Source organism: Streptomyces sp. TSRI0281 (genome assembly GCF_001905125.1).
In the GTDB taxonomy this organism is placed as follows: Bacteria; Actinomycetota; Actinomycetes; order Streptomycetales; family Streptomycetaceae; genus Streptomyces.
Genome location: NZ_LWLE01000034.1, coordinates 228,820 through 284,713 on the forward strand (window position 1 = coordinate 228,820; position 55,894 = coordinate 284,713).

Annotated in this window: 52 protein-coding genes and 1 pseudogene (1 of these 53 cut by a window edge); 36 read left to right on the forward strand and 17 right to left on the reverse strand. The window is 71.2% G+C overall.

The genetic code is table 11. The features are described 5' to 3' along the window. Positions 1 to 135 carry the final stretch of a helix-turn-helix domain-containing protein gene (locus A6A29_RS32920; RefSeq protein WP_073725834.1) on the forward strand. It extends 606 nt beyond the left edge of the window, so only the last 135 of its 741 coding nucleotides appear in the window; its start codon lies off the left edge, out of view; it ends in the stop codon at positions 133 to 135. A 5-nt stretch (positions 136 to 140) separates the two neighbouring features. Then, positions 141 to 611 (forward strand): NUDIX hydrolase, encoded by a 471-nt coding sequence (locus A6A29_RS32925; protein ID WP_073725836.1) that lies wholly within the window; start codon positions 141 to 143, stop codon positions 609 to 611. Between the two features lie 45 nt (positions 612 to 656). Here A6A29_RS32925 and A6A29_RS32930 read toward each other — a convergent pair whose 3' ends face one another. Together A6A29_RS32930 and A6A29_RS32935 are read right to left on the reverse strand one after the other, a co-directional pair. Further along, positions 657 to 1,235, reverse strand: coding sequence for a recombinase family protein (locus A6A29_RS32930; protein ID WP_073725838.1), 579 nt, complete (start codon positions 1,233 to 1,235; stop codon positions 657 to 659). A 483-nt stretch (positions 1,236 to 1,718) separates the two neighbouring features. After that, positions 1,719 to 3,260 carry a recombinase family protein gene (locus tag A6A29_RS32935; RefSeq protein ID WP_073725840.1) on the reverse strand — a complete coding sequence of 514 codons (1,542 nt, stop codon included), beginning with the start codon at positions 3,258 to 3,260 and terminating at the stop codon, positions 1,719 to 1,721. Positions 3,261 to 3,302: 42 nt separating this feature from the next. Here A6A29_RS32935 and A6A29_RS47180 point away from each other — a divergent pair. After that, a pseudogene (locus A6A29_RS47180) lies at positions 3,303 to 3,436 on the forward strand (exodeoxyribonuclease III); the annotation flags it as partial. 270 nt (positions 3,437 to 3,706) lie between these two features. Here the strand turns inward: A6A29_RS47180 and A6A29_RS32940 are convergent. Then, positions 3,707 to 4,390, reverse strand: coding sequence for a MerR family transcriptional regulator (locus A6A29_RS32940; protein ID WP_073726531.1), 684 nt, complete (start codon positions 4,388 to 4,390; stop codon positions 3,707 to 3,709). 168 nt (positions 4,391 to 4,558) lie between these two features. Between A6A29_RS32940 and A6A29_RS32945 the strand changes: the two genes are divergently transcribed. The 4 genes from A6A29_RS32945 to A6A29_RS32960 all read left to right on the forward strand — a co-directional run bounded on the left by A6A29_RS32945 (position 4,559) and on the right by A6A29_RS32960 (position 8,222). Beyond that, positions 4,559 to 6,094: a flavin-containing monooxygenase gene (locus tag A6A29_RS32945; RefSeq protein ID WP_073725842.1), complete on the forward strand. Its 1,536-nt coding sequence runs from the start codon at positions 4,559 to 4,561 to the stop codon at positions 6,092 to 6,094. Beyond that, the gene (locus A6A29_RS32950) at positions 6,091 to 7,047 is read left to right on the forward strand and encodes an alpha/beta fold hydrolase (protein ID WP_073725844.1); all 957 of its coding nucleotides are present in this window, start codon (positions 6,091 to 6,093) and stop codon (positions 7,045 to 7,047) included. Before A6A29_RS32945 ends, A6A29_RS32950 begins: the two co-directional genes overlap by 4 nt. Next, a complete protein-coding gene (locus A6A29_RS32955) occupies positions 7,044 to 7,928 on the forward strand; it encodes an SDR family oxidoreductase (protein WP_073725846.1) in 885 nt (294 codons plus the stop codon). Before A6A29_RS32950 ends, A6A29_RS32955 begins: the two co-directional genes overlap by 4 nt. 99 nt (positions 7,929 to 8,027) lie before the next feature. After that, the gene (locus tag A6A29_RS32960; RefSeq protein WP_073725848.1) at positions 8,028 to 8,222 is read left to right on the forward strand and encodes a hypothetical protein; all 195 of its coding nucleotides are present in this window, start codon (positions 8,028 to 8,030) and stop codon (positions 8,220 to 8,222) included. Between the two features lie 128 nt (positions 8,223 to 8,350). Here A6A29_RS32960 and A6A29_RS32965 read toward each other — a convergent pair whose 3' ends face one another. Together A6A29_RS32965 and A6A29_RS32970 are read right to left on the reverse strand one after the other, a co-directional pair. Further along, on the reverse strand, positions 8,351 to 8,623 hold the full coding sequence (locus A6A29_RS32965) for a DUF397 domain-containing protein (RefSeq protein ID WP_073725850.1): 273 nt from the start codon (positions 8,621 to 8,623) through the stop codon (positions 8,351 to 8,353). After that, the gene (locus tag A6A29_RS32970; protein ID WP_073725852.1) at positions 8,604 to 9,455 is read right to left on the reverse strand and encodes a helix-turn-helix domain-containing protein; all 852 of its coding nucleotides are present in this window, start codon (positions 9,453 to 9,455) and stop codon (positions 8,604 to 8,606) included. The genes A6A29_RS32965 and A6A29_RS32970 overlap by 20 nt, the downstream gene beginning before the upstream one ends. Before the next feature lie 118 nt (positions 9,456 to 9,573). On the opposite strand from A6A29_RS32970, the gene A6A29_RS32975 reads away from it, so the two are divergent. Then, a complete protein-coding gene (locus A6A29_RS32975; protein ID WP_073725855.1) occupies positions 9,574 to 9,795 on the forward strand; it encodes a hypothetical protein in 222 nt (73 codons plus the stop codon). Then, entirely contained in the window at positions 9,792 to 10,247 is a 456-nt protein-coding gene (locus A6A29_RS32980) for an ATP-binding protein (RefSeq protein ID WP_073725857.1), read from the forward strand. The genes A6A29_RS32975 and A6A29_RS32980 overlap by 4 nt, the downstream gene beginning before the upstream one ends. Before the next feature lie 133 nt (positions 10,248 to 10,380). On the opposite strand, the gene A6A29_RS32985 is transcribed toward A6A29_RS32980, so the two are convergent. After that, positions 10,381 to 11,529, reverse strand: coding sequence for a hypothetical protein (locus A6A29_RS32985; RefSeq protein WP_073725859.1), 1,149 nt, complete (start codon positions 11,527 to 11,529; stop codon positions 10,381 to 10,383). Between the two features lie 354 nt (positions 11,530 to 11,883). Then, a complete protein-coding gene (locus A6A29_RS32990) occupies positions 11,884 to 15,333 on the reverse strand; it encodes a S41 family peptidase (RefSeq protein ID WP_073725861.1) in 3,450 nt (1,149 codons plus the stop codon). A 174-nt stretch (positions 15,334 to 15,507) separates the two neighbouring features. On the opposite strand from A6A29_RS32990, the gene A6A29_RS32995 reads away from it, so the two are divergent. Together A6A29_RS32995 and A6A29_RS33000 are read left to right on the forward strand one after the other, a co-directional pair. Continuing rightward, the gene (locus tag A6A29_RS32995; RefSeq protein ID WP_073725863.1) at positions 15,508 to 16,080 is read left to right on the forward strand and encodes a TetR/AcrR family transcriptional regulator; all 573 of its coding nucleotides are present in this window, start codon (positions 15,508 to 15,510) and stop codon (positions 16,078 to 16,080) included. Between the two features lie 120 nt (positions 16,081 to 16,200). Beyond that, complete coding sequence (locus A6A29_RS33000) at positions 16,201 to 18,438, forward strand: MMPL family transporter (RefSeq protein WP_073725865.1); 2,238 nt, start codon at positions 16,201 to 16,203, stop codon at positions 18,436 to 18,438. 279 nt (positions 18,439 to 18,717) lie between these two features. On the opposite strand, the gene A6A29_RS33005 is transcribed toward A6A29_RS33000, so the two are convergent. Next, a complete protein-coding gene (locus A6A29_RS33005; protein ID WP_079183125.1) occupies positions 18,718 to 19,074 on the reverse strand; it encodes an SsgA family sporulation/cell division regulator in 357 nt (118 codons plus the stop codon). 274 nt (positions 19,075 to 19,348) lie between these two features. On the opposite strand from A6A29_RS33005, the gene A6A29_RS33010 reads away from it, so the two are divergent. The 9 genes from A6A29_RS33010 (at position 19,349) to A6A29_RS33050 (ending at position 27,233) form a co-directional block, all read left to right on the forward strand. Continuing rightward, a complete protein-coding gene (locus A6A29_RS33010) occupies positions 19,349 to 20,530 on the forward strand; it encodes an energy-coupling factor ABC transporter permease (protein WP_073725867.1) in 1,182 nt (393 codons plus the stop codon). Position 20,531: 1 nt separating this feature from the next. Then, the gene (gene cbiQ, locus A6A29_RS33015; RefSeq protein WP_073725869.1) at positions 20,532 to 21,293 is read left to right on the forward strand and encodes a cobalt ECF transporter T component CbiQ; all 762 of its coding nucleotides are present in this window, start codon (positions 20,532 to 20,534) and stop codon (positions 21,291 to 21,293) included. After that, complete coding sequence (locus tag A6A29_RS33020; protein WP_073725871.1) at positions 21,290 to 22,063, forward strand: energy-coupling factor ABC transporter ATP-binding protein; 774 nt, start codon at positions 21,290 to 21,292, stop codon at positions 22,061 to 22,063. Before cbiQ ends, A6A29_RS33020 begins: the two co-directional genes overlap by 4 nt. Before the next feature lie 66 nt (positions 22,064 to 22,129). After that, positions 22,130 to 23,293, forward strand: a complete 1,164-nt coding sequence (locus A6A29_RS33025) for a serine hydrolase domain-containing protein (protein ID WP_073725873.1) — start codon at positions 22,130 to 22,132, stop codon at positions 23,291 to 23,293. Further along, a complete protein-coding gene (locus A6A29_RS33030; protein WP_073725875.1) occupies positions 23,290 to 24,075 on the forward strand; it encodes an SDR family NAD(P)-dependent oxidoreductase in 786 nt (261 codons plus the stop codon). The genes A6A29_RS33025 and A6A29_RS33030 overlap by 4 nt, the downstream gene beginning before the upstream one ends. Before the next feature lie 52 nt (positions 24,076 to 24,127). Beyond that, positions 24,128 to 25,060: a hydroxymethylbilane synthase gene (gene hemC, locus A6A29_RS33035; protein WP_073725877.1), complete on the forward strand. Its 933-nt coding sequence runs from the start codon at positions 24,128 to 24,130 to the stop codon at positions 25,058 to 25,060. 51 nt (positions 25,061 to 25,111) lie between these two features. Then, the gene (locus A6A29_RS33040) at positions 25,112 to 25,681 is read left to right on the forward strand and encodes a MepB family protein (RefSeq protein WP_073725879.1); all 570 of its coding nucleotides are present in this window, start codon (positions 25,112 to 25,114) and stop codon (positions 25,679 to 25,681) included. A gap of 368 nt (positions 25,682 to 26,049) precedes the next feature. Beyond that, on the forward strand, positions 26,050 to 26,418 hold the full coding sequence (locus tag A6A29_RS33045) for a hypothetical protein (RefSeq protein ID WP_241838747.1): 369 nt from the start codon (positions 26,050 to 26,052) through the stop codon (positions 26,416 to 26,418). Positions 26,419 to 26,429: 11 nt separating this feature from the next. Continuing rightward, complete coding sequence (locus A6A29_RS33050) at positions 26,430 to 27,233, forward strand: hypothetical protein (protein ID WP_241838748.1); 804 nt, start codon at positions 26,430 to 26,432, stop codon at positions 27,231 to 27,233. Positions 27,234 to 27,252: 19 nt separating this feature from the next. Here A6A29_RS33050 and A6A29_RS33055 read toward each other — a convergent pair whose 3' ends face one another. Continuing rightward, entirely contained in the window at positions 27,253 to 28,104 is an 852-nt protein-coding gene (locus A6A29_RS33055) for a DMT family transporter (protein WP_073725883.1), read from the reverse strand. Then, complete coding sequence (locus tag A6A29_RS33060) at positions 28,101 to 28,622, reverse strand: YbaK/EbsC family protein (protein ID WP_073726536.1); 522 nt, start codon at positions 28,620 to 28,622, stop codon at positions 28,101 to 28,103. Before A6A29_RS33060 ends, A6A29_RS33055 begins: the two co-directional genes overlap by 4 nt. A gap of 120 nt (positions 28,623 to 28,742) precedes the next feature. Here A6A29_RS33060 and A6A29_RS47695 point away from each other — a divergent pair, with 120 nt between their 5' ends. Both A6A29_RS47695 and A6A29_RS33065 read left to right on the forward strand, forming a co-directional pair. Further along, the gene (locus A6A29_RS47695; RefSeq protein ID WP_274535850.1) at positions 28,743 to 28,877 is read left to right on the forward strand and encodes a hypothetical protein; all 135 of its coding nucleotides are present in this window, start codon (positions 28,743 to 28,745) and stop codon (positions 28,875 to 28,877) included. Between the two features lie 69 nt (positions 28,878 to 28,946). After that, positions 28,947 to 29,522, forward strand: a complete 576-nt coding sequence (locus A6A29_RS33065; RefSeq protein WP_073725885.1) for a 3'-5' exonuclease — start codon at positions 28,947 to 28,949, stop codon at positions 29,520 to 29,522. 119 nt (positions 29,523 to 29,641) lie between these two features. Here the strand turns inward: A6A29_RS33065 and A6A29_RS33070 are convergent, their stop codons facing one another. Both A6A29_RS33070 and A6A29_RS33075 read right to left on the reverse strand, forming a co-directional pair. After that, the gene (locus A6A29_RS33070) at positions 29,642 to 31,279 is read right to left on the reverse strand and encodes a penicillin-binding transpeptidase domain-containing protein (RefSeq protein WP_073725887.1); all 1,638 of its coding nucleotides are present in this window, start codon (positions 31,277 to 31,279) and stop codon (positions 29,642 to 29,644) included. Positions 31,280 to 31,404: 125 nt separating this feature from the next. Continuing rightward, positions 31,405 to 33,174 carry a dolichyl-phosphate-mannose--protein mannosyltransferase gene (locus A6A29_RS33075; RefSeq protein ID WP_073725889.1) on the reverse strand — a complete coding sequence of 590 codons (1,770 nt, stop codon included), beginning with the start codon at positions 33,172 to 33,174 and terminating at the stop codon, positions 31,405 to 31,407. Between the two features lie 53 nt (positions 33,175 to 33,227). Here A6A29_RS33075 and rsmI point away from each other — a divergent pair, with 53 nt between their 5' ends. Continuing rightward, the gene (gene rsmI / locus A6A29_RS33080; RefSeq protein ID WP_198953459.1) at positions 33,228 to 34,106 is read left to right on the forward strand and encodes a 16S rRNA (cytidine(1402)-2'-O)-methyltransferase; all 879 of its coding nucleotides are present in this window, start codon (positions 33,228 to 33,230) and stop codon (positions 34,104 to 34,106) included. Positions 34,107 to 34,277: 171 nt separating this feature from the next. Here rsmI and A6A29_RS33085 read toward each other — a convergent pair whose 3' ends face one another. From A6A29_RS33085 to A6A29_RS46010, 5 genes are all read right to left on the reverse strand, one after another. Next, the gene (locus A6A29_RS33085; protein ID WP_073726538.1) at positions 34,278 to 35,273 is read right to left on the reverse strand and encodes a serine hydrolase domain-containing protein; all 996 of its coding nucleotides are present in this window, start codon (positions 35,271 to 35,273) and stop codon (positions 34,278 to 34,280) included. Positions 35,274 to 35,341: 68 nt separating this feature from the next. Beyond that, positions 35,342 to 36,265 (reverse strand): DUF6895 family protein, encoded by a 924-nt coding sequence (locus A6A29_RS33090; protein WP_073725893.1) that lies wholly within the window; start codon positions 36,263 to 36,265, stop codon positions 35,342 to 35,344. Positions 36,266 to 36,341: 76 nt separating this feature from the next. Then, on the reverse strand, positions 36,342 to 37,376 hold the full coding sequence (locus A6A29_RS33095) for a DUF6895 family protein (protein WP_073725895.1): 1,035 nt from the start codon (positions 37,374 to 37,376) through the stop codon (positions 36,342 to 36,344). Beyond that, positions 37,373 to 38,098, reverse strand: coding sequence for a hypothetical protein (locus tag A6A29_RS33100; protein ID WP_073725897.1), 726 nt, complete (start codon positions 38,096 to 38,098; stop codon positions 37,373 to 37,375). The genes A6A29_RS33095 and A6A29_RS33100 overlap by 4 nt, the downstream gene beginning before the upstream one ends. 10 nt (positions 38,099 to 38,108) lie before the next feature. Further along, positions 38,109 to 38,285, reverse strand: a complete 177-nt coding sequence (locus A6A29_RS46010; RefSeq protein WP_198953461.1) for a hypothetical protein — start codon at positions 38,283 to 38,285, stop codon at positions 38,109 to 38,111. Positions 38,286 to 38,700: 415 nt separating this feature from the next. Between A6A29_RS46010 and A6A29_RS33105 the strand changes: the two genes are divergently transcribed. The 13 genes from A6A29_RS33105 to galK form a co-directional block, all read left to right on the forward strand. After that, the gene (locus A6A29_RS33105; protein WP_073725899.1) at positions 38,701 to 39,105 is read left to right on the forward strand and encodes a hypothetical protein; all 405 of its coding nucleotides are present in this window, start codon (positions 38,701 to 38,703) and stop codon (positions 39,103 to 39,105) included. Between the two features lie 225 nt (positions 39,106 to 39,330). Further along, entirely contained in the window at positions 39,331 to 40,197 is an 867-nt protein-coding gene (locus A6A29_RS33110; RefSeq protein WP_073725901.1) for a TatD family hydrolase, read from the forward strand. A 126-nt stretch (positions 40,198 to 40,323) separates the two neighbouring features. Next, positions 40,324 to 41,217 carry a 16S rRNA (adenine(1518)-N(6)/adenine(1519)-N(6))-dimethyltransferase RsmA gene (gene rsmA / locus A6A29_RS33115; protein WP_073725903.1) on the forward strand — a complete coding sequence of 298 codons (894 nt, stop codon included), beginning with the start codon at positions 40,324 to 40,326 and terminating at the stop codon, positions 41,215 to 41,217. After that, the gene (locus A6A29_RS33120) at positions 41,214 to 42,134 is read left to right on the forward strand and encodes a 4-(cytidine 5'-diphospho)-2-C-methyl-D-erythritol kinase (RefSeq protein WP_073725905.1); all 921 of its coding nucleotides are present in this window, start codon (positions 41,214 to 41,216) and stop codon (positions 42,132 to 42,134) included. Before rsmA ends, A6A29_RS33120 begins: the two co-directional genes overlap by 4 nt. Positions 42,135 to 42,209: 75 nt before the next feature. After that, positions 42,210 to 43,532 (forward strand): acyltransferase family protein, encoded by a 1,323-nt coding sequence (locus A6A29_RS33125; RefSeq protein WP_073725908.1) that lies wholly within the window; start codon positions 42,210 to 42,212, stop codon positions 43,530 to 43,532. Between the two features lie 98 nt (positions 43,533 to 43,630). Beyond that, positions 43,631 to 45,448, forward strand: coding sequence for an ABC-F family ATP-binding cassette domain-containing protein (locus A6A29_RS33130; protein WP_073725910.1), 1,818 nt, complete (start codon positions 43,631 to 43,633; stop codon positions 45,446 to 45,448). Between the two features lie 135 nt (positions 45,449 to 45,583). Next, on the forward strand, positions 45,584 to 47,275 hold the full coding sequence (locus tag A6A29_RS33135) for an outer membrane protein assembly factor BamB family protein (RefSeq protein WP_073725912.1): 1,692 nt from the start codon (positions 45,584 to 45,586) through the stop codon (positions 47,273 to 47,275). A gap of 235 nt (positions 47,276 to 47,510) precedes the next feature. Beyond that, on the forward strand, positions 47,511 to 49,418 hold the full coding sequence (locus A6A29_RS33140) for an outer membrane protein assembly factor BamB family protein (RefSeq protein WP_073726540.1): 1,908 nt from the start codon (positions 47,511 to 47,513) through the stop codon (positions 49,416 to 49,418). Between the two features lie 85 nt (positions 49,419 to 49,503). Then, on the forward strand, positions 49,504 to 51,411 hold the full coding sequence (locus tag A6A29_RS33145; RefSeq protein ID WP_073725914.1) for an outer membrane protein assembly factor BamB family protein: 1,908 nt from the start codon (positions 49,504 to 49,506) through the stop codon (positions 51,409 to 51,411). Between the two features lie 278 nt (positions 51,412 to 51,689). Beyond that, positions 51,690 to 52,388 carry a helix-turn-helix transcriptional regulator gene (locus A6A29_RS33150; RefSeq protein WP_073725916.1) on the forward strand — a complete coding sequence of 233 codons (699 nt, stop codon included), beginning with the start codon at positions 51,690 to 51,692 and terminating at the stop codon, positions 52,386 to 52,388. A gap of 287 nt (positions 52,389 to 52,675) precedes the next feature. Continuing rightward, entirely contained in the window at positions 52,676 to 53,719 is a 1,044-nt protein-coding gene (gene galT, locus A6A29_RS33155) for a galactose-1-phosphate uridylyltransferase (RefSeq protein WP_073725918.1), read from the forward strand. Continuing rightward, positions 53,716 to 54,696, forward strand: a complete 981-nt coding sequence (gene galE, locus A6A29_RS33160) for a UDP-glucose 4-epimerase GalE (RefSeq protein WP_073725920.1) — start codon at positions 53,716 to 53,718, stop codon at positions 54,694 to 54,696. Before galT ends, galE begins: the two co-directional genes overlap by 4 nt. Beyond that, the coding region (gene galK, locus A6A29_RS33165) for a galactokinase (protein ID WP_079183127.1) at positions 54,693 to 55,894 on the forward strand (1,202 nt) is incomplete at its 3' end. The genes galE and galK, both read left to right, overlap by 4 nt.

Sequence of the window (55,894 nt, forward strand, 5' to 3'; positions counted from 1 at the left end):
GCACACGTGTGGGGAGTCAACGCCTACGGCGCGCCCGTGTGGCATCTGCGGCGCCACGGCGACGGGGGCATGTTCGACACCTACGCGGGGAGCTTCGACGCCGTATGGGACACGGCGCGCCTCGTGGAAGGGTGAGCGGCATGGCCCGAACCGAGTACTACGACGATCCGGACGCCCCCCAGCCGAACTCTCTGGTCGTGGCGGCCTCCGCCGTTGTCACCGATGGGGACGGCTGCGTACTCCTCCAACGGCGCAGGGACAACGATTTGTGGGCGCTGCCGGGCGGGGCGATGGACATGGACGATTCCCTGCCCGGCACGGCTGTGCGCGAGGTCAAGGAGGAGACCGGCCTCGACGTCGAGATCACGGGCCTCGTCGGCACGTACACCGACCCCCGTCATGTCATCGCGTACAGCGACGGAGAGGTGCGGCGGCAGTTCAACGTCTGCTTCACCGCCCGAGTCGTCGGCGGCGCCCTAGCCATCTCGGAAGAGAGCACGGAACTCCGCTTCGTGGCGCGCGAAGAACTCGACTCGCTTCCCATGCACCACACGCAACGGTTGCGAATCAGGCACTTTCTGGAACATCGCGCCGCCCCGTACCTGGGGTAGGGACCACGAGCCGCCGACAAGAGGAAGCCTCACCGGCCAGGCGGACTACCCCAGGTCGGCAAGCGCCCGGTACAGCGTCGCGCGGGACACCCCGAGAGCTTTGGCGATGGCTGTGACGCTCTCCCCCATGGCGCGGCGCGCCTTGGCCGCAGCGAGCTTGTCGGCGTCCATGACGGCGGGCCGCCCACCCGTTCGCCCCTGAGCGCGGGCAGCGTCCAGACCGGCGCGGGTCCGGTCCTTGATCAAGATGCGCTCGAACTCCGCCATCGCGCCCACCACTTGCAGCATGAGCCGTCCGTCCGGGGTGTTCGGTTCGATGCTCGCCAGCGCCCCCGTCAGCACCTTGAAGCCGACTCCCCGCGCGGCAAGCGCGTCCACCATGTTCACCAGGTCGATCAGCGAGCGGGCGAACCGGTCCAGCTTCCACACGCAGAGGGTGTCTCCGGGACGGACGTAGTCGAGCACGGCTGCGAGTTCGGGGCGGTCTGTGTTCTTCCCGCTCGCCTTGTCCGTGAAGATCCGGGCGCACCCCGCGTCGGTCAGCGCGTCATGCTGCAACTGCGCTTCCTGGTCGTCGGTGGAGACTCGGGCGTAGCCGATGAGGTGTCCCGTGGTCGCGTCCATGGCGAGACTGTCTCATAACTCGTCTCAGAACCTCAAGTGATTTGGATAGGTTGTGAGACGGGTTTTGCGACATACTTCCGGAGGCCGGGAGAGGGTGGCTGGATCGTCTCAATAACCATCGTTTGATAGACGCCTCGCCAACCGTCACGCACAGAAACTCCCCGCGCAAACAGACCAATCAGCCATGTGAGAGTTTTCCCTCCCTGCCGCTCTGACGGGAGGCATGGAGGGGGCACCTCCCTGGGCCCGCGTTCGGCGGTGCGGCAGCGAAAGCGGGCGCCCACGTTGACGTGATGACGGATGAGGCCCATGTTCTGTTTTTCTCTTATTTTTCTACGTGCAATCAAAAAAGTAGGAAGAATCGTCACTCCGTCATTGCTCTGCCGCCGAGAGAGCACCAAGCCGGCGACGCCCCCACGGGGCGATCGGGACCCGCCACCAGGTTCTCCCCGGCAACGGGCCGTGAACGGCGCTCAGGCAGGCTCAGGCGGCCGTATGTCCCTGCCGCTGGGCCCTCGCGCCCTGCAAGTCGATCGACAGGCGTTCCAGTGCGCGGCGTTTCATGTCCGCCGGGCGGCCACCTCGCTGACCCTTCGCGCACTCCAGCCGGGTTCCGGTGTCGAGCAGCATGAACCGCCGTTCCCGGGCGTCGGCGATCCTCCAGTAATCGGCGTAGGTCTTCCCTGTGGGAACCAGCTCCGTGCGTTCCTTCTGTACCGGAGTTGCTTCCAGGGCCTCGGCGCGGCCCTCCAGTGCGTCCACCTGCTCCTGCCAGATGGCGAGACCGACACGTGATCGCCGCGATTCGCGAACGGCGTACAGCTCGCGGAGTTCGGTGGTGATCTCCTCCAGTTCGGGGCGGGGGTCGTAACCGGGGTACGTAACCCGTTCCAGTACGGGGAATCCTCCCCACTCCTTCAGGAACTCCCGTTCCGCGTAATCCTCCACCCAGTCGGTCTTGATCGCTGCGGAAGCCTCGCAGGGAAGTCCCTTGGTGCGGGCCCGGCAGACGTAGACCGAGTAGCTGTGTGCGGGGACCCGGTACATGCGGCCCTTGCATGAGGCGCAGTGCAGAACGCCGAGCAGGAGCGCGCCGGTGTCCTTCCGGGTCCCGGTGGCCCCCTTGGGGCGTCCACCAAGGGAGGTCTTGATCTCCTCGAACCGGTCTCGCGTCAGGATCGGGTCGGAGGTGATGCTCACCGGCAGGCCGTTGCGGTCCCGGACAACGGAACCCGCGTAGGTCTGGTGGCCGAGGAGTGACGGGGACAGCAGCACGCGTTTAACGGTCTGGCCGACCCACTTGCGCCCCTTCGGGTTCCGCCCTTGCCGAACGTCGTTCCAATCGCGAGGCGTCAAGATGCTTTCGCTGTTCAGATGGAACGCGATGGCGTTCGGAGCGTTGCCGTCCAGCAGCATCCGGATCATCGTCTCGATGGCTTCCACGCGCTTCGGGTCCTGGGCCAGGGTCCACCCTTCGCCGGCTGGACGCTGCACGGGTGCGTATCCGTACGGCGGGAGCCCTCCGGAGTACCGTCCCATCGCCCGCAGCGCCGCATTGGCGCTCGTGACGCGCTCCTTGATGGCCTGGCTCTCCATCTGCGCGGCGAAGGCCAGCAGCATGGTGATCAATTCGGACATGATCGAGGTCATGTCCAGTTCCAGCGAGCTGCCTCCCGGGCCCTCCGCGAAGACCAGGCGCTTGCCGTGGCGCTTCGCCCAGCGCGTCAGCTCGGCCATGTCACCCATGGAGCGGACGGCGCGGTCGAGCCGCCACCAGACGATCACGTCGAAGTCGTCGGGTCTGGCCAGCCAGTCGCCCAGTTCCGGCCGTTCGAACGGAGTCGTCCGGGTGGCGGAGACGTCCAGGTCCTCCGCGTAGCCGACGACCTCGGCTCCAAGGCGTCTGGCTTCCGCCTCACCGGCTTCCCGCTGGCGCTTGGGTGATGTCGATTCGTCGGTCCTGACGCTCAGTCGCACCGCGATAAGTGCCCGCAGCCCGGGGCGGTCGTTGTTCGTATTGATCATGCGAATCCCCCTCTCGAGGCAAACTGTATCTTTATTTCAATGGGCTGGCGGATCGACTACCAGCTGCCACCCCGGGGCTCGCCGCTCGCGCGGTGAAGGCATGGGTCGAGCGGGCCGCCACGCACGAGGAGCGGTGGAGCGACCACGCGCCGGTGGCCGTCGTGTACGAAAGATGAGGCGCGGGGTGTTCCCGGCGGATTCGCGCCGTTTTCCGGCGTTTCTCCGCGTTTCCCGGCGTAGTGAACTCCCGTGATCGGTAGGTGAGTTCCGGCCATATCCGGCTGTGTGTCACCTGTCGTAGACCGCGTGCGGGTTCGTGCCGTACCGCTGATCGCGTTCTGCCGGAGCGGTGGGGCGCGGGCGGCGAACGTGCCGATCCGGGGCGCCGGTGAGGGATGGCTCATCGTGCAGGGCGAGGCGATACCGGGTCAGCCAAGGGCTGCCTCTCAGTGCCCCGGAGAGCCGGACCCGGCCGGTCCGTCCTCCGTCGCCGCCCTCGGGGGCTGGGTGCCGTCCTCGCGGCGCAGTCGGCGGTCCAGGGCCATGGACAGTTCCGCGTCCACCACCGCGCGTGCGAGGGGGCGGAGTTGGGCCGGTTCGGTCTCCGCTGTGTGGGCATGCAGTACCCGGACGAAGATTTCGGCGAGAGCGTCCGCGTGCTCACGGACGCGGCGGCCCGAGGAGAGCACCGTGGAGAGCGGCACCCCTTCCCGTACCAATTCCGCCGACACTTCCAGCAGACGCCGGCTGATGTGGACGATCTCGTCGCCGTCGGTGGCGAGATAGCCCAGGTCGAGGGCGGTGGCGAGGTTCTCCGGGGTGACCTCGCCCTCGAAGTAGTCGGCGAGCTGTTCCGGAGTGAGCCGGACCGGGGTCTCCTCGGTCGGTTCGCCCAGGCCCAGCACTTCGGCCACATCGCGCCCGCTCTCGAAGGTGGCGGCGAGATCGGCGATGCCGTTGAGGGTGTGCCCCCGCTCCAGCAGGCCGGTGATGGTGCGCAGACGGGCCAGATGGTGGTCGTCGTACCAGGCGATACGGCCTTCCCGGCGGGGTGGCGGGATCAGGCCGCGTTCCCGGTAGAAGCGCAGGGTCCGCACGGTGATGCCGGCCTCTTTGGCCAGCTCCTCCATGCGGTATTCACGGTGCTCAAGTCCTTCGGCCACAGGGGCACCCTATGTTGTACCGCCGGTAACTTTCCTTGGTTCGCCCCCTACCCATCAGTACGGGGCTGCTCTACTCTCCCAACAGTGCCAGTGATTGCTGGCAGAGTCGTGTGACGTAATGCGGGAGGCGGCACCATGGCCCAGCACGAGCATGTACGCGTGGCGGTGATCGGATCCGGATTCGGGGGCCTCGGGGCCGCGGTCCGGCTGCGCCGTGAGGGCATCACGGATTTCGTCGTCCTGGAACGGGCCGGTTCCGTCGGAGGCACCTGGCGCGACAACAGCTATCCGGGCTGCGCCTGCGATGTGCCGTCCCACCTCTACTCGTTCTCGTTCGCGCCCAACCCCGACTGGCCGCGCACCTTCTCCGGACAGCGGCACATCCGGGCGTATCTGGAGCATGTCGCCGACACCTTCGGGCTCCGCCCGCATCTCCGGCTCAACCATGAAGTGACCATGATGCGCTGGGACAACGACGAGCTGCACTGGGTGATCGAGTCCGCCAACGGGACCACGATCGTCGCCGATACCGTCGTCTCCGCGACCGGTCCGCTCTCCGACCCGAAGATGCCGGACATCCCCGGGCTCGCCGAATTCCCCGGCAAGGTCTTCCACTCCGCGCGGTGGGACCACGACTACGACCTGACCGGCAAGCGGGTCGCGATGATCGGCACCGGCGCCTCCGCCATACAGATAGTCCCGGCGATCCAGCCGAAGGCCGGCCGGGTGACCCTCTTCCAGCGCACCCCGCCCTGGGTCATGCCGCGCATGGACCGGACCATAAGCGGCGCCGAACGCTGGCTGCACCGCGCGATCCCCGTCACCGGCACCGCCCGCCGCGGACTGCTGTGGGGCATCCGGGAGTTGCAGGTCAGCGCCTTCACCAAGCACCCGGACCAGCTGGGCCTGGTGGAGAGGATAGCCAAGTCCAACATCGCCCGGTCCATCAAGGACCCCGCCCTGCGGGCCAAGCTGACCCCCTCGTACCGCATCGGCTGCAAGCGCATCCTGCTCTCCAGCGCCTACTACCCGGCGCTCGCCCAGCCCAATGTCGATGTGGTCGCCTCCGGACTCACCGAGGTGCGCGGCTCCACGGTCGTCGCGGCCGACGGTACGGAGACCGAGGTCGACGCGATCATCTTCGGCACCGGCTTCCACGTCACGGACATGCCGATCGCCGACCGGGTCGTCGGCGCGGAGGGCATCACGCTCGCCGAGCACTGGAAGAACGGCATGACGTCGCTGCGCGGCGCGACCGCGGCCGGCTTCCCCAACTGGATGACGATCATCGGGCCGAACACCGGGCTCGGAAACTCCTCCATGATCCTCATGATCGAGTCCCAGCTGAACTACATGGCCGACTATCTGCGTCAGTTGGACGTCCTGGGCGGCCGGGCGGCACTCGGTGCGCGCACCTCGGCCGTCACGGCGTGGAACCACCGGGTCCAGGAGCGGATGAAGCGGACCGTGTGGAACACCGGCGGCTGCACCAGCTGGTACCTGGACGCCGAAGGACGCAACACGACGGTCTGGCCGGGCACGACGAGCGAGTTCCGCAAGGAGACCCGGACCGTGGACCTGGCGGAGTACGAGGTCATCCGGATTCCCCGGCGGACCGTCCCCGCCCAGGCCCGCGCCGCGGCGCCCGTCGCCGAGGAGATCGCGGGATGAGCCGGCTGCTGCGACGTGAGGCGGCACGTCAGGTGCCCGCCGCCCCGGTACCCGAACGGGTACTGCCCGCCGTCTCGGCCGACGGCTCCCGCATCCATGTCGAACTGCACGGCCCCGAGGACGCCCCCGCGGTGGTGCTGGCGCACGGCTGGACCTGTAGCACGCACTTCTGGGCCGCCCAGATCCGGGACCTGGCCGTCGACCACCGGGTCATCGCCTACGACCAGCGCGGTCACGGCCTGACCCCCGCGGCGGCGGGGCCCGGCGGATACAGCACGCACGCGCTGGCCGACGACCTCGAAGCGGTGCTGGCGGCCACCCTCGCACCGGGACGCAGAGCGGTGCTCGCCGGGCACTCCATGGGCGGGATGACGCTGATGGCCGCCTCCCGGCGACCGGGGCTGCGCGAGCACGCCGCCGCCGTCCTGCTGTGCAGCACCGGCAGCTCGCGGCTGGTCTCCGAGGCGCTCGTCGTACCGATCCGGCCAGGAGGTGTACGGACCCGGGCGACCCGCGCGATCCTGGGAGCACGGGCGCCGCTCGGACCCGTCACGCCGGTCTCCAGGAAGGTCCTGAAATACGGCACGATGGGTCCTGGTTCGGCCCCGGAACGGGTCGAGGCATGCGCCCGCATCGTGCACGCGTGTCCGAGAAAGGCCCGGGTGGCCTGGGGGCACGTGCTCGCGGAGCTGGACCTGGACGCGGGCGTGCGGGGGCTGCGGGTACCGACCGCGGTGATCGCGGGCACGGCCGACCGGCTGACCCCGCCGGTCCACGCGCGCGCCATCGCCGCCGCGCTGCCCCAGTGCCTCGGCCTGACCGAGCTCACCGGCATGGGGCACATGACTCCGGTCGAGGCCCCGGAAGCGGTCACGGCCCGGATCCGGGAACTTGTCGTGCGGTACATCGCGGTGGACGGGGCCGGTACGGCCGAGAAGGAGGAGGTCGCATGAGCGGCAGGCGGAGTCTCGAAGGACAGGTCGTCGTCGTCACCGGCGCGGCGCGGGGCGTGGGCGAACTGCTGGCCCGCAAACTCTCGGCGCGGGGCGCGACGCTGGCGCTGGTCGGACTGGAACCGGACGAGCTGAAGAAGGTCTCCGAGCGGCTGCACGGGGAGAGCGACCACTGGTTCGCCGATGTCACCGACCATGTGGCGATGGCACGGGTCGCCGAGGAGATCAAGGCACGCTTCGGCAAGATCGACGTCGTCGTCGCCAACGCGGGCGTCGCCTCGGGCGGGCCGTTCATCGACTCCGACCCGGAGGCGTGGCGGCGGGTCATCGAGGTCAACCTGATCGGTGGCGCGGTGACCGCGCGGGCGTTCCTGCCAGTACTGATGGAGAGCCGCGGGTACTTCCTCCAGATAGCGTCACTGGCCGCGATCACCCCGGCGCCGATGATGACCGCCTACTGCGCGTCCAAGTCGGGCGTGGAGGCGTTCGCGCACAGCCTGCGTGCCGAGGTCGGCTACCGGGGCGTCCGGGTCGGGGTCGGCTATCTGTCCTGGACGGACACCGACATGGTGCGGGGCGCCGACGAGGACGACGTGATGCGTGAGCTGCGCCAGCGGCTGCCCTGGCCGTCGAACCGTACGTACCCGCTGGGTCCGGCCGTGGACCGGATCGTGGCCGGCGTCGAACGGCGCTCCCCGCATGTGTACGCCCAATGGTGGCTGCGCGGGATGCAGTCGGTGCGTGGCTGTCTGCCGTCCCTCATCGGAGTGGTCGGGCAGCGCGAGATGAAGAGGTTCGGGCCGCGGCTGGAAGGCGTCTCCAAGGGGCTGGTGGGGGCCGGGGGAGCGGCGGACCAGGATGCGCGCACGTTGCGTAGGTGATCGAAATGCGGTGAATGTCGTGCCGTGCGAGGCTGGGCGGGGCCCTTCAGGGGGCCTCCCCCCCCCACGTACCCCACGCACCCCACAGGAGTGAACGGCATGGGCATCGCAGACCAGTTCAAGGACAAGGCGCAGAGGCTCGCCGACGAGGCCAAGCGGAAGATGGACGAGGGCCGCGACGAGGGCGGGGAGCGGACGCAGGACGCGTCCGAGCAGGCAGCGGAGACGTCGCGGCACAACCGTGACATGGCCCGCGACGCCGCGACCGCTCTCGGCGAGCGCCGCGACCGCTGACGCGCCTTCGCGCCCTTGCGCGTTGTCCGTGATTCACCAACCGCATCCGGGTCCCCGGGTGCGGTTGGTGCGCGCGCCCGGGCGAACCGCGGGCGCCCGGAAGGTACTTCAGGAAGCCCGCAGCGGCGTCAGGACGCCTTGACGGACTCCACGAACGGTGACCAGGCGGACGCGTGGACGATGAGCGCCGGTCCTTCGGGGCGCTTGGAGTCGCGGACGGGGACGACGCCGGGGTGCCCGTCCGCGACTTCGAGGCAGTTGCCGCCGTCGCCGTTGCTGTAGCTGCTCTTGCGCCAGGTCGCGAACTCCTGGGCGACTTCGAGGCAGTTGCCGCCACTGCCGTTGCTGTAGCTGCTCTTACGCCACGTGGCGGCGCCGAGATCAGGACGGGTGCTGGCCATGCCGGAACTCCTCAGCCGCCTTCTCGATCAGGGCAAGGGACACCTCCGGCGGCAAGGCGGCGGCCCTCAGCCGATCGTATGCCTTGTGGTACTGCATCACGATGGCCGGATCATCGATGATCTGACCGTGGTATGGCCCCTCGGTGTAGAGCAGCGGTGGTTCGCTGTCGAAGTCCATCAGGAGGAGCGGCAACTCGGTGAGGGGACGGGTCGGGCCGTTCCACGGAAGGATCTGTGTAACGACACGACCGCGCCGCACCAGGGCGGTGATCTGGTCCAACTGCTCGGCCATTTCCACTGGCGGGACGATGGGGTGGCGCACCAGCGACTCGTGCAGGACCACCCAGTACTCGGGCTTCTTGGGGTTGTCGAAGAGCCGGGCCCTGTGCAATCGAGCGTTGATCTTGGCTTCGACCTCCTCCGCTGTGTCCAGAGAATGCGTGGAGCGGATGACGGCCTGGGCGTACGAACGGGTCTGGAGCAGGCCAGGGATCAGCGTGCCGGACCACTCGCCGATGGTCCGCGCCCGCGTCTCCGCTTCCGCGACCGGAGCGAAGAACGCTGCGTGAGCCCCCTGTTTGGCCTTCCGCACGTCCTCGCACCGCCGCTGGAAGAACCCGTCCGTCCCCAGTACCCGGTCCACGTGCTGCGCCAGATCCACCGGCATCCGGCGATGGCCGTGCTCGATCTCGCTCAGGTACGTGATCCCGTAGAAGCTGCCGTCCACCAGCTTCTCCAAGGTCAGGCCCGCCTGCTCCCGTTTGAAGCGGAGCTCCTTGCCGTAGAACTGCGGGACCCCGGCCGAGCCGTCGATCTCCTTGCGCGTAGCCACCTTTGACCACCTTTCGCGCTGTGCGTTGTGGAGCGGGAAACCCTTTCAAGGTAGGGGACCGTACGGCAACGTGTGAGGCGTTCGTCACAGTGCGCAACGAAAGGTGGATGCTCCCCCCATGGACGACACTCAGGACACCCCCGGCTACGACATCGGCGCGGACGTCGACGCGCTGCGTACCGCGCTCGCGGTCCACGGCATCACCCTGCCGTCGCTCGGCGTCGATCCGCTGACCCTCGCCGGGTGCGCCACCCGGCCGCAACTGGTCGCGCTCGGCAACTGCAATGTGGCGACCGCGCGCCGGATGGCCGAGGTGCTGCGGTCGGCGGCCGGTGGATGACCCCGCTGCCGTTCACGGTGCATCTGCTCGCCGTGCCGAAGGCCGTACCGGAGGTCCGGCGCACCCTGCGGGAGTGTTGCGGGGGTGCGGATTCGCCCGATCTGCTGCTCTGCGTCAGTGAGTTGCTGGCCAACGTGATCGTGCATCTCGGCGAGGGCACACCGGTCACGCTCCGGGTCAGCGGTACCCGCTCCGGCCGGGTCCGGGTCGAGTTGAGCGACCCCGAGCCGGGTGCCTGGCCCGCCCTGCGGGCTGCGGCGGACGGCGAGGAGTCGGGGCGGGGGCTGACGCTCGTGGACGCGCTGGCGTTGCGGTGGGGCGTCGAGCAGCGGCCGTACGGGAAGACGGTCTGGTGCGAACTGGGGGCGCCCGCCCGGTGGGGCGGGCCGGATCGCGAACCAGCCGGTCCCGACAGCAGATCCGCGGCGGGTGTCGCTCCCGGCACCGGCTGACGGCGGGCGTGCCGCCCCGTGCCGTTCGTACGGGGCGGGCGGGCCGCCCCGTGCCGTTCGTACGCTCGTCGCCGGACCGGAGAACGTCCCTCGCCGGGGCGGTCGCCGGTCCGGCGCCGTTTCTTCGGACTCTTCAGACGGTCTTCAGGAGCCCTCGGATGTGCCCGGCGAGCAGCCGGGCGTCGGGCCCTGGGGTCGAGGGCGGGGTGGCGGCTCCCTGGACGGACCGGCGGCAGGGGCCGCAGAGGCCGTCGGGGAGGGATTCGGGGCGGCCCGGGGCCCCGCATTCGGTGCACTCGACCAGCAGGCGGTGCGGGGCGGTGCCCGGTGCGGGAGGTGTGGGCGTGGCTGGCAGGAGGGGCGGGAGCTTCCTGATGAGCCGGTCGCGGACGAGGCCCACGGGGGAGTCGACGCCGGTCGGGAGCCCGCAGGAGAGGGCCTGGAGGAGGTAGTCCGCGTCCGCTCCTCGGTCGAACCAGCACTGCGCCAGGTCCTGCAAGGTCTCGCAGTCGGCGGCGGAGAGCGCCAAGCGGGGGTCGCGACGCCCGAGTTGTGCCAGGGCCAGGTAGGCGGGGGAGGCGCCCACAAGGGGCGCCTGCTGCGGTGCGCCCAGTGCCGTGGGCGAGGTCGGTGACGGGCTTGTGTCCGGCGCCGGTGCCTGTGCTTCCTGCTTTTCAGGCTGCGGTACGGCCTCTTCTTCCGCTTCCCTCTCGGGGCCCGGCTCCGGCTCCGGCTCCGGCACCTGCTCCTGCTTCGGCCCCGGATTCTGCGGTGGTACGTGGGCGGCGGCGATGACCGGCGGGGCGGGAGCGGGCTCTTCAGCGGGCACCCAGGGCGGGGGCGCGGTCGCGGGGGCCGTTGCTGCCAGGGGTGCCCCGATGGTCTCCGTCGCCAGGAAGGTGTTCCACCACTCGTTGTCACGGGCGGTACGTGACCAGAAGGTCCGGGAGACCCAGCGGACCTGGTCGCCCTCGCCCGCCGGGCGGCGTACCCGGCGCAGGTGCCCGGCAACCGACAGGGCGGTCAGGGCCGATGCCACGGCTTGTTGGCCGTAGAGCGGGAGCTGTTTGGCCAGGGTCTTGACGTCCATCGCCGAGCCGTCGGGAAGACGCTCGACAAATCCGGCGACATAGCGCTCGCGCTCGGGCAGCAGGGCGAACTCCGAGCCGGTGGGCGTGTGTTGGCCGGGCGTCGAGCGCTTGCCGTAGCCGGGCTTGGCCTTCGGGTACGGGAGTGAGCGTGCGGGTGCACGGAGGGCAGGGCTAAGGTTCCGGGTAGCCACGGGATCGACGCTGCTTTCGATCTTGAGGTGAGACCCCGGCTCGGTGCTTCTACACCGCGTCGGGGTCGTTTCGTTGGAGGCACGGTAAGCAGCCGCGTGACCGCGCCGCAAGCTGCCCGGATTAGTCATACTTGCTGGCCGTGACAGGGAAGGGAGGGGAGGGAGGTTTTCCCGACTTCCCTTCTTTTCCCTACCGGTAACAGAAAAAGCTCGAACCTTGAAGCTCGTGTCCCGACGCCCGAATCCCGAAGCTCAAGCTTCGGGCCCGCGCCCTCCTCATGTACACCCGAAAAGGTGAACAGTCCCTCCCGAAGCCCGAAGCCCGAAGCCCGAAGCCCGAAGCCCGGGGCTTTCCTACCTCGGGGGCAACGGCGGACGTCGCAGGTCCGGGGCCGTGGTGTAGCTCGGGGGTGTTGCCGCCGGGTGCTTCGCCAGCAGGTCCAGTGCCACGCGCACCGCGTCGTCCAGCACCGCGTGCCTGCCCTCCGCCCAGTCGAGCGGGGTGCGCAGCGCCTCCAGGTCGGGCTCGACGCCGTGGTTCTCCACCGACCAGCCGTACGTGTCGAACCACGCCGCGTTCATCGGCACCGTGATCACCGTGCCGTCGCCCAGCCGGTGGCGCCCGGTCATGCCGACCACGCCGCCCCAGGTGCGCTGGCCCACGACCGGTCCCAGCTTCAGCAGCCGGAACGCGGCCGTGATCATGTCGCCGTCGGAGGACGTCGCCTCGTCGGCCAGCGCGACCACCGGGCCACGCGGCGCGTTCGACGCGTAACTGACCGCCTGGGCGTTGCGCGTCAGGTCCCAGCCGAGGATCCTGCGGGTGAGCTTCTCGACGACCAGTTCGCTGATGTGGCCACCCGCGTTGCCCCGTACGTCCACGATCAGCGCCGGGCGCGACACCTCCAGCCGCAGGTCCCGGTTGAACTGGGCCCAGCCCGAGCCGCCCATGTCGGGGATGTGCAGGTAGCCGCACTTGCCGCCGCTCAACTCCCGTACGACTTCCCGGCGTTTGGCCACCCAGTCCTGGTAGCGCAGCGGCCGTTCGTCGATCAGCGGAACGATCGCGATGCGGCGTGAGCGGCCCTCGTCGCCCGCCGGGCGGAACGTCAGCTCCACCGTCGTGCCGCCCGCCGCCGTCAGCAGCGGGTACGGCCCCGTCACCGGGTCCACCGGGCGGCCGTCGACATGGGTGAGGGCGGCGTCCTCCCTGATCCCCGTACCCGCCAGCGGTGAACGCGCCTTGGAGTCCGAGGAGTCGCCGGGCAGGATGCGCTGGATGCGCCACGCCCCGTCACGGCACACCAGATTGGCGCCGAGCAGCCCGATCGCCCGCTGGTAGTGCGGCGGGCCCTCGTTGCGGCGGGCGGGTGCCACGTACGCGTGCGAGGTGCCCAGTTCGCCGAGCACCTCGCGCAGCAGGTCCGCGAACTCGTCGGGTGAGGAGACCCGTTCGACCAGTGGGCGGTACTGGTCGAGCACCCCGCCCCAGTCGATGCCGCACATGTCCGGCTCCCAGAAGTAGGAGCGGATGATCCGGCCCGCCTCGTCGTACGCCTGGCGCCATTCCGCCGCCGGGTCGACGTCGTGCAGGATGCGGCGCAGGTCGAGATAGACGGTGGAGTCGTTGTCGCCGGGCTCGTTGGACGGTACGGCGCGCAGTTCGCCGTCGTCCATGACGACGAGCCGGCTCGTGTCGCCGCTGACCGCGAACCAGTCGAGGTGGTCGACCAGTTCGGTCCTGCGGGCCTTGGCGATGTTGAAGTGCTCCAGGGTGGGGCGCCCCGACATGTCCGCCGGGTTGGCGAAGGTCTCGCCCAGCGCGCCCGAGATCGGCCAGCGCAGCCAGACGAGCCCGCCACCGCTGACCGGGCGCAGCGCCGAGTACTTCGACGCGGAGACCGGGAACGGCGTCACCCGGCTCTCCAGGCCCTCGAACTCGACGGTGACCGTCGCCCCCTCCCCCGTACCGCCGTCGGGAAGGTCCACCGGGTCCAGGCCGCCCGCCGCCGGGCGCCCGTCCGGGGAGAGCGCGAACGGCGACGGGGTGGCCGAGGAGAGCGGGACCAGATACGGGCGGCAGCCCAGCGGGAAGGAGAGGTCGCCGGTGTGGACGTCGTACACCGGGTCGAAGCCCCGCCAGGACAGGAACGCGAGATAGCGGCCGTCGCCCGTGAAGACCGGGTTCTCGTCCTCGAAGCGGCCATTGGTGACATCGACGATCACCGGTGCGCCCGGCCCGGAGATCCGGGCCAATTTGATCTGGCGCAGGGAGCGGCCGACCCCGGGGTGCGACCAGGTCAGCCAGGCGCCGTCGGGCGAGAAGGCCAGGTCGCGGACCGGGCCGTTGACGGAGCGGATGAGTTCGGTGACGTCGCCGATGACGTCCGTCGCGTCCACGTCGGTTTCGGTGGCGTCCGTCGTGTCCCCGGCCCCGTCCGTGGCGTCCGTGGCGTCCGTGGCGTCCGTGGCATCCGGGGCATCCGGGGCGGCGTGCACCTCCGTACCTGTACCCGTACCCGTATCCGTACTCGTACCCGCCTCCGGCTCCCCTTCCTCCGTCGTGTCCAGGAGCAGCAGCCGCCCGTCGTTCGACGCGACCGCCAGCCGTTCGCCCGCCGGGTCGGAGATCAGCTCCTGTACCCGGCCCAGCTTCCCGGAGGCCAGTCGGCGCGGTTCGCGGTCGCCGCTGGCCCGGGGGAGGTAGGCGATCTCGATCGCGTCCTCGCCGTCCGCGTCCGTCACGTACGCCACCTGACCGACACTGCCCAGCATCTCCGGCAGCCGGACCCGGACCCCCGGGGTGTCGGTGATCGTGCGGGCGGGGCCGTCGCGGTGGGTGAGCCAGTACAGGCTGCCGCGTACGGAGACGGCGCTCGCCCGGCCCGTCTCGTCGACCGAGAGCGAGTCGACGTTGCTGGCGGCGGGCACCTGGTGCGTACGCCGTCCGGTCCGGGGCCCGCCGAGCCGTACCTCCAGCTTCCGGGGCCGGGCGTCCGGTGACTGGAGGTCCTCGACCAGCCACACATCGCCGCCGCACTGGTAGACCACCCGGTGCCCGTCGCTGGAGGCGTGCCGGGCGTAGAAGGCGTCGTGGTCCGTGTGGCGCCGCAGATCGCTGCCGTCCATCAGGCAGGAGTACAGATTGCCGACGCCCTCGTGGTCGGAGAGGAACGCGATCCGGCGGCCGACGAACATGGGCGAGTCCAGCTGACCGCCGATGTCCGGCAGCAGCCGTTCGCCGTGCAGCCACAGGCGCCCGGTCGCCCCGCCCCGGTAGCGCTTCCAGGCGGCCGGTTCGTGCGGCGGCCTGCCGGTGAGCAGGAGCGAGCGCCGCTCGCCGTCGATGTCCGCGATCGCGATGTCGGAGACCGGTCCCCAGGGGAGCCGGCCGCCGGGGCTGCCGTCGGTGGGGACGCTGTAGGCCCAGGAGAAGTACGAGAAGGGCTGGTTGTGCGAGGACACGGCGAGGATCTGGGACGTGTCGCCCGGATCGGGGCTCCAGCCGCAGACCCGGGCGTCGGTCGAGCCCCAGTAGGTGAGCCGGCGGGCGGGGCCACCCTCGACGGGGGCGACATGGATCTCGGGGTCCAGCGTTCGCCAGGTGGTGTAGGCGATACGGGTGCCGTCGGGCGAGAAGCGTGGATGGCTGACCCTGGTGCGGTCGACGGTGATCCGCCAGGCCCGGTCGGGCCGGTGTCCTGCCGGGGCGAGGGGGGAGACCCAGAGGTCGTCCTCGGCCGCGAAGCAGAGCAAGTCCTGGTGGAGGTGCGGGAAACGGAGATACGCGACGTCGTCACTCACCCTCCAATGCTTTCCGCGCGAACGGCCCGAAGCAACTTGTGGTGCAGCACACAAGCGAAACGTTTTCGTTTCGCTGGGCGGTGGGAGTACGGTCAGGTGTACGAAACGGTTTCGTTCGATGGTGAGCGAATCCAGCGAATCCAGCGGAGCGAAGCGCGAGGGAGGTCGGCACACATGGCACGCACCAGGCTCACACCCGAGCGTGAGGGTGAGCTCTACGCCGCCGTCCTCGACCTGCTCCGCGAGGTCGGTTACGACGCCCTGACCATGGATGCCGTCGCCGCCCGTACCCGGTCCAGCAAGGCCACCCTCTACCGTCAGTGGGGCAGCAAGCCCGAACTGGTCGTGAAGGCACTGAGGTACAACAAGCCGGTGAGCCTCGGCGAGATCGACACCGGTTCGCTGCGCGGCGATTTCCATGTCGCGCTGAGCCGCAACGACGACTGTCAGATGGAGAAGGACTCCGCGCTGATGCGGGGCCTGAGTCAAGCCGTCCATGACAATCCCGATCTGCACAAGGCGCTGCGCGAGCTGCTGATCGAGCCGGAGATGACCGGTCTCGACCTGCTGCTGCGACGGGCCGTGGAGCGGGGCGAACTGCGCTCGGACAATCCGGCGCTGAAATACATCCCGCACATGCTGATCGGCGCGCTCGCCGCTCGGCAGCTGGTCGAGGACCGCGCCGTCGACCAGGCGTTTCTCATCGATTATGTCGACTCCGTGGTCCTCCCCGCCCTCGGCGTCTGACGTCCCCGCCCCGCCCGCACGGCCCTCTCCCCGACGCTCCACCTGACACGCCGCTCTCGTCGTCGGGCTGGTTCCTCATGCCCATTTCCACTCATACGACCTGACCGGGAGTACGCCCCCGTGGCCACATTCCTCTACAAGCTCGGACGGCTCGCCTTCCGGCGCCGCCGCTATGTCGCCCTCGTCTGGGTGGCACTGCTGGCACTCGCCGGATTCGGTGCCGCCTCCGCTTCCACCGCCACCTCCAGCTCCTTCTCGATTCCGGGTACGGAGGCCCAGAAGGCCTTCGACCTGCTGGAACAGCGCTTCCCGGGCAGCAGCGCCGACGGCGCGACAGCCCGCGTCGTCTTCACCGCACCCGACGGACAGAAGGTGACCGACGCCGCCAACAAGGCCGAGGTCAAGGACATCGTCGGCGAGCTGAAGTCCGGCTCGGACCAGATCGCCTCGGTCGCCGACCCGTACACCGCCGACGCCGTCAGCAAGGACGGCTCCACGGCGTACATCTCGGTCTCCTACAAGGTCAACTCGATGGAGCTGACCGACCCGGCCCGTGAGGCCCTGGAGGACGCGGGGGTGGCCGCCGAGAAGAGCGGGATGACCGTGGCGATCGGCGGTGACGCGCTCCAGGTGATGCCGGAGACCGGCGCCACCGAGATCATCGGGGTCGCCATCGCCGCGGTGGTGCTGGTCATCACGTTCGGCTCGCTGATCGCCGCCGGGCTGCCGCTGCTCACCGCGCTCATCGGGGTCGGCATCGGGGTCTCGACGATCACGGCGCTGGCGAACGTGCTGGACCTGGGCTCCACCACCTCGACGCTCGCGATGATGATCGGCCTCGCGGTCGGCATCGACTACGCGCTCTTCATCGTCTCCCGCTACCGCGCCGAACTGGCCGAGGGCCGGGAGCGCGAGGAAGCCGCCGGGCGGGCCGTCGGCACGGCCGGTTCCGCGGTCGTCTTCGCGGGCCTGACCGTGGTCATCGCCCTGGTGGGCCTGGCCGTCGTGAACATCCCGATGCTGTCGAAGATGGGCTTCGCCGCCGCCGGAACGGTCGCCATCGCCGTCCTCATCGCGCTCACCCTGGTCCCGGCGCTGCTGGGCTTCGCGGGCAAGCGGGTCATGGGGCGCAAGGCGCGCCGGGCCGCCGAGGCGGAGAACCGTCCCGAGGCCAAGCCGAACATGGGCACCCGGTGGGCGCGGTTCGTGCTGCGCAAGCCGGTGTGGGTGCTGCTGGCCGGTGTCATCGGCCTCGGCGTCATCGCCGTACCGGCCGCGTCGCTGGAGATGGGCCTGCCGGACGACGGCTCCCAGCCGAAGAGCACCACGCAGCGCCAGGCGTACGACGCGCTCTCCGACGGCTTCGGTCCCGGGTTCAACGGGCCGCTGATGGTCGTCGTCGACACGAAGAACAGCTCGGACGGCAAGACCGCGGTCAACCAGGTCTCCCAGGAGATCGAGTCCATGCCGCACGTCGTCGCCGTCAGCCCGGCCGCCTTCAACAAGGCGGGCGACACCGCGACCATCACCGTCATCGCACAGGACCGGCCCAGCTCCGTCGAGACGGAGAACGTGGTCCACGCCATCCGTGACGCGGGTGCCGACATCAAGAGCGACTCCGGTGCCGAGGTGCTGGTCACCGGTGCCACCGCGATGAACATCGACTTCTCGCAGAAGATGAACGACGCGCTGCTGCCCTACCTGGCGCTCGTCGTGGGTCTGGCCTTCCTGCTCCTGATGCTGGTGTTCCGCTCGGTCCTCGTGCCGCTGAAGGCGGCGCTCGGCTTCCTGCTCTCGGTCGTCGCGGCACTCGGCGCGGTCGTCGCGGTCTTCCAGTGGGGCTGGCTCGGTTCGCTCTTCGGCGTCGAGCAGACCGGCCCGATCATGTCGATGATGCCGATCTTCATGGTCGGTGTGGTCTTCGGTCTCGCCATGGACTACGAGGTCTTCCTCGTCACCCGGATGCGGGAGGCGTACGTCCACGGGGAGAGCCCCGGCCAGGCCATCGTGACCGGCTTCAAGCACGGCGCACGGGTGGTCACGGCCGCGGCCGTGATCATGATGGCGGTCTTCGCCGGCTTCATCGGCGCCAGCGAACAGATGATCAAGATGATCGGCTTCTCGCTCGCCATCGCCGTCTTCTTCGACGCCTTTGTGGTGCGGATGGCGATCGTGCCCGCGGTGCTGGCGCTGCTCGGCAAGCGCGCCTGGTGGCTGCCGCGCTGGCTGGACCGCGCGCTGCCCAACGTGGACGTGGAGGGCGAGGGCCTGCGCAAGCAGCTCTCCGACGCTCCGGAGTCCTCGCGGGGCGGGTCCGGCGGCGACGCCGACGGTGAGCGTGAGCTGACCCGCGTCTGAGCGGTGTCCGAGCGGTGTCCGAGCCGGTGTCCCGGGTCCGCTCAGGCGGACCCGGGGCCCGGATCCCATGAACCCCGGGTCCGCGTCCGAGCGGAGCGCGGCCCCGGAAGCGCCGGTTACCTGTGGGGACGGGGGCCGGGGCGAAGACGAGAGCCCCCGTGCGAGCGGCACGGGGGCTCTCGTCATGCCCGGCGGCGGGCGTGGTGCTCGGCGGCCGGTGTCAGCTGGTATCGGACGAATTTGCCGGTGTCAGGCTGAATCGCCCGGTGTCAGCTGGTATCAGCCGTGGGTGGCCGGTTCTGGGGGCGCGGTCTCGCTGTGGGTCCGGTCGAGGAAGCGGATCAGCGTCGCGTTGTCGAACTGGAACACCTCGACGCCGTCCGCCGAGTGCAGTTCCACGATCAGCTGGGCCCGGCCGCACGGCCAGACACGGACGGCGCCGCGCTCGGCGGGGGACCGGAGGCCCCGTTCCAGCAGGTCGCGGCCGAATGCCCAGTCGCTGCCGCCGGGCAGGGTGACATGGACGGTGCGCGGGTCGACGGCCGCGTCGTAGCGCAGGGCGACGGGGACGGGGCGGGTGAGCGGGCCGTCGGTGATGAGCCGGGCGCGGGCATGTTCTTCAATCACGGGGGACATGAGCCGGCTCCTCCTATTTATAGAACTTTGCACTCTAATGTCCCACATTTTGGACCAGGGGCACGCCGAGTGCGCGAGGGACGGGCCCGGGTGCGGCGGGCACGGGCCCGGGTGTGTGGGGGTGCGGGCCCGGGTGCGCACGGGGCGGACCTGGGTACGGTGAGCAGTTGTGACCTGTTCGCTCTTGCATGGTGTTCGCAACAGGGTCCTATCATTGACGGGTTCATGACCCCGCCCGCAGGAACGCGGAAACCGCAGGAAGCGGAGCCACCTCATGCATGTACCCGACGGATTCATCAACGCACCCGTCTCCGTGGCCGCGGGAGTCGTCGCCGCGGGCGCCGTCGCCGTCAGCCTCCGAGGTGCCCGCCGCGAGCTGGACGAGCGCACCGCCCCCCTCGCGGGCCTGGTGGCCGCCTTCATCTTCGCCGTGCAGATGCTGAACTTCCCGGTCGCGGCGGGTACCAGCGGCCATCTGCTGGGCGGGGCGCTGGCCGCGATCCTGGTCGGGCCGTACACCGGAGTGCTCTGTATCGCCGTCGTCCTGCTGATGCAGGGCATCCTCTTCGCGGACGGCGGCCTCACCGCGCTCGGGGTGAACATCACGGTGATGGGTGTGGTCACCGTGATCGTCGCGTACGCCCTGTTCCGCGGCCTGACCGGAATCCTGCCGCGCACCCGCCGCTCGGCCACCGTCTCCGCCTTCGTCGCCGCCCTGGTCTCCGTACCCGCCGCGGCCTGCGCCTTCACGCTCATCTACTGGATCGGCGGCACCACCGACATCCCGATCGGCAAGGTGCTCACCGCGATGGTCGGGGTGCATGTGCTGATCGGTATCGGTGAGGCCGTGATCACCGCGCTGACGGTGGGGGCCGTCATCGCCGTACGCCCCGACCTCGTGCACGCCGCCCGCGGGCTCGCCGCCCCGCTCAAGCTCCGCGTCGACGGCGAGCTGATCGACGCCCCGTCCGTGGCCCCGTCACCGTCCGACGCCCCGTCCGCGGCCCCGTCGCCGTCCGGCGCCCCGTCCGGCGCCCCGTCCGTGGCCCCGTCGCCGTCCGGCGCCCCGTCCGGCGCCCGGTCCCGGTCCGGCTCCGCCACCCCGGCCGCCGCCCGGTCCACGCGCAAGGTCTGGGCCACCGGCCTGGTCACTGCCCTCGTCCTCGCGGGCTTCGTCTCCTTCTACGCCTCCGCCAGCCCCGACGGCCTGGAGAAGGTCGCCGCCGACAAGGGCATCGACAGGAAGGCCGAGGAGCACGCCGCCTCGGACTCCCCGCTCGCCGACTACGGCGTGAGGGACGTCACCGACGCCCGGATCTCCGGGGGCCTCGCCGGAGTGATCGGCGTGAGCGCCACGGTCGTCGTCGGCAGCGGCGTCTTCTGGGCCGTACGCCGTCGCCGTACCCACGGCTCCGACACCCCCGCCGCCGCCCACCACGCCGGAGAGAACGCCTGACATGGGCGCCGGACACGCGCACAAGCTCTACCGGCACGGGCACTCGCCCGTCCATGGCCTGCCCCCGCACTGCAAGCTCGCCGCCGTCTTCTGCTTCGTCGTCGTGGTCGTCTCCACGCCGCGCGAGGCGGTCTGGGCCTTCGCGCTGTACGCGGCCCTGCTCGCCGTCGTCGCCACGGTGGCCCGTATCCCCGCCGGTTTCCTGCTGAAGCGGCTCCTCATCGAGGTGCCGTTCGTCGCGTTCGCGCTGCTCATGCCCTTCGTGGTGCCCGGCGAGCAGACCGAGATCCTCGGTGTCTCCGTCAGCGTCCCCGGCCTCTGGGGCGCCTGGAACGTCCTCGCCAAGGGCACCCTCGGCGTCGCCGCCTCCGTGATCCTCGCCTCCACCACCGAACTGCGGTCCCTGCTGCTCGGCCTCCAGCGGCTGAGAATGCCGCCGCTGCTGGTCCAGATCGCGTCCTTCATGATCCGGTACGGGGACGTCGTGACCGGCGAGATGCGGCGCATGTCGATCGCCCGCCGCTCCCGGGGCTTCGAGGCACGCGGCGTACGCCATTGGAGTGTCCTCGCCAAGTCCGCGGGCGCCCTGTTCATCCGGTCCTACGAGCGCGGCGAGCGCGTCCACCTCGCGATGGTCAGCCGCGGCTACACCGGCACCATGCCGGTCATCGACGAGGTGACGGCCTCCCGGACCCAGTGGGCGTACGCCTCGGTGCTGCCCGCGTTCGCCCTCGTCATCTGTCTGCTGGGATGGTCCCTATGAGCAGCCCGTCCACCGCCCCCGCACCATCCCTCGAAGTCAGCGGACTCGCCTACGCCTACCCGGACGGCCACCAGGCCCTCTTCGGCGTCGACCTCACCGTCGCCCGTGGCGAACGGGTCGCCCTCCTCGGCCCCAACGGAGCGGGCAAGACCACCCTCGTCCTCCACCTCAACGGCATCCTCGACGCGGGTGCGGGCACCGTGCGCGTCGCCGGGCTCCCCGTCGCGAAGCGGAACCTCGCCGAGATCCGCCGCCGCGTCGGCATCGTCTTCCAGGACCCCGACGACCAGCTGTTCATGCCGACCGTCCGCGAGGACGTCGCCTTCGGGCCCGCCGCCGCGGGGCTGCGCGGCCCCGAACTGGAGGAGCGGGTCCGCTTCGCGCTCCAGCAGGTGGGCATGGAGGAGTACGCGGGCCGGCCGCCGCACCACCTGTCCTTCGGGCAGCGCCGCCGCGTCGCCGTGGCCACCGTCCTCGCGATGCGGCCGGAGATCCTCGTCCTGGACGAGCCCTCCTCCAACCTCGACCCGGCCTCGCGCCGCGAACTCGCCGACATCCTGCGCTCCTTGGACGTCACCGTGCTCATGGTCACCCACGACCTGCCGTACGCGCTCGAACTCTGCCCGCGCGCCGTCATCCTCAGCGAGGGCGTCATCGCCGCCGACGACCGTACGCAGGATCTGCTCTGCGACGATCAACTGATGCGCGCGCACCGGCTGGAGCTGCCGTTCGGGTTCGATCCGCGTTCCGTGTCCGTGAACAGGGGGTGACCCGCTACGCGTCCGGCCCGCCGTGCGATGCACCATGGGGGGATGAGCGGGAGCGCAGGAGCAGGCGTGGACGTACGGGGCATGGTGGCACCCGGATTCGAACCGGTTGGGGACGCTTTCGTCCGTAACTTCGAACAGCGCGGGGAGCGCGGTGCGGCCGTCACGGTGTACCGCGCCGGGCGCAAGGTGGTCGATCTGTGGGCCGGTACGCGGGATGTCGGCGGCACCGAACCGTGGGCCGTCGACACCGTGCAGGTCGTCCGCTCGGCCGGTAAGGGCATCGCCGCCGCCGTACCGCTGCTGCTCCACCAGCGCGGGCAGGTCGACCTGGACGCCCCGGTCGGCACGTACTGGCCGGAGTTCAAGGCGAACGGCAAGGAGCGGGTCCTCGTCCGCGACCTCCTCGCCCACCGGGCCGGAGTGCCCGCCCTGGACCGCGCGCTGACCCCCGAGGAGGCCGCCGACGGGACGTCCGGCCCGCGCGCCGTCGCCGCCCAGCGCCCGCAGTGGGAGCCCGGCACCGACCACGGCTATCACGCCCAGACCTACAGCTGGCTCATCGGCGAACTGGTGCGCAGGGCCACCGGCCGGACCATCGGCCGCTGGATCGCCGAGGAGATCGCCCGCCCGCTCGGCCTGGACTTCTGGTTCGGGCTCCCCGCCGACGAGGCCCACCGCATCGGCCGTATCGGACCGGTCGAGCCCCCGCCCGTCGAGGTCAACGGCGGCACCCTGCGCGTGCGCCCCAAGCGGTCCGTCGCCGACGCCTACCGCGACCCGGACTCCCTCACCCGCCGGGCGTTCGGCGCCATCGACCCGTTCCCCGACGAGAACGACCCCGGCTACCGGGCCGCCGAACTCCCCGCCTCCAACGGCATCGCCACCGCCCGCGCACTGGCCCGCTGCTACGCCGCGATGATCGGCGAGGTCGACGGCCACCGGCTGTTCGCCCCGGCCACGCTCACCCTCGCCCGCACCGAGGAATCGGCGGGACCGGACCGGGTCCTGGTCGTGAACACCCGTTTCGGCCTCGGCTACATGCTGCACGGCCCGGCCGCCCCGCTGCTGGCACCCGGCTCCTTCGGACACCCCGGCCGGGGCGGCTCGCTCGGATTCGCCGACCCCGAATCGGGCATCGCCCTGGGCTATGTGACGAACGGTCTGCAGAAGGGAGTCACCGCCGACCCCCGTGCCCAGGCACTGGTCAGAGCAGTACGGTCGGCTCTATGACTCCTGCACGTTTCGATGGTCACAGTGTCCTCATCACCGGCGCCGGCCAGGGTATCGGCGCGGCGACCGCCCGCCGCCTGGCCGCCGAAGGCGCGGCCGTACTCGTCACCGATCTGCACGCTGCCCGCGCGGGGAACACGGCCGCGGAGATACGCGAGGCGGGCGGCACCGCCGAGTCGGTGGCCTGCGACGTGGGCGACCGCCGGGCTGTCGAGGCGGCCGTCGCCCACGCGGTCACCGCCTTCGGCCGCCTGGACGTGCTGGTCAACAACGCCTACTCGGCCGGAACGGACACCCCGCTCTTCGAGGACGAGACGGACGAGGCCTGGGAACGCGACCTCGACATCACCCTGACCGGCCCGTACCGCAGCTCCCGCGCCGCCCTGCCGCACCTGGTGGCCTCGGGCCGGGGCGCGATCGTCAACATCGGCTCGGTCAACGGCGAACAGGACTTCGGCGGTCACGCCTACAGCGCCGCCAAGGCGGGCCTCGCCAGCCTGACCCGTACCCTGGCGGGCCACGCGGGCCCGCGAGGCGTCCGCGTCAACCTGGTCGCCCCCGGCACGATCCGCACCGCCGCCTGGGCGGGCCGCGACGCCGAACTGGACCGGATCAGCGCCCTCTACCCCCTCGGCCGCATCGGCGAACCCGACGACATCGCGTCCGCCGTCGCCTTCCTCGCCTCCCACGAGGCGTCCTGGATCACGGGCACGACCCTGCGCGTCGACGGCGGCCTGCTCGCCGTCAACACGGGCTTCCGGAAGGCGGTCTCGGAGGGGTAGGGGGCGGCGGTACGCGGGGAACCCGCGTATGCGGCGGCCTATGGTGCATTGCATGTCCGCCGATCTGATCCGCATCGTGTCCCGCGACTCGCCCATGGCGCTCGCCCAGGTCGAACGCGTCCGCGCCGAGCTGGCCGCGCTCCACCCTGCCACCCGCACCGAGGTCGTCCCGGTCAGGACGACCGGCGACAAGTGGATGGGCGACCTCAGTGCGGTCGAGGGAAAGGGCGCGTTCACCAAGGAAGTGGACGCCGCCCTCCTGGCCGGGGAAGCGGACCTGGCGGTGCACTGCGTCAAGGACATCCCCGCGGACCGGCCACTGCCCGCCGGGACGGCCTTCGCCGCGTTCCTCAAGCGCGACGACATCCGCGACGCGCTCATCCACCCGGGTGGTGTGCGCCTCGACCAGCTCCCCACCGGGACCCGCGTCGGAACGTCGTCCGTGCGTCGCGTCGCCCAACTCGCCGCGTCACACCCGCACCTCGCCTGCGTACCGATGCGCGGCAACGCGAACCGACGCCTGGAGAAGCTCGCCGCGGGGGAAGCCGACGCGCTGCTGCTGGCTGTCTCCGGACTGGAGCGCATCGGCCGTACCGATGTGATCACCGAGATCCTGTCCTCCGACGTGATGTGCCCGCCGATCGGCGCCGGAGTCCTCGCCCTGCAGTGCCGCGAGGACGACACCGCCCTGATCGACGCCGTGAGCGCGCTCGGTGACCTCGCGGCACACCGTGAGACAACGGCCGAGCGGATGTTCCTCCACGTTCTGCAAGGGCACTGCAACAGTCCCATCGCGGGTTACGCGCAGGTCGAGCGCAACGGCGACCTGTCGCTGCGGGCCAAGGTCTTCACGCCCGACGGCAAGACCGTCCTCAACGCCCACGAGTGGGCCGGCCCGCTCGACCCGGCGACCCTCGGCACATCCGTCGCTGTCACCCTGCTGCGTCAGGGCGCCCGGGAGCTGATCGACGGCATCGCGCACTGACCGCCCGTACGACTCCTGGGGCGGGGGCGGGGGCGATGGCAGCATGGAGCAATGACGACGAACCACGAGGAATCCCTGGAAATCCCCGCCCCGGACCCTGCGCCCTGGTCCTCCGGGGGCCCGCTCCACGGCGATCTCCTCGCGGCGAAGGAGCGGGTGTACGACCCGTGCGGATTCCGCTGCTCACGGCCGGTGGCGGAGGCGGAGAGCGCCGACTACGGGGCGTACGGATTCACGCTGGACGGTCTCTCCGTCAGGTTCCGCGCGGCCAGGACCACCCCGAAGAAGGCCGGTCAGTTCGTCACCCTGTGGAAGAGGTCCGGGGAGGGCCCGATCCGGCCCTTCGACGTTGAGGACGGCGTCGACCTGTTCGTCATCAGCACCCGCGACGACCGGCACTTCGGCCAGTTCGTCTTCCCGCGAGAGGTGCTCTGCGAGCGGGACATCGTGTCGAGGAACGGCGCGGGCGGGAAGCGAGGGTTCCGCGTCTACCCGCCGTGGGCGACGACGACGAACCGCCAGGCCCGCAGTACGCAGACCTGGCAGCTGCACCACTTTCTGCCGGTCGGCGAGGACGGTCCGGTCGACACCGGGCGCGCTCGGGCGCTGTATCGCCCCTGAGGCGCGCGCCGACCCGCCTCGGTCGCCCGTACGGGGTGCTCAACCCGTGTGCAGCATCAGGCCGATGCCGACCACCATCAGACCGGCGGCGGCCGTGGTGCAACCGGCGATCGCCGGACCTGTTACGAGGGCCGCCAGTCACCCATCCGGGGGCGTATCGAATGGGTGGTCGATGTGCACGAACCGGGTGTGCCTGAAGACGACGGGGATGGTTCAGGCAGCGTCAGTGCTCTCGCCGAGAGCCTTCGTGGAGGATTCGTATGCGCAGGTCTGTTGCTCTTTCAGCTTTCGTACTCACATTCGCCGCGAGTACGTCCCTGGCTCCGGCCCAGGCCCAGGCTGATACCCCGGCGCCGGATTCCCTCAGCGTGCTGTCCGACGTCATCGGTGATTTCCAGACCGCCGGCGACTACGTCCATTTCTCCAGTACGCCGCCACCGACCGCCTCCGCCCACGGATGGTGGTTGAACGGCTCCGGTCCCGGCACCAAGGCCAAGGTGACGGTGTCGCTCCAAGCGAAGGACGGGGGCGGCAACTGGAAGTCGGTGGAGACCAGTTCCAAGACCATCAAGCCGGGCGGCGGCAGCGCACGCCGGGCCAATGCACGTAAGACGTGCGAAGGAACGGCGAAGACGACCTGGCGTAGCGTCGTCGATGTCGACGTGATCGGCGTCAGGGATTCTCCGAGCAAGCTCTACACACCGTCCAAGACGTATCCGTGCGGCGCCGGACTGTGAGGGAGACGACGGTGAACGATGGCTGGTCCGAGGATCCGACCCTGATTCTCGGCATGCACGGAATCTTCGAGCAGCACCCGTGGCTCGGGAGGGTCAGTGCCGAGTACGACCTCGATGAGGACGTCTTCAGTCTCGCCGTGAAACGTGCCGCCGCCTATGGGTGGAGTTCCACGCGCTTCAGCGGCGGTTCGGAGCTGGGCGGCCAGCGCTGGGGGCACAACGACGCAGGCGGTGACTGGACCCAGGACGGGAACGTCCGACAGCTCGCCTGGCTCCAGGTCTCCGTTGCCGAGGACCTGCGCGAGCAGCGGCTTCCTGTCCTCCCGATGGCGACCGTGCTGAGTGACTCTCTTCGACGCACAGGGGTATTCCGCCTCACGGGCCTGCATGTGCTGGTACCTGTGCGGCTTGCCCCCGACAGTCGCTTCGACCTCGCCGCCGCCGCTGACTGGCTCGGTCTCGCCGATCCGGACGGCAGGGCCGAGATGGTGGTCACGGTCTCGGCCAGGGAATCGGGGGGCCTGAGCGGGCGCGTTTCCGAAATCCGCGATCTGGCACGGGAGCGCACCTTCGGGAGGATGACCGTCGAGGCGACACCGGCAGGACCGGTGGGGCAGGAGGGGCTCGCGCTGCCGTTGGCCGGAGAGCTCCAGACCGGCGCGATGCGACAGACCATGGCCTACCGCTGCCGCACCCGCGAATGGTCCCTGGAAGCGGCCGTCTGGACGACCGAGATCTTCATCGATGCCCTGCGAGCCGCCGGAGCGGGCCACCCGGCCCTCATCACCGTCTCCGCGTCGGCCACCTCGCCGTAGTCGACCCGAACCGAAGTGCTCAACTCGTGTGCAGCATCAGGCCGATGCCGACCACCATCAGACCGGCGGCGGCGATGCGCGGGGCGCCGAAGCGTTCCTTGAAGAACAGGGTGCCGATGGCCGCGCCGACGATGATCGAGGACTCCCGCAGGGCCGCGATCGGGGCGAGCGGGGCCTTGGTCTGGGCCCACAGGACCAGGCCGTACGCGATGACCGACAGGGCAGCGCCGAGCAGTCCCCGTGCCGCGTACGGCTTCAGCTGGGCGACGAGTCCGGTGCGGCGGCGCCAGAACGCGTACGCCGGGATGGCCAGGCCCTCCAGGATCATCAGCCACGCGATGTAGCCGAGCGGGGTGCCCGAGGCGCGTACCCCGACCCCGTCCACCGTGGTGTACCCGGCGATCGCCAGACCCGTCGCGAGAGCCGCCAGGATCGCCGGCCAGTGGGGGCGTTTCCCGGAGCCGCGGATGCCCCACAGGGCGAGCCCGACCAGGCCGGCCGAGGCGACCGCGACGCCCGCCGTGGCCCAGCCGTCGGGGCGTTCACCGACGAAGACGGCGGCCAGGACCGTCACCACGAGCGGGGCCGTGCCCCGGGCGATCGGATACATCTGGCCGAAGTCGCCCAGCGTGAACGACCGCATCAGCAGCAGCATGTACGCCACATGCAGGGCGGCCGAGACGAAGAGGTACGGCCATGCCTCCGCCGCCGGGAACGGGACGAACAGGGCGGCCACCGCCCCGATCAGCAGGCCGCCCCCGGAGATCAGCGTGAAGGAGACGAGCTGGTCCTTCATGGCGTGCGCGATGGCGTTCCACGAGGCGTGCGTGACCGCGGCTATGAGGACCGCCAGGGCGACCAGCGGGGTCACGCGGTCTGCTCGCGCACATCCACCACGGTGGCGCCCGCGTGGCCGATCAGGGTCTTGGGGTCGAGCGGGAACACCGTGTGCGGGGTGCCCGCCGCCGCCCACACCACCGCGTGGTTCAGCAGCCCGCGGTCCGCCAGCACCCGGGTCCTGGTCACATGGCCGAAGGGCGGTACGCCCCCGATCGCGTACCCCGTCGTCTCGCGGACCAGGTCGGCCCCGGCCCGCTTGACCTTCCCCGCGCCCAGTTCGCTCCGTACGAGCTCCACGTCGACCCGCGAGGACCCGTCCATCAGGACCAGTACCGGCACCCCGTCCGCCTCGAAGATCAGCGACTTGACGATCTCGCTGAGCTCGCAGCCCACCGCCGCGGCGGCCTCGGCGGCGGTGCGCGTGGCGTCCGGGAAGCGGCGTACCTCGACCTGGAGCCCCAGCTCGCGCAGGGCCTCGGCGAATCGGGGGTGGGCGTCGGACGAGAGGGCCGCGGAGGTGGTCACGGGGGAGGGTTCGGGGGTGCTCATGAGCTGCACGCTACTGAACCGGGCCGGGCGCACACCAGGCGGTTCCGGAGCCGCACCCTCCGGGCGCGGGCGGCCGATCATGCGGCATTCAGTGGCCTTTCGGCGGCTTTCGGTCAAACCGTGGCCGGTTGGGCGTCCGCGCCGGCTGCGGCGTGCGAGGGCTACGACGGAGTCGACTGCGGTGCCAAGCTGGCGTCGTGGACGTACCGGGACCAGAACCTGACCCCGATCAACTCGATCAAGCTCTCCGAGTAGCGGGCCGGTTCACCGCCCGGCGGTGAAAACGGGATGACGTGGGGGCGAGGGCTTTCTACCCTCGCCCCCATGAGCCTTGGCCCGGGTGAGACGCTGCTGAACGTCGTCGATGTCGAAGCGACCTGCTGGGACGGGCAGCCGCCGCCCGGTCAGGTGAGCGAGATCATCGAGATCGGGCTCACCGTGGTCGATCTCCGCGCGGGTGAACGCGTCGCCAAGCACCGGCTGCTGGTCCGGCCGGCCAAGTCGCGGGTCAGCCCGTTCTGTACGGAGCTGACCGGGCTGACGCAGGCCGAGGTGGACGCGGGCCCGTCCTTCGCCGAGGCATGCCGGCTGCTGGCCGCCGAGCACCGGACCGGCGAGCTCCCGTGGGCCAGTTGGGGCGACTACGACCGCAACCAGTTCACCCGCCAGTGCCGTCACACGGGCACCCGGTACCCCTTCGGCCACCGTCACACCAACGCGAAGGTCGCCTTCACCGCTTCGTACGGCCTGCGCAAACGCCCCGGCATGGCCCAGGCACTGCGGACCGCCGGACTCCCGTTGGAGGGCCGCCACCACCGGGGCGACGACGACGCGTGGAACATCGCCGCCCTGGTGCTCGATCTCGCGGGGCGGGGTGACTGGCCGGTTCCCCAGGGATGAGCCGAGATTCCGCGGGGGTGGGCCGGCCGGTTCCCGAGGGATGAGCCGGGCGATCGCGCAAGGGTGAGCCGGGCGGTTCCGCAGGGATGAGCCGGGCGGTTCCGCAGGGGTGCGCCGGGTCAGCCGTCCGCGCGCAGGACGTCCGCCACCACCGGGCCCGCCGCGTCGCCGCCGTGGCCGCCGGACTGGACGACCGCCGCTGCCGCGAGGTCGTTGCTGAAGCCGGTGAACCAGCTGTTGGACGTGCCCTGTCCGTCGACCTCCGCCGAGCCCGTCTTGGCGCCCTTGTCGCCGCCGACCGAGGCCATGGCGTCCCTGCCGGTGCCCCAGGCGGCCGTCGCCCGCATCATCTGGGTGACCTGCTGGGACACCTGCGCGGGCAGGGAGCGGGACGCGGTGGCGAGCTGACGGTTGTCCAGGGACTGCGGGACGATGACGGGCTGGCGGAAGGTGCCGTTGCGGGCGGTCGCCGTGATGGACGCCATGTTGAGGACGTTCATCTGGACGGTGCCCTGCCCGATGTACTGGGCCGCGGCCACGCCGCCGGTCTCCTCCGGGACGCTGCCGTCCGTGGTGACGACGCCGGTCTTCCAGTCCAGGCCGATCCCGAAGACGTCCCGGGCCTCCTTGGCGAGGGCCGCGTCGTCCTTCGTGTCGTCGATCAGCTTGATGAAGGCCGTGTTGCAGGACTTGGCGAAGCTCTGGGTGAACGTGCTGCCGTCCGGCAGGTCGAAGTAGTCGAGGTTGTGGAACGAATTCCCCTGGTACATCACGTCCTTGGGGCACTCCGTCGCGCCGTTGGCGGTGGCGAGGCCCTTCTCGATCAGCATCGCGGCCGTCATGATCTTCAGCGTCGAGCCGGGCGCCTGCTTTCCCTGGAGCGCCACGTTGAACTCGGTCACCGGGTTGTTTGCCACCGCGCGTATCGCACCCGTGGAGGGTTTGACGGCGACCACCGATGCCTGGCCGAACTTCTTGACCGCCCCTTCGGCCGCTGCCTGGGCGTCGGCGTCCAGGGTCGTCCGGAGCTTGCCGGGCCTGCCCTTGGCCAGGGTCAGCAGCGTCTTGTCCGGGGCCTTCTTGTCGGCGCTCTCGATCCAGGTCTCGATACCGGGCGTGCCGCCGACCTCGGAGCCGTACTTCGTGCGCAGGGTCTCCAGGATCGGCCCGAGCGACGGGTACTTCTCCTTGGTCAGCGTCCTGTCATTGCGGTCGACCGCCTCGATCTGCGGGGTGGAGGACTCGCCGGTCCTCAGCGTCGCGCCCTCCGTCAGCTGCGGGTGGACCACGGAGGGCGCCCAGTCGACCAGGGCCTTTCCGGTGGTCACACCGCGCACCACGGTCAGCTCCGAGGCGTACGACCAGGGCTTGGACTTCCCCTCGTACGAGACGGTCGCCTTCACCGTGAACGGCACCTTCGTGCCGACCGCCGGGCCCGGGGTGATCACGGCCTTGCCGACGTGGGCGTCCTCGGCGAATCCGGCGAGCAGCGGCGCGGCGGCCGACTCGTTGTTGGTGAGTGCGGAGGCGCTCGTCGCGTCCCCGGCCGCCCACGCGGTGAAGAAGTCCTTCGACGTCCCGGTGATCTCCGCCTCGCTGAGCGGTCCCGTCTTCACTTCCTGGGGCGCGGACTTGGTGTCCGTACCGCCCCCGCCCCCGTCGCCGCCCCCGACCATGCTGTACGCCCCGTAGCCGATACCGCCGGCCACCAGGACGAACACTCCGCCGACCACGGCGACCTTCGCTCCACTGCGCATCTGTGCAGTCCCCCTCCCCAGGAGTCCCCCTTGAACGTGTTCAAAGGGGAGCTGTCGAGAACCCTAAGGGGTGGTGACGGCTGGTGAGGGTGTCGTTACCGGACCGGAATGCTGATCGGTGAGCGTTACACCCAGGTGTCCAGCCACATCCGGTCGCGCCAGGAGTCCTCCGGGATCGAGGTCCCCGTGTACAGCGGCCAGAAGTAGATGAAGTTCCAGACGATCAGCAGGATCAGCACGCCTGCGGCGATCGCCCCCAGCGTCCGGCGTCTCTCGCCGTTCGGGTCGTCCCTCGTCAGGCCCAGTTCCGCTCTCGCCCCGGTCCCCGCCGCCGGGCCCAGCAGGGCGCCGATCATCATCGACACGGCCAGACACAGGAACGGTACGAACACGACCGCGTAGAACAGGAAGATCGTGCGCTCCTGGTAGAGGAACCAGGGCAGCCAGCCCGCCGCCACCCCGCAGGCGATCGCGCCCGCCCGCCAGTCGCGCCGGAAGAACCAGCGCCACAGCACGTACAGCAGCGCGAAGCACGCCGCCCACCAGAGCAGCGGGGTGCCGATGGCCAGCACCTCGGCGGCGCACTTGCCGGTCGAGGACTCCGTGCAGCCGCTCGTCTCCTCGTAGAAGTACGAGACGGGACGGCCCAGGATGATCCAGCTCCAGGGGTTGGACTGGTACGTGTGCCCGGAGGTCAGGCCGACATGGAAGTCGTACACCTGGTTCTCGTAGTGCCACAGACTGCGCAGCCAGTCCGGCAGCCAGGTCCAGCTGCCGCCCCGGCCCTCGGTCGCCGCCCAGTTGCGGTAGTACCCCTTGTCCGTGACGATCCAGCCGGTCCACGAGACCACGTACGTGCCGATCGCGACCGGCACCGTGGAGACGAACGCGGGCAGCAGATCCCGTCGCGCCACCGCCCGGTACGGACGCACAGCACCCGCCGTGCGCCGTGCGGCCACGTCCCACAGCACCGCCATCACGCCGAACGCGGCCAGGATGTAGAGGCCGTTCCACTTCGTGGCGAACGCCAGGCCCAGCATCACGCCCGCGCCGATCCGCCACGGCCGCCATCCCAGCCGCAGGTCCTCGGCGATCCGGAAGTCCGGGCGCAGCACGCCCTCCTCCTCGTCGACCGGAAGCGCGGCGGCCAGTTTCCGGCGGGCCCAGTCGCGGTCGATCACCAGGCACCCGAAGGCCGCCAGCACGAAGAACATCAGGATCAGGTCGAGGAGCGCGGCGCGGCTCATCACGAAGTGCAGGCCGTCCACCGCGAGGAGCAGGCCCGCCAGACAGCCCAGGAACGTCGAGCGGAACAGCCGCCGGCCGATCCGGCACAGCAGCAGGACGGACACCGTGCCCAGCAGCGCGACCATGAAGCGCCAGCCGAACGGTGTGAAGCCGAAGAGCTGCTCGCCGATCCCGATGATCCATTTGCCGACCGGCGGATGCACGACATAGCCGGGTTCGACGGGGATCTTCACCCCGGACGGATTCTGCAGGATCAGCTTGTCGACGTCCTTGGGCCAGGCCCCCTCGTACCCCTGGTTGATCAGCGCCCAGGCGTCCTTGGCGTAGTACGTCTCATCGAATATCACCGCGTCCGGCTTGCCCAGGTTCCAGAACCGCAGCAGCCCGGCGACCAGGGTCACCAGCAGCGGACCGCCCCAGGCGGACCAGCGCACGATCCGGTCCGCGAGCGGTGCGGGCACCCCGAGCACCGCCCACAGCCGGGGTCCCGGGCGGGTGTACGGCGGCATCAGCCGCTCGCGCAGCCCGGTCTCCGGCCGGGGCGTATGGCCGAAACGGCGCAGCCGCCGCTGCCAGGAATGCGGCTGTTCGCCGTGCTGATCCCCGGCGTCGTGGCCCTGCTGGGCTTCGGGTGCGGTACTCGTCACCGCGCCATCGTAGGGAACGCATCTGTGCGAGGTGTGCCGCCAGGGCTGGGAGGATGACTGTTGTGACTGGAACGACTGGAACGCTGGTACTCGCAGGGACCCCCATCGGCGACGTGGCGGACGCCCCGCCACGGCTCGCCGCCGAGCTGGAGAGGGCCGATGTCGTCGCCGCCGAGGACACCCGGCGGCTGCGCCGCCTCACCCAGGCGCTCGGCATCCACACCACGGGGCGTGTCGTCTCCTACTTCGAGGGCAATGAGTCGGCGCGCACGCCCGAACTGGTCGAGGCGCTGACCGGCGGGGCGCGGGTCCTGCTGGTCACGGACGCCGGGATGCCGTCCGTCTCCGACCCCGGCTACCGGCTCGTCGCCGCCGCCGTCGAGAAGGACATCCGGGTCACCGCCGTGCCGGGCCCGTCGGCGGTGCTGACGGCTCTGGCCCTGTCCGGGCTGCCCGTGGACCGGTTCTGCTTCGAGGGCTTCCTGCCCCGCAAGGCGGGCGAACGGCTCGGCAAGCTCCGTGACGTCGCCGACGAGCGCCGCACGATGGTCTTCTTCGAGGCCCCGCACCGGCTGGACGACACGCTGGCCGCGATGGCCGAGGTGTTCGGCGCGGACCGGCGGGCCGCCGTGTGCCGCGAGCTGACCAAGACGTACGAGGAAGTGAAGCGCGGCCCGCTGGGCGAACTCGCCGTCTGGGCGGCGGACGGGGTGCGCGGCGAGATCACCGTCGTGGTCGAGGGCGCCACGGACTCCGGCAACGAGGACCTGGACGCCGAGGAGCTCGTGCGCCGGGTGCAGGTGCGCGAGGAGGCGGGGGAGCGGCGCAAGGAGGCCATCGCGGCGGTCGCGGCGGCGGCCGGACTGCCCAAGCGGGAGGTGTTCGACGCGGTCGTCGCGGCCAAGAACGCCGCGCGGACCCCCAAGCCCTGACGGACCGATCAGGCTCGGGACGTCCTGGCCGGTTCGGTACGGGGAGGGCCCTGACCTGTTCGGTGCGGCGAGGCCCTGACCGGTCCGGCGAGGCCACCGGCCGGTCCGCGCCCGCGAGGTTCCGGCCGGTCCGCGCCCGCGAGGCCCCGACCGTTGCAGACCGCGCACACGTCAGAGGCGTTCCATCAGCAGGCCGTGGATGGTCGCGATGAACGGGTCGGTCCTGTGCACCCGCCGGGTGGTCACGGCGGCCACGGCGGTGCCGGTGTCCGGGCGGAAGCCGAGGAACGCCTGCTGCCCGAGTGTGGCTCCGGCGTGGAAGTACACCGGTCCGCGCGGTGACGGATGGCGGAACCAGGTCAGCGTGTGCGTGTGGGCGTGCCGCAGACCGCGCCGCAGCAGCGGACGCCGTACCTCCGCGAAGGCGGCGGCCAGCGGACGCGTGGGCGCGACCGCACCCGGAAGGTGCGCCTCCAGGAACGTGAGCAGGTCCAGCGGTGTCGCCCGCACCGCTCCGGCGGCGGTGAACCCGCCGGTGTCCAGCGCGGGCACCGGACCGCCGTCGCGCCGGTGCCCCACGGCGTCGCTGCCCGGCGGCCCCGGGCGTGGCCGCGTGCCGTCCAGCCCGAGCGGGCCCAGCACCTCCTGCTGGAGCAGCGCCTCCCAGGGCGTGCCGGTGGCGGCGGCCAGGGTGTGCCCGAGTACGGAGACCGCGAAGTTCGAGTAGTGCCAGCGGGTGCCCGGCCGGTGGCGGGGGCGGGCGCGGAGGAAGGCCCGGACGACCCGGTCGGCCGGGTAGCCGCTGTACGGGGCGGTGGACCACCGGGGCAGGGCCTGCGGGTAGAAGTCGGCCGGTGCCCCGGGGAGGCCCGAGGTGTGGGTGATCAGATGGCGCAGGGTGATGGCGCGCACGGCGGGATGCACCGGGTGGCCCGGTGCCAGCAGTCCGGCCGCCGAGTCCTCGTACCGCACCCGGCCCGCCGCGACGAGTGCGGCGAGCAGCAGCCCGGTGAAGGGCTTGGACGCGGAACCGAGCTCGTAGTGGAGCCGGTCGCGGGGTACGTCGCCGGGCGGCACGGCGCCGTGCCGGAGGGTGCGGTGGCCCCGGTGGCTGAGCGCGATCACGAGGCCGGGCGAGTCGATGGTCCGGGCGGCGTCCGCCAGCAGCCGGGTCCTCTCGTCGCCGTCCCGGGACGGACGCTCGGTGGGGACCCGGCGGACGTCCTGCCGCGCCGTCACGCGGGGGCCGGGGCGGCGAGGTCGGACAGGGCGCGGGACAGGGCCAGCGCCGAGGCGAACGCGGCCACCAGCGTCGGGTGGTAGACGAGGTCGAAGACCGACTCCTCGTCCCCTTCCGGCATGGCGCCGATCGCCGGCATCGCCCCGTCCGGCTGCTGTGCCCCGGCGAACGCCTGCCAGGCGGCCGGGTCCAGGGTCGGCCGCGGCAGGCAGGCGTCGACGACGAGCAGTTCGCCCAGCAGGTCCCAGCGGCCCAGGTCGAGCCAGTCGTCCAGCCACACCGGCAGCCAGAGGGCGAGGTAGTCCGCCACCTCGGCGGGCAGCCCGGCAGGGTTCGCGCCCCAGTCGGTCAGATGGAAGACCGTGTGGGTGATGTCGTAGCCGATGTTGCCCTCGACGGTCCAGGGTTCGGGCCGCCGGGACAGCCAGGTGCGCCGGTACGCCTCGTCGACCGGCATGCTCGGCTCCACTCCGAAGCGGCGCTCCACGGCGCTGAGCCCGAGCCGGCGCACCGGGACGACCTCCAGCGCGCCCCAGCTCGTCAGCCGGTGGTTCAGCCGGACGGCGGCCTCCAGGGACGGCTCCCGGAACCCCAGCTCCCGGAACGGTACGTAGACCTCCATCGGAATGGGGCAGAGCGGTTCGCGCCGCTGGCCGTCGACCAGCCGGGCTCCCGAGCCGAGCAGTTCGTGCCAGGCGTGGTCGAGGAGTTTGCGCGCCAGGGCGGCCTGCCGGGAACCGGCGACCCCTTCCCGGAAGATGACCTTGCTGATCATGGCCAGCTCGCCGAGCGGCTTGAACCGGTCCAGGACACCCACCTCGGGTGGCGGGTCGTCGTCCAGCCGGAAGCCTGCCCGGTGGTCGTACAGCCACCCCAGGGCCCGCGCGCCCACGTCATGGATCTGCTGGATGCCGCTCATGCGGCAGCTCCCTTCGTGCGGCTGGTGCGGCTGGTGCGGCTCGTGTGGCTGGTGTGCCGGGGGTGCCTGGCGCGGCTCATGCGGCGGCCCCGGCTTCCGCCGTCGCGGCGTCCGGCCGGTGCGCGGTGAGCCGCTTCAGGCACAGCGCGGCGGCGAACGCGGTCACCAGGGTGGAGTGGTAGCAGGCGAGGAAGGGGTACGGGTCCGGACCGGGGCCCGCACCGCCCGGCGGGGCATCCTCCGGAGAGACCGGCGGACCCGTCTCCGGTACGGCGCCGCCCGGCGCCTGTGCGGCGGCGAGTGCGGGCCAGGCCGCGTCCAGCAGCGCCGAGGGCGGCGGGCCCGGCAGGGCGGCGGCGACCGCGAGCAGCTCGCCGGTCAGGTCCCACTGCATGCTCTCCAGGCAGCCGTCGACCCAGGGGGGCAGCCAGGCCCGCAGATAGGCGTCGATGTCGGCGGGCATCCGCTCGGGGACACAGCACCAGTCCGTGATGTGGAAGACGGTGTGGGTCAGCGCGTAGCCGGAGGGCCCCTCGAACATCCATGGCTCGGACAGCCCGCCCAGCCAGGTGCGCGCGAGGACCGGACCCGGGTCGGTGTGCGGGGCGGCGCCGACCCGCCGCTCCGAGTTGATCAGCCCGAGCTCCCGGTTGGCGTGCTGCTCGGTGTGGGCCCAGCCCCGGGTCGAGGAGAGCGTCCCGGCCAGGCGCTCGAAACCCTCGTGGCGCAGCCCGTATCCGGCGAAGGCGGCGTAGATCTCGTACGGGTACGCGGCGAAGGGTTCGCCGCGCAGCAGCTCCAGCAGCAGGTCGCCGTCGTGCACCTGCTCCCACGCGAAGGCGATGAGTTCCCCGGACGTCCCGTGTTCCGGGGTGTCCGGGGCGGTGCTGCGGCGGATCGTGGTGCAGAGCTGGGCCAGCTCGCCCAGGGGTTTGAGCGTGTCGTTGACCTTGGTGTGCGGCTCCAGTACGTCCTGGGGGAGTACGAAGCCCGAGCGGTGGGCATCGGCCCAGCCGAGCGCCCGCCGCAGTACGCGGGGCAGCACGGACAGCGCCGCGCCCGTCGTACCGCCGGGCTGTGCGCCGAGGTCGGCGGGCGCCGATGCCGTCACCGCGCCCGCCCCTCGGCCATGAGCCGGGCCGCCCGCACATGCAGGGTGACCCGGGGGTCCGGGCCGCCCATGAGCTCCACGAAGTCGAGCCCGCGCTCCAGGCCCAGGCTGTCGGGCCGGCCGTCCAGCGCGGCCAGCCAGCGGCCGGCTCCCGCCGCCTGGAGCCAGTTGCGCCGCCGCACCGCGCGCACGAACCCCCGGGACAGGTCGACGACCCGGTGGGCGGCGGCCCGGTGCACGGCCGACGAAGCGGCCGGGACGGCGAGCGGGGCCAGTACCGAGAGCTGATGGGTGAAGGCCTGCCAGGGGGCCGCTTCGAGCCAGGCCGCATCGGGTTCGCCGGTGCCGTGCCCGGCGAACGGTGGCTGTCCGGTGGTGGTGGCGGTGGTGGCCGGTGCCGTCCGGTGCAGGGCGGACATCATGCCCCAGTGGCTCCAGGCCGTGGCGTCCGAGGAGTCGGGCCGGGGCGGGAATTCCCGCACGGCACGGTGGAGTACGGCGATGTCTCCGGGATGCGGATTGCGCCCGTACAGAACACTGGGCAGCAGCAGATCGGCTCCGATGACGCGTACCGCGGCAATTCCTGTCCGGTTTCCCTCGTCGATTCCGGCGGCGCCGCAAACCATGGCGAGGTGGTCCCCGCTCCGAAGAGCGAGGACCACCTCTGTTGCCAGGTCATGCACGGCACCCGCAAGGGGGGACGAGGCATGTGACTGGTCCATGTGCTACCGACTAGCCCTTCTTCGGGCGGGGGGTCGGAGGCGCGAGCAGCAGGAGCGAGCCGCCTCCGAGGAGGGCGAGATACGCGCACTCGCGCGAGTCCCGGTAGAAGCCTTCGGCCTCGCCCGGGTTGAGCGCCGCGTCGAGGTCGATCTCGATGTCGGTGGCAGTGGATTCGGTGGTGAACATGGGTTGTTCCCCGTCCTGTGGGAAGTGGGGTGCTGCGTACGGTCCGAGTGAAATACGCGAAATGTAAAGCCGCAAATCGGATAGGCCGACCGAGAACTTTACTCATTCAATTGAATGTGAATTCTTATGGCTCGTGTAAGTCAATGGCCTGGGGAAATGCATATTCTGCTCACTCGGCCGGGGGGTAGTGCGCAGGGCGCATTCAGTCCGGTGCAGGCGGCGCGCGAGGGCGCTCGGTGCGCGGCCGGTCACGGGCGACCCTGTCCGGCGCCATGCGGGGGCAAAGGGCGGCCCAAGGAGGCCAAGAACGCATCAATGCTGGCCCTGAGCTGGTGCGTCCGCCCATACGGAGGTGTCCACTGGAGAGTGACGGGCAATCCCCGGAGTGCTTGTCCGGCGGACAAGAGGAGCAGGTATGAGCGAGATCGCAGCAACCACCGTGCATGAGGCGTACGCCTTCGCCTGCATGCGGTGCGGATTCGGCTGGGAACAGGCCTACGAGATAGAGCACCACGTCGACGGCTCCGGCCATGCCTTCGTGGTCTACAAGGCGGACGGGGAGCGGGTGCCCTCACCGCTGTCCACTCCCACCTGCACGAACTGCGGCGGCCATGTGGTCCGGATCATGCGGTCCGGCCGGGTCTCCAGCGTGCAGCAGCTGCTCCAGCGCCAGCAGATCCCGAAGACCCCGAAGACCCCGAAGACCTCCAGGTCCGCGGCGTCCGCCGAGGGGGACGAGGTGGCCGCGGTCGCCGCGGCTCCGGCGGCATCGCACCACTGGCATCTGTCCGACCTGCTGCATCCCTTCCACCGCCGGTAGACGCACCGGGCCCACCGCCGGTAGACGTACCGGTCCACCGCCGGCAGACGTACCGGCCGGTCACCGCGACTCCTGCGGGCGTGCGGGTTCCGCGCGGTCGGCCCGCTGGCCACCCCGTGGCCGGCGGGCCGGTCCACGTGCCGGGCGGGCCGGTCCACGGTCGTCGGCGGTCCGGCCCCACGTCGCCGGTGAGCGCGCCGCGCACGTCCTCGTACGATCGTGGGCATGAGCCGTACGGAAGCCCCGCCGCTGCCCGAACCCCTGCGGGTTCCGGTCGCCGATTCGCACACCCACCTGGACATGCAGGACGGAACCGTCGAGGAGGGCCTGGCCAGGGCCGCGGCGGTCAACGTCACCACCGTCGTCCAGGTGGGCTGCGACGTCGCGGGATCGCGCTGGGCCGCCGAGACCGCGGCGGCCCACCCGGCCGTGCACGCCTCGGTCGCCCTGCACCCGAACGAGGCGCCGCGCATCGTGCACGGCGACCCCGACGGCGGGTCGCGGCAGGGGGTCAGGGCGCCGGGCGGGAAGGCGGCGCTCGACGAGGCGCTCGCGGAGATCGACGCGCTGGCCGCACTCGACCACGTACGCGGCGTCGGCGAGACCGGCCTCGACCACTTCCGTACGGGCCCCGAGGGCATGGCCGCCCAGGAGGAGTCCTTCCGGGCCCACATCGAGATCGCCAAACGGCACGGCAAGGCCCTCGTCATCCACGACCGCGACGCACACGCGGATGTGCTGCGCGTCCTCGCCGACGCGGGAGCCCCCGAGCGGACCGTGTTCCACTGCTACTCCGGCGACGCCGACATGGCCCGGATCTGCGCGGACGCCGGGTACTTCATGTCCTTCGCGGGCAACGTCACCTTCAAGAACGCCCAGCCGCTGCGCGACGCGCTGGCCGTCGCCCCGACCGAACTGGTCCTGGTCGAGACCGACGCCCCCTTCCTCACGCCCGCCCCGTACCGGGGGCGCCCCAACGCGCCGTATCTCATCCCGGTCACCCTGCGGGCCATGGCGGCCGTGAAGGGCCTCGACGAGGACACGCTCGCCGCGGCGGTCTACGACAACACCGCGCGGGCCTTCGACTACTGAGGCCCACCGGTGCGCGCTCCTCCCCGGGGGCGCGCACCGAAGGGCCGAAGGGGCGTACCCCCCGCGCCTCCCGCTCCGACAGCGGGGGGCGAGCCCGAGGCCGCGCCGCGGCCGTAGGCTTACCGGGTGAGCAGCACAGAGCCCGACGCCCTCCTGGGCCCCGCAGACATCCGCGACCTGGCCGCCAAGCTGGGCGTACGCCCCACCAAGCAGCGCGGTCAGAACTTCGTCATCGACGCCAACACGGTCCGCAGGATCGTGCGTACCGCGGAGGTCCGCCCGGACGACGTGGTCGTCGAGGTCGGCCCGGGGCTCGGCTCGCTGACCCTGGCCCTGCTGGAGGCGGCCGACCGGGTCGTCGCCGTGGAGATCGACGACACCCTCGCCGCCGCCCTGCCGGCCACGGTCGCTGCCCGGATGCCGGAGCGCGCCGACCGGTTCGCCCTGGTCCACTCCGACGCGATGCTCGTGACCGAGCTGCCCGGCCCGCAGCCGACCGCCCTGGTGGCGAACTTGCCGTACAACGTGGCGGTACCGGTCCTGCTCACCATGCTGGAACGCTTCCCGAGCATCGAGCGGACCCTGGTCATGGTCCAGGCCGAGGTGGCCGACCGGCTGGCCGCGCGGCCCGGCAACAAGGTCTACGGCGTGCCGTCGGTGAAGGCCAACTGGTACGCGGACGTCAAGCGCGCCGGGTCCATCGGCCGGACGGTCTTCTGGCCCGCGCCGAACGTCGACTCGGGGCTCGTCTCCCTGGTCCGGCGCACCGAACCCCTCCGCACCACGGCGAGCCGGAAAGAGGTCTTCGCCGTCGTCGACGCGGCCTTCGCCCAGCGCCGCAAGACGCTGCGCGCCGCGCTGTCCGGATGGGCCGGGTCCGCGCCCGCCGCCGAGGCCGCGCTGGTCGCCGCGGGGATCTCCCCGCAGGCCCGCGGCGAGGCGCTGACGGTCGAGGAATTCGCCGCCATCGCCGAGAACAAGCCCGCCGTGACCGCCGACGTTCCCGGGAGCAGCGAGTGAGCGGGACGGCCCGTCCGACGGCCGGGAGCGTCACCGTCCGCGTCCCCGCCAAGGTCAACGCGCAGCTCGCCGTCGGCGCCGCGCGCCCCGACGGTTTCCACGACCTGGCCAACGTCTTCCTCGCCGTCGGCCTGTACGACGAGGTCACCGCCACCCCGGCCGACGAGCTGACGATCACCTGCTCCGGCCCGGACGCCGCCCAGGTTCCGCTGGACACCGGCAACCTCGCCGCCCGCGCCGCGCTCGCGCTGGCCGCACGCCACGGCATCGCCCCCGGCGTGCACCTCCACATCACCAAGGACATCCCGGTCGCGGGCGGCATGGCGGGGGGCAGCGCCGACGGGGCCGCCGCCCTGCTGGCCTGCGACGCTCTGTGGGGCACCGGCGCCACCCGCGAGGAACTGCTCGCCATCTGCGCCGAGCTGGGCAGCGACGTCCCCTTCAGCCTGGTCGGCGGGGCGGCGCTCGGCGTCGGACGCGGTGAACAGCTCACCCCCGTCGAGGTCGGCGGCACCTTCCACTGGGTCTTCGCGGTCGCCGACGGGGGGCTCTCCACCCCGGCGGTGTACGGCGAGTTCGACCGGCTCACCGCCGGTACGGACGTCCCCGCGCCCACCGCGTCCGAAGCGCTCCTGGACGCCCTTCGCTCCGGCGACTCCGGCGCACTCGCGGCGACCCTGAGCAACGGCCTCCAGCCCGCCGCGCTCTCCCTGCGGCCCTCGCTGGCCGACACCCTCGCCGCGGGCACCGGGGCGGGCGCCCTGGCCGCGCTGGTCTCCGGCTCCGGGCCGACCACCGCGTTCCTGGTGGCGGACGAGGCATCCGCCCGCAAGGTGGCCGACGCCCTGCTCGGCTCCGGGACCTGCCGGAACGCGCGGATCGCGGTGTCGCCCGCCCCCGGTGCGACCGTCGTCTGACGACGCCGGGTACTCAGACGGGAATTGAGTACGGTCGCGCTCCCGCCCCCGGGCGATCGGCGCGACCGTATCCGCATGGGATCAAGTGTTCGTACGGGATCGAGTGTTCGTGAACTGGCCGGGGCGACGCCCGCCACCCGGGACCGCTACATCGACCTGCTGCGCGTCGCCTCGCTCGGCACCGTCGTCCTCGGCCACTGGCTGATGGCCGCCGTCACATCCGACGGCGTCGGCAACCTGCTCGCGGTCGTCCCCGGCCTCCAGCTGCTGACCTGGGTGCTCCAGATCATGCCGGTGTTCTTCTTCGTCGGCGGCTTCTCGCACGCCCTGTCCTACCGCTCCCTGCTCCGCAAGCGCCCCGAGGGCTCCACGGACTCCGTCTACTCCGCCTTCCTGCGGGCCAGGCTCCAGCGGCTGCTGCGGCCCACCGTGGTCTTCATCCTGGTCTGGGGAACGGCCGCGCTGATCGTCCAGCTGCTGGGCGGGGGCGGCGGGCTCACCGGGGTCACGCTGCGGCTGGTGACCCAGCCGCTCTGGTTCATCGGGATCTACCTCGCCATGGTGGCGTTCACCCCGCCGCTGCTGAAGCTGCACGAGCGCTACGGCTGGGGCGCCTTCGCCGCGCTCGCCGGTGCCGCGGTCGCCGTCGACGTCCTGCGGTTCGCCGCCTCGGTCCCGTACGTCTCGTTCCTGAACTTCGCCTTCGTCTGGCTCGCGGTCCACCAGCTCGGATTCCTGCGTGCCGACGGCCGCATCCGCCGCCCCGCCCTGCTCGCCGGGGCCGGACTGGTCTCCGCCGCCGCGCTCGTGGCCCTGGGCCCGTATCCGCTGTCCATGGTCGGGATGCCCGGCGAGAAGGTCAGCAACATGGCCCCGCCGACCCTCGCCCTGCTCTGCCACGGCCTCTGGCTCGTCGGCGCGGTCGAGCTGCTGCGCGGGCCCGGCGCCCGCCTCGTCGCCCGGCCCCGGGTCTGGCGCACCGTCGTCGCCGCCAACGGGATGGCGATGACCGCGTTCCTCTGGCACCTCACCGCGATGCTCGGGGTGTACGGGGCGATGCTCGCCCTCGACGTCCCGCTGCCCGAACCGGCCACCGGCGCCTGGTGGGCCCAGGTCCCGTTCCGGCTCGCGGCGGCCGCCGCCGTCACCGCGGGACTGGTCGCCGTCTTCCGCACCTTCGAACGACCCGTCTCCGCCGTGCCGGGCAAGGGCTCCGGCCCCGTCTCGGCGCTCGGGGCGACGCTCTGCCTGCTCGGTGTGCTCGGCCTGTCCATGGTGGGCTTCGGCGGGCTCCTGGAGGGACACACCGCGCTGCTCATCGCGGTACGGGTCAGTGCCCCGGCCGCCGTCGCGATGGCGCTCGGCGGCTGGCTCCTGGTGGAACGCGCGGGGCGCTGAACGCGCTGCCGGTCCCGGACGGAGCCGGGGCCGGGGCGTCGGTGCCCCGCCGCGCCGTACTCTGGGGGAGTCGAACAGTCCCCCTGGGCAGGAGTGAAATGGCCGTCAATCTGGTCAATGTCGAGCAGGTCAGCAAGGTGTACGGCACCCGTGCCCTGCTCGACGGCGTATCCCTCGGGGTGTCCGAGGGCGACCGGATCGGTGTCGTCGGCCGCAACGGCGACGGCAAGACGACCCTCATCCGGATGCTCGCCAAGCTGGAGGAGGCGGACACCGGCAGGGTCACGCACAACGGCGGGCTGCGCCTCGGGGTCCTCACCCAGCACGACTCCCTCGACCCGTCGGCCACCATCCGCCACGAGGTCATCGGCGATCTCGCCGACCACGAGTGGGCGGGCAGCGCCAAGATCCGTGATGTGCTCACCGGGCTGTTCGGCGGGCTCGCCCTGCCCGGCTTCGAGCACGGCCTGGACACCGTCATCGCCCCGCTCTCCGGTGGTGAGCGCCGCCGTATCGCGCTGGCCAAGCTGCTCATCGGCGAACCGGACCTGATCGTCCTGGACGAGCCCACCAACCACCTCGACGTCGAGGGCATCTCCTGGCTGGCCGGACATCTGCGGGCCCGCCGCTCGGCGCTCGTCTGCGTCACGCACGACCGGTGGTTCCTCGACCAGGTCTGCACCAGCATGTGGGACGTCCAGCGCGGCACGGTCCACGAGTACGAGGGCGGCTACAGCGACTACGTCTTCGCCCGCGCCGAACGGGAGCGGATCGCCGCGACCGAGGAGTCCAAGCGCCAGAACCTGATGCGCAAGGAGCTGGCCTGGCTGCGCCGCGGCGCCCCCGCCCGTACGTCGAAGCCGCGCTACCGCATCGAGGCCGCCAACGAGCTGATCGCCGATGTGCCGCCGCCGCGCGACACCAGCGAGCTGATGAAGTTCGCCAACGCCCGCCTCGGCAAGACCGTCTTCGACCTGGAGGACGTGACCATCCAGGCCGGGCCCAAGACGCTGCTCACCCACCTCACCTGGCAGCTCGGTCCGGGCGACCGGATCGGCCTGGTGGGGGTCAACGGCGCGGGCAAGACCTCGCTGCTGCGGGCGCTGGAGGAGGCATGCCGTACGCAGGGCGAGGAGCAGCCGGCCGCCGGAAAGGTCATCGTCGGCAAGACCGTCCGACTGGCCTACCTCTCCCAGGAGGTCAGCGAGCTGCCCCCGAACCTGCGGGTGCTGGAAGCCGTCCAGCAGGTGCGCGACCGGGTCGACCTGGGCAAGGGCCGCGAGATGACCGCGGGCCAGCTCTGCGAGCAGTTCGGCTTCTCGAAGGAGAAGCAGTGGACCCCGGTCGGCGACCTGTCCGGCGGTGAGCGGCGCAGGCTGCAGATCCTGCGGCTGCTGATGGCCGAGCCCAACGTCCTCTTCCTCGACGAGCCGACCAACGACCTCGACATCGAGACCCTGACCCAGCTGGAGGACCTCCTCGACGGCTGGCCCGGGTCGATGATCGTGATCTCCCACGACCGGTTCTTCATCGAGCGGACCACGGACCGGGTGATGGCGCTGCTCGGCGACCGCGCACTGCGGATGCTGCCGCGCGGGATCGACGAGTACCTGGAGCGCAGGCAGCGGATGGAGGAGACGGCCACGCCGTCCGCCGCCCCGGCAGCGCCCGGCCGGACGTCCGCGCCGGTCCCCGCCGTGTCGCCGCAGGAGGCTCGGGCGGCGAAGAAGGAACTCCAGAAGGTCGAACGGCAGCTCGACAAGATGTCGACGCGGGAAACCACCCTGCACGCGCAGATCGCCGACAACGCCACCGACTTCGAGAAGGTCGCCAAGCTCGACGCCGAGCTGCGCGAGCTGGTCACCGAGCGCGATGTGCTGGAGATGCGCTGGCTGGAGCTGGCCGAGGACGCCTGACGTCCACGGTGTGACGGGGTGGTGAAGGCGGGGCGGGCGGTACGGATGGTGCGGGCGGGGCGGGTGGTAGAAAGAAGCCCCGCCCGGGGTTGAGGTGAACCCTGCGGAACGGGGCCGCACGAGGGGGACGTACCGATGACTCAGCCGCCCGGCCGGCAACCGCCGCAGGGAGGCTTCGGGGCACCGTTCGATCCGCCGCCCGGTCTGTACGGGCAGCCTCCGCAGCAGCAACAGCCGTACGGGCAGCCTTCGCCACAGCCGTACGGGCAGCCGCAACAGCCCCCTCAGTCGCAGCCGTACGGGCAGCCGCCGCAGCATCAGCAGCCCTCGCCCTACGGGCAGCCCCCGCAGCCCCCGCAAGTCGGCGCCTCCGGGCCCGGCGGGCGTTCCCGGCGCGGGACCGTGGGCATCGTCTCCGCCGCGCTCGCCGGAGTCCTGATCGTCGGCGCGGGCGTCTGGTTCGCCGTGGGCAACGGCGACAGTGGTGGCCACGACGCCAAGAAGCCCGTCGCCGAGAAGAGCGACGAACCCGGTGCACAGGGCGGTCCGTCCGGCGCCGGGGCGAGTCCGGCCCCCGGGCCCGACCAGCTCAACGCGGGGCGCGAGGACGGGGAGAGCAAGGTTCTCTGGACCCAGCAGAACGGGGTCGACCTGCCGCGCAACGGCGCCGACGCCCAAGGCCCGTGGCTCGTCGGCGACACCGTGGTGAAGGCCATGTACCGCACGGTGTCCGCCTATTCGGTCATCGACGGCAAGCGGAAGTGGAGCCTGAGCCTCGCATCCAACGTCTGTGCCGCCCCGACCCGGGCGGCCACCGACGGCAGGATCGTCATCGGTGTCAACGACGGCACCGCCGACGACGCGTACTGCGACCACCTCCAGATGATCGACCTCACCACCGGCAAGGCCGGCTGGCGCAAGGGCTATGACCGGCCCGGCGCCTGGGACGGGCTCTCCGACGTCACCATGGCGATCAACGGTGACGTCGTGACCGTGGGACGGACCAGCCGCACGGATGCCTACCGGATCAGTGACGGCAAGGTGCTGTGGGGCAAACTGCCCGGCAACTGCCAGCCGTTCGGCTTCGTCAGCGGCGACCTGCCGCTCGCCGCCACCAGCTGCCAGACCGAGGCCGACGACCACAAGGAGCAGCAGGTACAGCGGATCGATCCGGCCACCGGCAAGGTCCGGTGGACGTACAAGGTCAAGAAGGGCTGGCAGGTCGACCAGTTCTACTCGGTCAGCCCGCCGGTGGTCTCCCTGAAGAAGGGGGAGGACCAGTGGGCCGTCGCCGTGCTCAACGCCGATGGCACCTACCGCTCCCAGCTCGTCGGCGGCAGCGACGACTACGGGCCGAGCTGTGCCAAGGAACGGCGTACCCAGGGCAAGAACCTCGACAACTGCCTGGGCGTCGCGACCGACGCCGCCACCGACACGTTCTACCTGGCGACGAAGCCCAAGCCCGGTGCGAGGGACCTCACCAACGCCGTCGTGGCCTTCGACCTGAACACCGGCGCCTCGAAGTGGAAGGCCGCCGCGCCCGCCGGGCAGACCCTGATGCCGTTGCGCGTCGAGGGCGGCAAGGTGCTGATGTATCTGAGTGCGGCCAAGGGCAAGGGCGGTGGCATCATGTCGCTCCCGCCGACGGGGGGAGCACCGCAACCGGTCCTGCGGCACCCGGCGTCCGCCGCCGCCGTGGAGCGCGGCTTCTTCAGCCCGATGGTCGCGTACGCGGACGGGCGGACGCTGCTCATGCATCCCACCGTCAGCGGAGTCACCGACGAGGAGGAGAAGGCCATGCTGACCATGGTCGCCTTCGGTGACTGAGGATCAGGTCCGGCCGGGGCATAACGAGGGCATCACAAGGCGGTTCTCCCTTGGGAACAGGGGATGGGCCGACCCGGTGTCCGCTGTGTTGGGGGTGGTACAAAGAAGCCCCGCTCGACTGTCGTAACACTGCGGGAGCCATGCCCGATTCGCTCCTTTCCGAGGGGATTTCAGCCCAGCGGAATCGCGGGGGAGACCGGAACGGGCACCGGACCGCACGAAGGGGGACGTGCTGATGACCCAGCCGCCCAGCCAGCAACCGCCGCAGGGAGGCTTCGGGGCTCCGCAGGGGCCTCCGCAGGGAGCTCCTCAGCCGCCGCACCAGGCCCAGCCGCCCCAGCCGCCGCAGGCGCCGCCGCCCGCGCAGCCCCCGGCCGGCCCCCCGCAGACGCCGCCCCCCGGACAGCCCGGCTACGGCTATCCGCAGGCGCCGGGCCAGGACCCCGGAGGCTACGGCTATCCCCAGGCCCCCGGACAGGCGCCCGCGCAGGCCCCGGGACCGTACGCCCAGCAGCCCGGACCGTACGGTCAGCAGGCCGCGGGCCCGTACGCCCAGCAGCCGGGCCCGTACGGTCAGCAGGCCGCGGGTCCGTACGGCCAGCAGGCCCCGGCCGGTTACGGCTATCCGCAGCAGCAGTACCCCGGCGCTCCCGTGCCCGGCGGCCCGGCCGGATCCGGCGGCGGCGGCGGTGGCGGCCTCCTCAAGGGCAAGCCCGCCGTCCTCGGTGCCGCGGCGCTCGCCGTCGTCCTGGTCGTCGGCGCCGGTGTCTGGTTCGCCGTGGGCGGGGGCGACGACGACAAGAAGCCCGTCGCCAACGGGAGCACCGGCCCCAAGGCGCCCAGCGGTTCGCCCACGGTCGACGAGGGCGACGGCAACGGTGACGGCCGCGCGGTGGACGACGACCTCAACGCCGGGCGCAAGCCGGGCGAGGCGAAGGTGCTCTGGCTCCAGACGAACGATGTCGACCTGCCGCGCAACGGCGCCGACGTGTACGGGCCCTGGACCGTCGGGGACACCGTCGTCAAGGCCATGTACCGCGGCATCGCCGCCTACTCCGTGGCCGACGGCAAGCAGAAGTGGGCCCTCCCGCTTCCCGCCGATGTGTGCGCGACGCCCAATCAGCCGACCGCCGACGGCAAGATCGTCCTCGGCGTGAAGAACGGCACCTCGGACAAGGCCGACTGCTCCGACCTCCAGATGATCGACCTCAACACCGGTAAGGCCGGCTGGAAGAAGTCGATCACGAAGAACGGCACCTGGGACCTGATGTCCGACATCGGTCTCGCGATCAGCGGCGACACCGTCACCGTCGGGCGCACCAGCAACTCCAACGCGTTCCGCGTCAGCGACGGCAAGGAACTGTTCGGCAAGCCGTCGGGCAACTGCCAGCCCTTCGCGTTCGCGGGCGGCCCGAAGCTGATCGCCGCGACCAGCTGCCGCACCGACGACCTGGACAACCCGCAGCACCAGATCCAGGAGCTCGACCCCACCACCGGCAAGGCCAAGTGGACCTACCAGCCGCCGCGTGGCTGGGAGGTGAAGAAGGTCTACTCGGTGAGCCCGCTGATCGTCTCGCTCACCCAGAAGAAGAAGAAGCAGTGGTCCATCATCGCGCTCAAGGAGAACGGCACGCTCCGTTCCCAGCTGGTCAGCGACAAGGGTGACAAGCTCTCCACCAACTGCGGCCACGACTTCAGCATCTTCGGCGAGAAGCTCGAAGGGTGCAGCGGTGTCGCCGCCGACGCCAACACCTTCTACATCGCGACCGAGCCCGACTCCAGCGGCACCGGCCGGACCAACAAGGTCATCGCCTTCGACCTGAACACCGGCAAGACCAAGTGGAAGGCCGACGCCCCGGCCGAGCGGGTGCTGCAGCCGCTGCGTATGGAGGGCGGCAACGTGCTGCTCTACATGGAGGCGAAGTACGACAAGGGCGGGGCGATCGCGACGCTCCCGCCGGCCGGGGGCACCCCCAGTGTCGTGCTCCAGCACCCGGACGGGACGACCCGCCTCGAAAGCAGCTTCTTCACCTCCAAGATCGCCTACGCGGGCGGCCGTTCCTTCGTCATGAGCGGGCGCATCAGCGCGAGCAACGACGAGAAGGAGAAGGAGCAGAAGACGATGATGGTGTTCGGCAAGTGACGGTTCACGACGGCACCCCACGGAATACGGCCGAAAGCCACCGGCCCCGACCCCACACACCCCCTTCTCCCGAGGTACGTACGCCATGACGCAGCCGCCCCAGCCGCCGAACGAGCCGTCCTCCGGCGGATTCGGCGCCCCCCAGGACCCGCCGCCCGGTGGGTTCGGCGACCCGACCCCGCCGCCGTCGGACGCCTTCGGCAAGCAGCAGCAGCCGCCGACCGCGCCCGCCGGTGGGTACGGGAGCCCGCCGACCCCGCCGACCCCGCCCGCCGATGGCTACGGCTATCCGGCGGCAGCCCCGCCCGCCGGTGGCTACGGCTACCCCACCGCCCCGGCCGCGGGCGGCTATGTCCCCCCGCCCGCGCCGCAGCCCAACGGGTACGGCTACCCCAACGGACCTCAGGGCGGCTACGGCTATCCGCAGGGACCGTCGTCCGGGCAGCCCGGGATGCCTCCGCAGCAGGGGTACGGCTACCCGACCCAGCCGATGCAGCCGCAGTACCTGGCCCCGGAGCCGGGCGGGAACGGCGGCAAGAAGTTCACCACCCAGATGCAGATCATCGTCGCGGCGGCCGTCGCCGTGGTGCTGATCATCGGCGGCGGCATCATCTACGCCTCCGGCGGCGATGACGACAAGGACGGCGGCACCGAGGCGGCCTCCACCGGCACCACCGGCGGCGAGGACAAGGGCGCCGAGGGCGACGGTCTCGCCGGAGGCGACGAGAAGGCGCCCACGAACACCAAGTCCAAGGTCGGATTCCAGCTTCCGCAGCCGAAGGTCACGGACGTCACCGCGGTCGCGGGCTCCTGGCTCACCGACAAGGCGTACGTGAAGACCGGCGTGAACGAGATCGTCGGCTACGACCCGGCCAAGGGCACCAAGCTCTGGTCCATCCCGCTGCCCGGTCAGCTCTGCGCCGCCTCCCGGCACATGAGCAAGGACTTCAAGACGGCGATCACGTTCGAGGCGGGCAAGCCGACCAAGGCGAAGAAGTACCAGCCGTGCAACCAGGTCGGCGCGCTCGATCTGGCCACCGGCAAGCTGCTGTGGAGCAAGTCGGTCACCGCCGCCAGCAACGGTGACGAGCCGATCAGGTTCGACGAGGTCACGCTCAGCGGCACCACGGTCGCCGCGGGCGGCACCAGCGGCGGCGCGGCCTTCAACCTCACCACCGGCGCCGAGCTGTGGAAGCCGAAGGTCAGCACCGACGGCTGCTACGACAAGGGGTACGGCGGCGGCGAGGCCCTCGCCGTGGTCCGTATGTGCGGCACGTACGACCAGCCGCAGCTCACCATCCAGGCCCTGAACCCGGCCACCGGCGCGCCGATCTCCTCGTTCAAGATGCCCTCCGGTGTCGAGTACGCGAGCGTCGTCTCCACCAAGCCGCTGGTCGTCGCGGCCGACGTCGGCGACACCGCCGGTGACGGCAGCAGCATCTCGGACTTCTTCTCGATCGACGCGGCCACCGGCAAGCTGATCGTGCGGATCTCGGCCGACGGGGACAAGTACGCGGCACGCTGCGGCTCCACCGAGGTCGAGCAGTGCCAGCACCTGGCGGTCGGCAACAACCGGCTCTACCTGCCGACCGAGGAGCACGAGGGCGGCGGCGACTACGGCGACACCAACGAGATCGTCGCCTTCGACCTGACCACCGGCAAGATCGTCGGCGGCAAGGCGGACGCGGGCGACCGCTACACGCTGACCCCGCTGCGGATGGACGGCTCCAACGTCATCGCGTACAAGCAGCCCCCGTACGACAAGGGCGGCCAGATCGTCTCGATCAACGGCTCCACCTTCAAGCAGACGCTGCTGATGGAGAACCCGGGCGAGGAGGCGGTCCGCGACGCGGAGACCAGCTTCTCCGGGGACTACGCCGAGATCATGTACTCCCAGGGGCGGCTGTACATGTCCGAGGTGATGATCAGCGAGCCGCGCGAGAGCTCGCTGGACGACAAGCAGTACCTGGTGGTCAGTTTCTCCACCGGTTGATCACGCGCGGCTGATCGCTCAGCAGCCGACCACTCATCCGCCGACCCGTGCGTACGGGCGTGCGCCAAGGCCCTGCCGGTCGATCGCCGACCGGCAGGGCCGATCGTTTTCCGCCTCTCAAGTGGCCCTGAACAAAGCAGGATTCGGCATTCCGGGGGGTGTTCGGCGGGTAAGGTGCGCAACCTCGAACAAGCGGGTAGCTTGCCGGGGCGGACGGGCCGGGGCGGACGGCCGGGGCCGGTGGCCGGGGCACACAGGGGGACTTGGGGGCGTGTTCGATGGGCGGCGTGCGGCTCATGGTGGTCGATGATCACCGACTGCTCGCCGAGGCACTCGCCTCGGCGCTGAAACTGCGCGGGCACCGGGTGCTCGCGGCGGCCGCGCCGACGTCCGGTGCGGCGGAACTGGTGGTCAGCAGAGTCCCGGAGGTCTGTCTCTTCGGCACGGCGTCCCCCGCCGAGCCGGGCACCTTCGACCCGATCGCGCGGATCGGGCGGGAGCGCCCGCAGGTGGCGGTGGTGGTGCTGGGGCCGGTGCCGAGTCCGCGCGGGATCGCGGCCGCCTTCGCCGCCGGGGCCGTCGGCTATGTGCGGCACGACGAGCGGATCGAGGGCGTGGAACGGGCCATGGTCAAGGCCCGCGCGGGAGAGAGCGCCATCGCTCCGCAACTGCTCAGGTCCGCCTTCGCCGAGCTGCTCAACCCGGCGGTCCAGCCGGACGACGAGGGCCGCCGGCTGCTGCAGATGCTCACGCCGCGCGAGGCCGAGGTGCTGGTCCGGGTCGCGGAGGGCGAGGACACCCGGCTGATCGCCGTCGGGATGGGGATCGCGTCGAGCACCGCGCGTACGCATGTGCAGCGGGTGCTGATGAAGCTCGGGGTGGGCTCGCGGCTGGAGGCCGCGGCCCTCGCGGCCCGTACGGGGCTGCTGGACCGGGCGGCCGAGGGCGCGCCGCGGGGGCCGGGCATCCTCGGCTGAGTCCGCGCCGGCCGGTTGACCCTTGGGGCTCCCTGTTGGTTGGTGATCGAACCCGGTCGCGCGCCCGGCCCACCTCCTCGCCGGGCTCTCCCGTACGCCGCCGTACTCCTGGCCGCCATGCTCCTGGCCCCCGTACTCCTGGCCCCCGCACTGCGGCCGTCGTACTCCTGGCCCCCGTACTCCTGTCCTTCTGGCCGCCCCGCTCCCGGTCGTCGGCCGGACGCCACATCATTGACGGGCATGTTTGCTTGTGGTTAATTATGTGTGGTTATGTTTGGAGGAACCTGGTGAAGAAAACGGTTACGACCCTCGCCGACGGCCGTGAGCTGATCTATTTCGACGCCGCGGACGACACCGTCCGCGAAGCCGTCGACCGCCGCCCCCTCGACCCGGTCGCGACCTCGTCCCGCATCCGCCGCGACCCGCTCCTCGGCGACTCGGTGGCCATCGCCTCGCACCGCCAGGGGCGTACGTACCACCCGCCCGCGGACGAGTGCCCGCTCTGCCCCTCGCGGGACGGACGGCTCAGCGAGATCCCCGACGACCACTACGACGTCGCCGTCTTCGAGAACCGCTTCCCCTCCCTCGCCGGTGACTCCGGCCGCTGCGAGGTCGTCTGCTTCACCTCCGACCACCGGGCGTCCTTCGCCGACCTGACCGAGGAGCAGGCCGCCCTGGTCCTCGCGGCCTGGACCGACCGCACCGCCGCCCTCGCCGAGCTGGACCAGGTCACCCAGGTCTTCTGCTTCGAGAACCGCGGCGCCGAGATCGGGGTGACCCTCGGCCACCCGCACGGCCAGATCTACGGCTACCCCTTCGTCACCCCGCGCACCGAGCTGATGCTCCGCTCCGCGCACCGGCACCGCGAGGAGACCGGCCGCAACCTCTTCGACGACGTCGTGGCCCGTGAGGAGGCGGACGGCTCGCGCATCGTGCTCAGTGGTGAGCACTGGGTCGCCTTCGTGCCGTACGCCGCGCACTGGCCGTACGAGGTCCACCTCCACCCGCGCCGCCGCGTCCCCGACCTGCGCGAGCTGGACGGGGCCGCCCGCACAGAGTTCCCACAGATCTACCTGGAACTCTTGAGGCGATTCGACCGGATCTTCGGCCCCGGCGAACCGCCGACCCCGTACATCTCGGCCTGGCACCAGGCGCCGTTCGGGGTCGAGGGCCGGGAGGACTTCGCGCTCCATCTGGAGCTTTTCACCATTCGACGTACCTCCGGCAAGCTGAAGTTCCTCGCGGGTTCCGAGTCCGGCATGAGTGTGTTCATCAACGACGTGCCGCCGGAAGCCGCGGCCCAGCGACTGCGAGAGGTAGCGAGCGAGTGAGCAACCCCCAGAAGAAGTACCTGGTGACCGGTGGCGCGGGATATGTCGGCAGTGTGGTCGCCGCGCACCTCCTGGAGGCCGGGCACGCGGTGACCGTCCTCGACGACCTGTCCACCGGGTTCCGGGAGGGAGTCCCGGACGGGGCCGAATTCATCGAGGGCCGCATCCAGGACGCGGCCAAGTGGCTGAACCCCGACTACGACGGGGTGCTGCACTTCGCCGCGTACTCCCAGGTCGGCGAGTCCGTCGTCGACCCGGAGAAGTACTGGGTCAACAACGTCGGCGGCACCCTCGCCCTGCTCGCCGCGATGCGCGACGCCGGGGTGCGGACCCTCGTCTTCTCCTCCACCGCGGCCACCTACGGCGAGCCGGTCTCCAGCCCGATCACGGAGTCCGACCCGACCGCGCCCACCAGCCCGTACGGTGCCTCCAAGCTCGCCGTCGACCACATGATCAGCGGCGAGGCTGCCGCGCACGGCCTGGCCGCCGTCTCGCTCCGCTACTTCAACGTGGCGGGCGCGTACGGCAGTTGCGGGGAACGCCACGCCCCCGAGTCGCATCTGATCCCGCTGGTGCTCCAGGTCGCCCTGGGGCAGCGCGAGTCGATCTCCGTCTACGGCGACGACTACCCGACCCCGGACGGCACCTGCGTCCGCGACTACATCCATGTCGCCGACCTCGCCGAGGCCCACCTCCTGGCGCTCGGCGCGGCCACCACCGGCGAGCACCTGATCTGCAACCTCGGCAACGGCAACGGCTTCTCGGTGCGCGAGGTCGTCGAGACCGCCCGGCAGGTCACCGGCCACCCCGTCCCCGAGACCGCGGCCCCGCGCCGCGCCGGTGACCCGGCCGTGCTCGTCGCCTCCGCCACCGCCGCCAGGGAGCGCCTCGGCTGGCAGCCGTCCCGCGCCGGCCTGGCCGGAATCATCGCCGACGCCTGGGCGTTCGCCCGCCGAGAGGAGCCCACCACCCCATGACGGACGCCACCACCGAGGCCGCCGCGCAGGCCGCCGCCGAGGCCGTGACCGCCGCCGAGGCCGACAACGCCGAGCTGGTCGCCGGCTTCGCCGAGCTGTACGGGACCGCGCCCGAAGGAGTCTGGGCGGCACCTGGGCGGGTGAATCTGATCGGTGAGTACACCGACTTCAACGACGGCTTCGTGATGCCGCTCGCGCTCCCGCACACCGCGCGCGCGGCCGTCGCGCGGCGGATCGACGGCGAGCTGCGGCTGCACTCCACCGACGTCCCCGGCGGCGTCGTCCAGCTCCGCGTCGACGAGCTGGCCCCGCACGCGGGCCACGGCTGGGCCGCCTACCCGGCAGGCGTGGTCTGGGCGCTGCGCGAGGCGGGCCACCGGATCACCGGCGCGGACATCCAGCTGACCTCCACCGTCCCCACCGGCGCCGGGCTCTCCTCGTCCGCCGCCCTGGAAGTGGTCACCGCGTTCGCCCTGAACGACCTGTTCGAGCTCGGCCTGACCGCCTCCGAGCTCGCGGTGCTCGGCCAGCGCGCGGAGAACGCGTTCGTCGGTGTGCCCTGCGGGGTCATGGACCAGATGGCCTCCGCCTGCTGCACCGAGGGCCATGCCCTGTATCTGGACACCCGTGACCTCAGCAGGCGCCAGGTCCCCTTCGACCTGGCCGCCCAGGGGCTGACCCTGCTGGTCGTCGACACCCGGGTCAAGCACGCGCTCGGCGACGGCGCCTACGCCGAGCGCCGTGCGGCCTGCGAGGAGGGCGCGCGGCTCCTCGGCATACGCACCCTGCGCGATCTCCCGTACGACGGTCTCGGCGCCGCGCTCGACACCCTGGCCGCGGCCGGGGCGGACGAGTCCGTCGTGCGCTGCGTACGCCATGTGGTCGGCGACAACCGGCGTGTCGAGCAGGTCATCGCCCTGCTCGACACGGGCGACGTACCCGCCGTCGGCCCGGTCCTCGACGCGGGCCACGACTCGCTCCGGGACGACCTGCGGGTCTCCTGCCCGGAACTGGACCTGGTGGTCTCGGCGGCGAACGCGGCCGGGGCGCTCGGGGCCCGGATGACCGGCGGCGGCTTCGGCGGCTCGGCGATCGTGCTGGTGGACCTGGAGCGGGCCGACGCGGTCACCAACTCCGTGCGGGAAGCGTTCGCTTCGGCCGGTTACGCCGCTCCCGGTGTCTTCACCGCGGTGCCGTC

Bases quoted from the DNA above. Each gene is read 5' to 3' on its own strand.
- hemC (WP_073725877.1), top strand. From the start codon at position 24,128: ATGTCCGCCGATCTGATCCGCATCGTGTCCCGCGACTCGCCCATGGCG.
- A6A29_RS32995 (WP_073725863.1), top strand. From the start codon at position 15,508: ATGGCACGCACCAGGCTCACACCCGAGCGTGAGGGTGAGCTCTACGCC.
- A6A29_RS32955 (WP_073725846.1), top strand. From the start codon at position 7,044: ATGAGCGGCAGGCGGAGTCTCGAAGGACAGGTCGTCGTCGTCACCGGC.
- rsmI (WP_198953459.1), top strand. From the start codon at position 33,228: ATGACTGTTGTGACTGGAACGACTGGAACGCTGGTACTCGCAGGGACC.
- A6A29_RS32945 (WP_073725842.1), top strand. From the start codon at position 4,559: ATGGCCCAGCACGAGCATGTACGCGTGGCGGTGATCGGATCCGGATTC.
- A6A29_RS32925 (WP_073725836.1), top strand. From the start codon at position 141: ATGGCCCGAACCGAGTACTACGACGATCCGGACGCCCCCCAGCCGAAC.
- A6A29_RS32975 (WP_073725855.1), top strand. From the start codon at position 9,574: ATGGACGACACTCAGGACACCCCCGGCTACGACATCGGCGCGGACGTC.
- A6A29_RS33090 (WP_073725893.1), bottom strand. From the start codon at position 36,265: ATGAGCGGCATCCAGCAGATCCATGACGTGGGCGCGCGGGCCCTGGGG.
- A6A29_RS33130 (WP_073725910.1), top strand. From the start codon at position 43,631: ATGGCCGTCAATCTGGTCAATGTCGAGCAGGTCAGCAAGGTGTACGGC.
- A6A29_RS33125 (WP_073725908.1), top strand. From the start codon at position 42,210: ATGGGATCAAGTGTTCGTACGGGATCGAGTGTTCGTGAACTGGCCGGG.
- A6A29_RS33070 (WP_073725887.1), bottom strand. From the start codon at position 31,279: ATGCGCAGTGGAGCGAAGGTCGCCGTGGTCGGCGGAGTGTTCGTCCTG.
- A6A29_RS33005 (WP_079183125.1), bottom strand. From the start codon at position 19,074: ATGTCCCCCGTGATTGAAGAACATGCCCGCGCCCGGCTCATCACCGAC.
- A6A29_RS33065 (WP_073725885.1), top strand. From the start codon at position 28,947: ATGAGCCTTGGCCCGGGTGAGACGCTGCTGAACGTCGTCGATGTCGAA.
- A6A29_RS33030 (WP_073725875.1), top strand. From the start codon at position 23,290: ATGACTCCTGCACGTTTCGATGGTCACAGTGTCCTCATCACCGGCGCC.
- A6A29_RS33040 (WP_073725879.1), top strand. From the start codon at position 25,112: ATGACGACGAACCACGAGGAATCCCTGGAAATCCCCGCCCCGGACCCT.
- A6A29_RS33010 (WP_073725867.1), top strand. From the start codon at position 19,349: ATGCATGTACCCGACGGATTCATCAACGCACCCGTCTCCGTGGCCGCG.
- A6A29_RS32940 (WP_073726531.1), bottom strand. From the start codon at position 4,390: ATGGAGGAGCTGGCCAAAGAGGCCGGCATCACCGTGCGGACCCTGCGC.
- A6A29_RS33105 (WP_073725899.1), top strand. From the start codon at position 38,701: ATGAGCGAGATCGCAGCAACCACCGTGCATGAGGCGTACGCCTTCGCC.
- A6A29_RS33135 (WP_073725912.1), top strand. From the start codon at position 45,584: ATGACTCAGCCGCCCGGCCGGCAACCGCCGCAGGGAGGCTTCGGGGCA.
- A6A29_RS46010 (WP_198953461.1), bottom strand. From the start codon at position 38,285: ATGTTCACCACCGAATCCACTGCCACCGACATCGAGATCGACCTCGAC.
- A6A29_RS32965 (WP_073725850.1), bottom strand. From the start codon at position 8,623: ATGGCCAGCACCCGTCCTGATCTCGGCGCCGCCACGTGGCGTAAGAGC.
- A6A29_RS33060 (WP_073726536.1), bottom strand. From the start codon at position 28,622: ATGAGCACCCCCGAACCCTCCCCCGTGACCACCTCCGCGGCCCTCTCG.
- A6A29_RS32980 (WP_073725857.1), top strand. From the start codon at position 9,792: ATGACCCCGCTGCCGTTCACGGTGCATCTGCTCGCCGTGCCGAAGGCC.
- A6A29_RS32935 (WP_073725840.1), bottom strand. From the start codon at position 3,260: ATGATCAATACGAACAACGACCGCCCCGGGCTGCGGGCACTTATCGCG.
- A6A29_RS33100 (WP_073725897.1), bottom strand. From the start codon at position 38,098: ATGGACCAGTCACATGCCTCGTCCCCCCTTGCGGGTGCCGTGCATGAC.
- cbiQ (WP_073725869.1), top strand. From the start codon at position 20,532: ATGGGCGCCGGACACGCGCACAAGCTCTACCGGCACGGGCACTCGCCC.
- A6A29_RS32950 (WP_073725844.1), top strand. From the start codon at position 6,091: ATGAGCCGGCTGCTGCGACGTGAGGCGGCACGTCAGGTGCCCGCCGCC.
- A6A29_RS33140 (WP_073726540.1), top strand. From the start codon at position 47,511: ATGACCCAGCCGCCCAGCCAGCAACCGCCGCAGGGAGGCTTCGGGGCT.
- A6A29_RS33145 (WP_073725914.1), top strand. From the start codon at position 49,504: ATGACGCAGCCGCCCCAGCCGCCGAACGAGCCGTCCTCCGGCGGATTC.
- A6A29_RS33020 (WP_073725871.1), top strand. From the start codon at position 21,290: ATGAGCAGCCCGTCCACCGCCCCCGCACCATCCCTCGAAGTCAGCGGA.
- A6A29_RS32930 (WP_073725838.1), bottom strand. From the start codon at position 1,235: ATGGACGCGACCACGGGACACCTCATCGGCTACGCCCGAGTCTCCACC.
- A6A29_RS33110 (WP_073725901.1), top strand. From the start codon at position 39,331: ATGAGCCGTACGGAAGCCCCGCCGCTGCCCGAACCCCTGCGGGTTCCG.
- A6A29_RS33150 (WP_073725916.1), top strand. From the start codon at position 51,690: ATGGGCGGCGTGCGGCTCATGGTGGTCGATGATCACCGACTGCTCGCC.
- A6A29_RS32960 (WP_073725848.1), top strand. From the start codon at position 8,028: ATGGGCATCGCAGACCAGTTCAAGGACAAGGCGCAGAGGCTCGCCGAC.